This window comes from Martinezella tropici (genome assembly GCF_003287875.1).
Classification (GTDB): domain Bacteria; phylum Pseudomonadota; class Alphaproteobacteria; order Rhizobiales; family Rhizobiaceae; genus Rhizobium; species Rhizobium tropici_C.
Window position 1 is genome coordinate 111,141 of sequence record NZ_QMKK01000048.1, and the last position, 56,518, is coordinate 167,658.

Sequence of the window (56,518 nt, forward strand, 5' to 3'; positions counted from 1 at the left end):
TCGATATCGCCGCCGGTGCCGCAATCTGCATAACCGATGAAGATCTTGTCGAACCCGCGCGAGCGGGCATCGACGATCGCCTGTTCCAGCGCCGGCGCGATCCTCTGCGGATAGGAATGGTAGATTGCGGGAAGACAGTGCAGGTCGATGTGGTCGAGGCTGTTTATTCTGACGATCGCCAGTATTTCGCGCGCGATTGCGCCGCACGCGATCACATGAACTTTTTGAGTTGCGGCGCGTTTATCGCGCGGAGGGTTTTTCTCCGAATCTTGCCGATCAACATCCATTCAAAGGGGCTCCTGATGATGACCGTATCGACAACAAGCAAAATCGCCGCTGCCTTCGCCGTGCTTATGGTGCTTGCTTCGTGCTCCAACACCATTCGTGGCATGGGCAGGGATACGGCAAACGCCGTCAATGCGACGGAAGACGCCGGTCATACCGTCAAGAAGGCTGCTCAGTAACTCATTTGGGATGTCCACGGGCCGGCGACAACCTTTTCGTCGCCGGCTCGGAGAAATAAAGCGATCAGGCGCCGGCAGCCAGGCTGTTGTGCTTGCGCTTCATGAATTCCTTGGCGGTTTCGACCGCCACGGCTGCGTCGCGGCAATAGGCGTCGGCACCGACGGCCTTGCCGAATTCCTCGTTCAGCGGTGCGCCGCCGACCAGCACGACATAGTCGTCGCGCAGGCCCTTTTCCTTCAGCGTATCAATCACGACCTTCATGTAGGGCATGGTGGTCGTCAGCAGCGCCGACATGCCGAGAATGTCAGGCTGTTCGCGTTCGATGGCGTCAAGATAGTTTTCGACCGGGTTGTTGATCCCCAGGTCGATGACGTCGAAACCGGCACCTTCCATCATCATGCCGACGAGGTTCTTGCCGATGTCGTGAATGTCGCCCTTGACGGTGCCGATCACCATCTTGCCGAGCTTGGGGGCGCCGGTCTGTGCCAGCAGCGGCCGCAGGATCGCCATGCCTGCCTTCATCGCATTGGCCGAAAGCAGCACTTCCGGAACGAAGAGAATGCCGTCGCGGAAATCGATGCCGACGATGCGCATGCCCTCGACCAGCGCCTGGGTCAGGACATCGTAAGGAGCCCAGCCGCGTTCGAGGAGGATATTGGTCGCTTCCTCGATTTCTTCCTTCAAACCGTCATACAGATCGTCATGCATCTGCTGCACGAGCTCTTCATCAGAAAGTTCCGAGAGAATGATTTCGTCGTCAGACATGCGCTCCATCCCATTTTCGTGCAGCATCAGAGACTTGTATAAAACACTGCCGCCATTACGGATAGACCGGAAGGCCGCCAAAACTCTTTTTGAATGCGACGTCGCACGGAACAATCGCGACGGACGAAGAACAGTTGATATTGTCAGCCGATGTCTGTCCTATGCTAATTGCTGGCGCATTAAGGAACGTCCGCTTGTCGGAATCAGGTAGCATGGAGCCTGATAGACGCATTCATGCGCAGGAGTGAGGAAACATCATGGACGATATGATTGAGCAACCGGCTGCAGGCAATGACGGCGGCGGACGGCGTTCGCGCAGCGAGGGCAGGGGTGCGGCAGCGCGGCGCGCTTCGCGCAGCGGCGGCGGGCCGGGTCCTTCGCTCCCCTATATCACCCGTAAGATCGGCGTCTATGAAGTGCTTGACGAAGAGGGCCTGCAGCTCATCGAACGCAATGCCGACAGGGTTCTGGAGGAAATCGGCATCGAGTTTCGCGATGATGCGGAAGCTCTGGCGCTCTGGAAGGACGCCGGTGCCGACGTACGCGGGCAGCGCGTGCATTTTCCGAAGGGACTTTGCCGCGAACTTCTGAAGACCGCGCCGAAGGAATTTACCTGGCATGCGCGCAACAGCGCCCGCAACGCTCATGTCGGCGGCAAGGCGACGATCTTCGCGCCCGTCTACGGCCCGCCCTTCGTGCGCGATCTCGAGGGCAACCGCCGCTATGCGACGATCGAAGATTTCCGCAATTTCGTGAAGCTCGCCTATATGGCGCCGTCGATGCATTCGTCCGGCGGCACGGTCTGCGAGCCGGTGGATATCCCGGTCAACAAGCGCCATCTCGATATGGTCTACAGCCATATCAAATATTCCGACAAGCCGTTCATGGGCTCGGTCACGGCACCGGAGCGTGCCGAAGACACCATCGCTATGGCAAAGATCGTGTTCGGCGACGATTTCGTCGAGAATAATTGCGTAACCCTGAACCTCATCAACGCCAATTCGCCGATGGTGTTCGACGAGACCATGCTTGGCGCCTTGAAGGTCTATGCGCGGCACAATCAGGCTTCGGTCGTTTCGCCCTTCATTCTCTCGGGCGCGATGAGCCCGGTGACGGTCGCGGGCACGCTGACGCAGATTCTGGCCGAAGTGCTGGCCGGAGCTTCCTTCACGCAGCTGATCCGCAAGGGCTCGCCGGTTCTGTTCGGCACCTTCGCCGCATCCATCTCGATGCAGTCGGGCGCGCCGACCTTCGGCACGCCGGAGCCGTCGCTTGTTTCTTACGGTGCAGCGCAGCTTGCCCGCCGTCTCGGCCTGCCGTTCCGTACCGGCGGTTCGCTCTGCGCGTCGAAGGTGCCGGATGCACAGGCCGCGCATGAATCCGCCAATACTTTGAACATGACGCTGCTGGCGGGCACGAATTTCGTGCTTCATGCGGCCGGCTGGCTCGAAGGGGGGCTCGTCTCCTCCTATGAGAAGTTCATGATCGACCAGGACCAGCTCGGCATGATGCAGAAGATGGCTGAAGGTATCGATCTCTCCGACAATGGCCAGGCACTGGATGCCATCCGCGAAGTCGGCCCGGGAAGCCATTATCTGGGCTGCGGCCACACGCAGGCGAATTTCCAGTCCGCCTTCTATCGCTCGCCGCTCGCCGACAACAACTCCTTCGAGCAGTGGGAGATTGAAGGCCAGAAGCGCATCGAGCAGCGCGCCAACGCACTTTGCCGCTCCTGGCTCGATCATTACGAAGCGCCGCCGCTCGATCCGGCCATCGACGAGGCTCTTCTGGCCTATATCCAGAAGCGCAAGGATTCCATGCCGGACGCCTTCACCTGAAGAGAGCCCGAGGCCGCCAGGGAGCAAGGCGGTGCCATACGCGTTGCCGACCTGATCCAGAAGGAAGTCTGGCGGCCGCACTATCAATATAAGGGGCCACGGTGAGCCGCGGCCCTGTCATACTCGAACAGCTCCGTGCGGCGCTCGGCGTCCACGGAGTTTTCGTTCGAGGCGTTGTGTCCTTCAATGAAGGCGAAGGACCGTTGCTGACCAATGGCACGCCCGTGCGCAGCGTCGCGCTGCTGGGCAATATCGGCGGCTCGATCTGGCCGGCATTTTCGGCTTGGCGAGATATGCCCGGCAACGGGACACGCATCGATCCTCTCGACGATTGGTCGAAAGAGATCATCCGTCCGGTCGCAAAGACATTGGGGGCCACGGCTTATTTTCCTTCGGATCCCCCGTGGCAGCCGTTCCAGCGCTGGGCGATGCAGGCCGAGGGATTGCAGCCGTCGCCGCTCGGCATATTGATCCATCCGGAATACGGCCTATGGCATGGATATCGTGGTGCCCTGGGATTTGCCGAGGATTTAAAGGCGGCTCGGACGACAGCGTCTTCTCCGCATCCATGCGCGTCATGCGTGGAGAAGCCTTGCCTCACCGCCTGTCCCGTCGAGGCCATTACCACGACCGGTTTCGATGTTCAGGCCTGTCGCTCGCATTTGCGCACGCAGGAGGGGCAGGCCGGCTGCATGGTCGGCGGCTGCCTCGCACGCAACATCTGCCCTGTCGGTGCAACCTATCGATATCCCGCCGAACAGCTTGCATTCCATATGGCGGCACTTCAGCTTTAGCCTCGCGGGTTCCTCGTTTCGCCGCATTGCGGTGCATTCCAGGGCCTGTGCTATTGGTGCGGAGCTATGCGCTTGATTCGTTTGATGCTCATCCTTGCCGTTCTTGCCTTCGCCGCCACCGCCTCGGCTGGCGAAGATTGCCGGAAGGTTGAGCATCTCGGCGACAGCTACACGGTTTGCACCTTCGATCCCGCCCGTTACGACATCCAGATTTTCCAAAATGATCACAACGGCAAGCCTTACGGCTCGTTCCGGGCACTGGAGATAGATCTGCGCCAGGATCGCGTCTATGTGCGCTTTGCCATGAATGGCGGCATGTATCTCGATGATCAATCTCCTGTTGGTCTCTTCATCGAAAACGGGCGCGAGGTAAAGGCGATCAACACCAATAGGGGCTGGGGCAATTTCCATCTCTTGCCGAACGGGGTTTTCTATGTCGATAGAGGCAAGGCCGGGGTCGTGGAAAGCAAGACCTTCGCTGCTTCCGGTACAAAGCCGTTCTATGCGACTCAGTCCGGCCCGATGCTCGTCATCGACGGCAAGCTTCATCCGTCATTTCTGGCCGATAGCACCAGTCTCAAGACGAGAAACGGCGTCGGCGTCACCGCCGATGGGCTCGTCGTGTTTGCGATTTCCGACGGCCCGGTGCGCTTCCACGATTTTGCGACGCTGTTCCGCGATGATCTGCAATGTCCGAATGCGCTGTTTCTCGACGGCAGCATTTCCAGCATCGACATACCGGAATGGCAAAGGCGCGACAGCCTGTTTCCGCTCGGTCCGATCATTGCGGTAACACAAATGCTGCCAGGCTAGGGCAGCTTCCATACACAGGCAAGAATGCCTTCCCGAAGCTCTCCATCGGCTCTCGGCCTCGCAAGGTTTGAGCAAGGCCCATCGCGCAGTTTCCAAGCGAGGGGTTCCAGCGAGTCTTCGAGAAGGATCAACATGTACGCGCAAGCGGAGAAGCAGACTGTCGCATCGCATGGCGCGGAACACGCCCTGCCAGCCTTTCCTTTCGGTTGGGAGCATCACAAGGATCGGCACTGCATTTGGATCGTCAGCCCAGAGGGCTACGTGCACAGCCGCGCTTTCGAGGATGTTGCCCTTGGTCTCCACTACGCCTTTGCCGAACTCGGCGGCAGCGCGCCTCTGGTTACCGATCCGCGAGAGTGGAACGGACGGGTGCCGATCGTTTACGGCGCAAATTTGCTGCCGTCGGTCGCAGCGCAATGGCTGCCGCCCGAGAGCATCATCGTGAATATGGAGCAGGTCTCGGCTGAAAGCAGTTGGATCAATCATCGCTATCTCGGATTGCTCAAGAAATTCGCCGTGCTCGATTACAGCGAGCGCAATCGCCAGGGACTGGCCAGGTTCGGCGTTCCCGCTGAAATTCTCGATGTAGGATACAACAGGCACCTGACGCGTGTGCCGCAAGCGCCGGTGAAGGATATCGACGTTCTCTTTTACGGCTCGATCAACGAACGCCGCAAGAATGTGCTTGTGGCGCTGCAAGCAAGCGGGCTGAACCTCGTTCACCTGTTCGGTGTCTACGGCACCGAGCGCGACGCCTTCATCGGGCGCTCCAAAATCGTCCTCAACGTGCATCATTTCGACGCCGCGATCTTCGAGATTTGCCGCGTTTCCTTCCTGCTTGCCAATGGCGCCTGTGTCGTCAGCGAGGGCAATATCCATGACCCGGAAGTGGCCGCTTTTGCCAAGGGAATGGCGTTTTGCAACTATGATCGGCTTGTCGAAACCTGCATCGAACTCGTTCGCGACGACGAGAGACGGTCGGCAATCGGGGGCCGCGGCTTCGGCCTCATGTGCGAGCGCCAGCAGGCGGCCATCCTTTCCGCTTTGATGACGAGGGGCGGCTAGGTTTTTTTAGAGCATTTTGGCGGCGAACCGGGCGCCTGTGGCGGGTGAATCGGCAAACGACATGTGAAGGCGGACTGCGACTATGACTGGAAATGAAACGATCTACATCCTCTGCCCACCCAATCATATGACGGGCGGCCCGGAAGCCCTTCACCAGCTCTGCGCGAGGCTGACCAAAATCGGGCGCAACGCCAGAATGGTCTATACCAACGGTTCCGATCACTCGCTGATGCCGTCCCCTAAGGGGGAAACAGCGATGGTATTTCGGGAATACGAGAATGCCATCCATCCGCAATATCGGGCCTACGCGACCGAAAGCTCGGACTATATCATCGACAACGAAGACGCGATCGTGGTATTTCCGGAGATATGGCCGCATCTGATTCCGCTCTTCAAGAAGGCGGTTAAGGCCTTTTGGTGGTTGAGTTTCGATTACGGCATGGGACATCTGATGCCGTTGGGCGGCGTGCAGTTCCTTCTGGCGAACGACTGCAAGATGTTGTCGCAATCCGCTTATGCCACGGCACAGCTCAGTGTTTTGGGCTTCAGCGATGTCTTGCGGATCTCGGATTTTACGACACTGGCAAACAACGTGGCGCCACAGCCGCTTCAGCAGCGGCGCGATCTGGTTCTGTTCAACGACAAGGCCGAGGCTTTCGAGCGCCAACTGGCGATCATGTCTCCGCAATATGAATTCAAGATCCTGAGCAACATGTCGCCGACGGAAGTCCACCAAAACATGGCGCAGGCGAAGCTCTATGTCGACTTCGGTCCGCATGCCGGCAAGGATCGCATGCCGCGTGAAGCGGCGCTCCTCGGATGCTGCGTGATCACCGGTCGGAACGGTTCGGCCAACAATTTCGAGGATTTGCCCATTCCGGCCAAATACAAGTTCGGCAACCATCTCCAAAGAATGCACGAGATTTCAAGGGCGATCGGTGACGTGATCCAGAATTTCCCGGAGAGGTTCGAGGATTTCGGCGTCTACCGGCGCTCTATTGCCGTCGAAGAGACAAAGTTCGAACTGGAGGTCTTCAGTGTATTCGGGCAGGTCTGATCGAAAGTTGGCGGCAAGAAGGTTGGTCTTGCGATCATGATCAATTTCGCCGATGTTTGACTTGCTTGTGGTTGGCGCCGGCTTTTATGGCGCGACGATCGCGGAGCGGGTGGCCAACGAGCTTGCAGAAGAACGTGCTTCTGATCGATCGGCGAAGCCATATCGGCGGCAACGCCTATAGCGAGTTCGACAGAGACCGGTATCGAGGTTCACCGCTACGGCACGCATCTCTTTCATAAGCCGAACGAACTGGTCTGGGCCCATCTCAACAGCTTCACTGCATTCACCGGCTACAAGCATCGTGTCTATGATCGCGGTCGAACAGCCGTCAATCGTGCCCAGGACATCATCGATGCGAGGCAGCTTGCTCGACGGTGGGCGGCAGACATCCCGCTGCGCTTAATCTGCGCTTCTGCCAAGAAAATCGATGATGTCTCTTTGCTTTTCGTAAAATACTTCCTTGGGAAGGCGCATATATTCGTTGTCGTCATCGATCTCAGTGGTGATGGCGCCCATCTTTTTGTGAAAGCTGATGACCTTCCTGTTTTCCCGTCTCACGTCAAAATGGCTTTCGTCAAAGCCAAGGTGTTCAAAACCGATGCGGTAGACCAACAGGGCCGATTCAATCGCCGCATAGCGGGATTTATTGTGATCCAAGATCCAGCTTCCCCAACAGAAGGAGGGCCCGCGGAAATCATAGAGGCGCACGGTACCGCATGCGACTTTGTCCAATCGCTCGATAACAAAATAGAACTCCTCGCCTTGCTGCTCGCGTTGGACATATCGCTCGATCCATGCGCGCTGCGCTTCGGCGGAGGCGGGAGGCGGGGAGAGATGGGTATTGTAGAGAGGATCGATGCGCAGCGAATAAATGTAATCCGCATGCTCGCTCCGGGCGGGGACCAGCTGTATGGTCTTCAACTGCAGTTTATCGAACCAGTCAAAATTCGTCATTTGCGGCGCTACTCGGCGTTTGAGGCTTTTGTCGAAAGCAAGCATTCGGGGAATGCTGCCCGGGATCAGAGACCAGCCGGGACCGGTTCGGTCATGTTCAGCAGTTTCTGCCGGAAGACATCGGGCGCATGGAATTGCTGATAGAATTCTCTGTTGGACGCGCCCATGGCCTTGCCCGTCGTCCTGATTTTGTCGACGGCAGCCGGGACGTCGCCGAGGTGCGAGATGATTGCCGCCGAGCCGAGTTCGCCATCAACCCAGCGAAAAAGCGGAAGTTTCTCGGGCGGCTCCGCCCTGAGAATAGGCAGCCCGAGGGCAAGAGCTTCGACTCTTGCTTTTCCGCCGCCGACCGGATGAGATTCCAGATAGAAGTCGGGCGCGATCTCCTTCAGACGCGTGACAAGTGAGGGAACCGGACCCTCGAAGACAATCCTGCCGGGATCTGAGCCATCGATCGCTAGCTGATTGCGGACCTGCTGCTGCAGCACATCCGGGAACGGGCCGATGTGATGCAATCGGTCGACGCCGGCTTTGAGAAGGGCCGAGGCCAATTGCGGATAGCCGAAACCGACTTCGCCATGGAATTTTTGGGCGCTTCCAGAAGTTACGCAGACCAGGGATGTCGCTTCGTCGGTCGGCCCGTCGCAGACCATGCCATGATCGGCGGCGCTCATATGCAGCATTTTCGGACCGAACTTCAGATGTTTGCGACAAGCGCCGTGGCATTCCGGCGTCAGATCAAAATGCTCGTAGTCGGTTCGGGTGGCGCCAAGGCTCGGCTGGTGATCCGCATGATGCAGGAAATGGACTCGGGGTGCGCTGTAACCGCAAACTGCGCCGTAGGCGACGCTATCGAAATGATGGGCGTTCAGGAAAATCGTATGCGGCGCCAGATTGCGAATGAGCGCGACCAGCTCTTTGACCCGGTCGAAGAGCGCTTGGCGATGCAAATAGATGACCGACAGGCCGAGGGTCGCGAAGCGCTCCTGCAGGAGTTTGGAGAGTTGGGGCGGCCGCCCCGCGGCTCCGCCCGTCAAGACGAGGACATGACGCTTGTCGGGCAAATTGGCGACGATGTCTTCCAGCACGCGCGTGTGGCCGCCGGTATCGTATACTTCCGTTGCAACGTGCAGAACGGCGTTCTTGTGGCGCCCTTCCAGATTATAGTCGCAGAGCGATAGCGCCAGTTTTTGCAGATAGCCATCGGAAATCGGCTCGAAAAGGGCCTGGCCCCTGAACCGCGGATCGCTCAACATCTCGAAGAACATCTGCGTCAGCATCGCCAGAAAGCTTTCGATCTCGTTGCTCTCAAACATCGTCTTCAACTCCTGCTCAAGACTATTGATGTTGATGAACATGGCGTTTCCTTTTGTTCGGGAAGCTTTCGCAAGCGGCGGCCGTCAGGAACCATTGAACCCGGTTCCCTTCCGGTCCCTTCGCTGGTTATACGGCGAAGGCGTTGACGGCATTGATGACGCGTTCGACCTGCTCGGCATTCATCGCCGGACTCATGGGCAGGGAGAGAACGTCGCGATGGATGGCCTCCGTCAGCGGCAGGCTGACATCGCTCATCACATGCCGGTAACAGGTCTGCTTATGGATCGGTATCGGGTAATGCACCGCGGTCTGAATGTCCTGCTCGGCAAGGTGAGCGGCCAACGCATCCCTTTGCTTGCAGCGAACCACAAAGAGGTGCCAGACGTGACTTGCCGGATCGCCCGAAACGACGGGCAGCTGCAGATGCTGATTGACGATATCTCTGCAATAGCGCTCGGCGATCTTGCGCCGGCGTGCGTTCTGTTCGTCTAGGTGCGGCAGCTTCGCCCGCAGGAACGCTGCCTGTATCTCGTCGAGGCGGCTGTTCGGGCCTTGATGACTGTTATGGTATTTTCGCTCCGACCCGTAATTGCGTATCGCCTTCAGCAGAGCCGCGAGTTCGTCGTCATCGGTGGTGATCGCACCGCCGTCGCCGAGTGCGCCGAGATTCTTCGTCGGATAAAAGCTGAAGCCCGCGGCATGGCCGAAGGTTCCGACCTTTCGGGCGCCGATCGCCGCGCCATGCGCCTGCGCGCTGTCTTCAATGAGCAGAAGTCCATGCTTCCGGCAAGAGGCCGCGATAGCGGGCATATCGGCGGCTTGACCATAGAGATGGACTGCCATCGCCGCCTTTGCATTTTGCAGTACGCCGGCTTCGATACCTTCTGCAGACAGATTGTAAGTGGCTTCATCGGGTTCGACGAGAACAGGGCGAAGATTGTTCTCCGTGATCGCCAGCACGCTCGCTATGTAGGTGTTGGCCGGTACGATGACGCCATCGCCATCCTTCAATTTCCCTTGTTCCTTCCAGGCACGCAGCGTGAGCGTCAGGGCATCGAGGCCGTTGCCGACGCCGATCGCATGCCTTGTGCCGATATAGGAGGCAAACTCGTTCTCGAAAGCTTCCAGTTCCTTGCCGAGGATGAACCAGCCGCTGGAAACGACGCGCTTGGCAGCATCATCGAGCGCGGTCTGAATGTCCGTCTGTGTCGCGGACAGGTCGAAAAAGGGAACCGTATTCATTATGCGCCCCTAACCACCTGCACGAACTCTTCATAATCGCGATAGTAGTCGGCCTCGTCATAGTGTTCCGAGGCGAGAACGAGGCAGACGGAGCCTGACGAGAAATTATCCAGCTCACGCCATGTCATCACCGGAACATAGAGGCCGTAATAGGAGCGATTGAGCGAGAACCGCTTCTTTTCGAAGCCGTTATCCAGAACGACGTCGAAGCTGCCGGATATGGCAATGATCAGTTGACGGAGCTGTTTATGGGCATGTCCGCCGCGATGGGCGCCGCCCGGAACGTCGTAAAGGTAATAGACACGCTTGATGTCGAACGGCGCGTGGCGATTACCTTCGAGAAAGGTCAAATTCCCACGGCTGTCGGGTATGCGCGGAAAGTTGAGAATCTCCCAGCCACCCGATTGCTCGCGCACATCTGAAAAATTGAGCATGCCTTATCGATCCTCCATGGGATTAGGCCCGATCGCCCGACATCCTTTGCTCGCCGGTGCCGGATCAGAGCCTCCAAAGGCCAATTTGCCACTCCACACTTGTCCGAAACTGTCGTCGATCGGATTGAGGTGACATTACCACTGCACTACCCCGCCAACGGGGCGGAAGACAACGCAGGCCGTCGCATGGGGAACGCTCTAGCTCATCTGCAACAGGACGTCATTCAAGGCTTGCCCCTCGTTTCTGTGATCGTTTGCGGTGTTCGTCGGCAATTGGCGGAGGGCGAATTAACCCGGATCGTAGGATCGCATCGGCATTTCCGATCCGACTTGCTTGCGGCGAAAGCGAAACGCGAACGGCGAGGCTGACTGGATGAGAGATAGCCTATGGGCGGTACCGATGCCCCGAGAGCAGCCGAGCTCGCGCCCGCGACGGGGCGAACAGAGATTCTGCCGTCGGCGGAGGCATGAACGTCAACAGTACTGCGAGCAAGGAAGGTCATGGGAAGCAACCCGCTTTGTGTCACTCCGCACAAGCGGTTTTTCGGCCTTGATCCGTTCGGCCGGTGACACTTACCCGACAGGTTGCTTGCGCCAGGCTTGAAAGCCCAGCGCAACGATGTGCTCTTTAAACGCGCCGGCGGCGTTCGCGAGCCGGGGCCGCGCCGCTTTCGCTGGCGGTCTTGTTGCGCAAGGGGCCGATCTTTTCGATGATCGTTTCCAACGTCGGGCGAGGGCCGGGTACGTAGCTGTCCAGCGCTTGCCGCATGGCGGCGAGATGCCCGCAGGAGGTGCCGCAGCAGCCGCCGATGATCCTGGCGCCGGCATCGCGGGCAAGGCGTGCATAGTCGGCCATCAGCGGCGGCGTGCCGGAATAATGGATCTCGGCGCCGCGATATTCCGGAATACCGCAATTGCCCTTGACGATGACGATCGCGGAGGCATCCGCTTCCGTCATGTCGAGAAGGCTTGACAGGATATCCGAGGCGCCGACGCCGCAATTGGCGCCGACGGCGAGCGGGCCTTCGCCGATGTCGGTGGCGACGGCGTGAATATCCTTCGGATGCAGACCCATCATGGTCTTGCCGGCCGTGTCGAACGAGCCGGTATAGGTATAGGGCAGGCCGACCTTGGCGGCAGCTTCGGCTGCGGCGCGGATCTCTTCCGGCGAGGACATGGTTTCGATCCATGCGACATCGGCGCCTCCGGCTTGGAGGCCTTCGATCTGCTCGACGAAGGCCGCGACGGCGTCTTCATAGGTCAACGCGCCGAGCGGCATCAGCAGCTCTCCTGTCGGTCCCACCGAACCGCCGACGATGACCTTGCGGCCGGCCTTGTCGGCAACCGCACGAGCGATCTCGGCCGCCGTCTTGTTGAGGCTGTGGACGCGATCCTGCGCATGGTGCAGCTTGAGACGATGGCGGGTGCCGCCGAAGGTGTTGGTCAGGATGATGTCGGCGCCCGCATCGACGAAATCCTGATGCAGCTTCGTGATGCGCTCCGGATGCTGTTCGTTCCAGAGTTCGGGGGCTTCGCCGGCCTCGAGGCCCATGGCAAAAAGATTGGTGCCCGTGGCGCCGTCGGCAAGCAGCACGCCCTTTTCAGCAAGAAGATCGGTCAAGGGATTGATGGCGACGGTCATGGTTTGTCCTCGGATGCGTCGAATATCTGGATATCAAATGCAGATATAAACATTTCTTTATGTGAACACAATGACTAGATGGTCCGCTTGTCTCGATGTGCCGACCAGACAAGAAAAAAGCGCCCCATGAAGGGCGCTTTCGTTGCAGCGCTTTGGTTCAGGCCGCCGCCATCTCGGCCGCCTCATGGGTCTTGGGCGTGACCATGGCGGCGATGATGCTTTGCAGATCTATGATGCCGACAGGTTTTCCGCCGGCGTCGGTGACGAGCGCTCCGGTCTGGCCGGCTTCGGTTATCTGTTTGGCGGCGAGTTCCAGGGTCATATCGCCGGGCACGCGTGTGGTGACGGACTCGCCCCCAAGCGGCTTCATGATCGTCTGGGCCTGTATGACGCGACCGCGGTTCACTTCCTTGACGAAGGCGGTAATGTAGTCGTCCGCCGGCTGCAGCACGATTTGCTGACCGGTTCCCTGCTGCACGACCTTGCCGTCGCGCAGGATCGCGATCTTGTCGCCAAGGCGCAGCGCCTCGTCGAGATCATGGGTGATGAAGACGACGGTTTTCTTCAATTCCTTCTGAAGATCGAGCAGAACAGTTTGCATATCCACGCGGATCAACGGATCGAGGGCCGAATAGGCTTCGTCCATCAGCAGGATATCGGCATCGTTCGTCAATGCCCTGGCAAGCCCGACACGCTGCTGCATGCCGCCGGAAAGCTGGTTCGGATAGTGCCTCTCGAAGCCCTTGAGGCCGACGCGCTCGATCCAGTATTGGCCCTTCTTCTCGCTTTCAGAACGCGGCACACCTTGGATATCCAGGCCGTAGATCGTGTTCTCGATCACCGTGCGATGTGGCAGCAGCGCGAATTTCTGGAACACCATCGCCGTCTTGTGGCGGCGGAATTCGCGCAGGTCATTTTCGTTCATCTTGCAGACGTCGACGCCGTCATAGAGCACTTCGCCGACGGTCGGCTCGATCAGCCGGTTGATATGACGGATCAGCGTCGACTTGCCCGAGCCGGAAAGGCCCATGACGACGGTGATGGCACCGGCCGGCATGTCGATGCTGATATCCTGCAGGCCGAGCACATGGCCATGCGTCTCGTTGAGCTCTGCCTTGCCCAAGCCGTTCTTGACCTGGTCGACATAGTCGCGTCCGCGCGGGCCGAAGATCTTGTAGAGGCTTTTTATCTGTATCGCGTGACTAGCCATGAATGACCTCCGAGTGCTTCTGGAGCCGTCTGCCATAGGCCTGGCTCGTGCGGTCGAAAATGATGGCGATGGCAACCAGGGCGAAACCGTTGAGGAACCCGACAGTGAAGAACTGATTGTTGATCGCCTGCAGCGTGTTCTTGCCAAGCCCCCCGACCCCAACCATGGAGGCGACGACGACCATGGCGAGCGACATCATGATGGTCTGGTTGATGCCTGCCATGATGGTTGGCAGCGCCAGTGGGATCTGCACGTTGAACAGTTTCTGGCGATGCGACGACCCGAAGGCGTCGGCGGCTTCCAGAACTTCCTTGTCCACGAGCCGGATGCCGAGATTGGTCAGGCGGATCATCGGCGGGACGGCATAGATGACAACGGCGATAAGACCCGGGACTTTGCCGATGCCGAAGATGACGACGACGGGGATCAGATAAACGAAGCTCGGCATGGTCTGCATCACGTCGAGGGTCGGATTGACGATCGACTGCAGCCGGTCGGAGCGCGCCATCAGAATGCCGATCGGCAGGCCGATGACGATGGCGATGAGCGTACAGACCGTCACCATGGCAAGCGTTACCATCGTGTCGGTCCAAAGGCCGAAGACGCCGATGAGGATCATCGAGATCGCCGTGCCTAAAACGATCTTCAGGTTACGGCTTGCGGCATAGACGACGAGCATCATGACGACGAGCACGATGAACCAGGGCGTATTGGTAAAAGCCCATTCCAGATAATTCAGAAACCACTGCAGAGGCTGCACGACGGCATCGATGATGTTGCCGTAGGCGCGCACGGATGCGCGAAACCCGTCATCGATATTCTTGCGCGCAAGACGTATGAGCGATTCATCTATTGCCGGAAAGTTGCAGAGCACACTCGGCAGGATCGTACACTGGATAGCCATGTATTTCCCCTTCTTGGTCCGGTTCTGTCCTGGTCCGGCGTGTGGCTTTCACGCGCAGATGGCATTGCAGCGCTGCGACCGGTTCTTCAGGCTGCCCTTCAATTCTTACAGTATTTGCCTTCTCTGATCTGCACTCGTTGCGACCTTGCGGCGTGTCATCCCGTCAGCAATGAGAGCCGCCGCTGTCGATTCCGGCGAATACGAAATCGGCGGCAGGCGCTGGCCAGCCGCCGATTCCACGACACGATTAGAGCGAAGCCTTCACCTTGGTGGCGACTTCCGGGGCGACCCACTTGGTCCACATGTCCGGATAGGTCTTGAGGAAGTACTTGGCGCCATCCTCGTTGGTACCCTGATTGTCGGTCATCCAGGCGAGAACCTTGCCGACGGTGCCGTTATCCCACTTGCGGGTCTTCATGTAATCCATGGCGACGCCCGCCTTCTCGGCAAAGGACTTGGTTACGACGGTATAGACGTCCGAAACCGGATAGGAGTTCACCTTCGGGTTGGCGCAATCCTGCTGCGACGTGCAGGCATCCCATTCCTTCTTGTCGTGTGGCACATTGAAGCTCAGGCGAACCATCTCGTACTTGCCGAGGATGGCCGTTGGAGCCCAATAGTAGCCGAGCCAGCCGGTCTTCTTTTCGAAAGCGTTGGCGATCGAACCGTCGAGGCCCGCGGCGGAGCCGGTATCGACCAGCGTGAAGCCGAGCTTTTCGGCACCGAGCGCCTTGTAGAGATTGGCTGTGGAGATCTGGCAGTTCCAGCCCGACGGGCAATTGTAGATCGCAGCCTTGGAAGCATCTTCCGGCGCAGGGAAGAGCTCCGGATGCTTCAGCGCGTCCTGGACGGTCTTGATATCGGGGTGGGCGTCGGCGACGAATTTCGGAATCCACCAGCCTTCGACACCGCCATCGCTCAGGAGCGGTGCTGCTTCGATCAGGCTGCCTTCGGATACGGCCTTGTCGAGTGCAGTGCGCACGGCGTTGACCCAGAGTTCCGGAGCGACGTCCGGCTCACCCTTTTCGTTCATTGAGGTGAATGTCGGCTGCGTATCGCCGGTCACCAGCGTCACGTTGCAGCCGTAGCCGTTTTGCAGAATGATCTTGTCGACCTGGGCTGCGACGCCGGCGGATGCCCAGTTCATTTCGGCGATCGATACATTGCCGCATTCTGCAGCCTGCGCCGAGCCAGCCAAAGCATAGGCGCCGAATGCCAGGATGGCGGAAGCGAGTAGCTTCTTCATTTGGTATTGTCTCCCAATTTTTCGTTGCGTGGCGGAAATCGACCCCAAACGCTTTCGATTTCTGTCGATCCCCTGTCAGCGTGGTCCTACCGCAACCGTTCCTACACCGCTGACGATGCGAGCACGGTCCCCTTGCTGCCGTCGTGCATCTGGTCTTTTTGCGACCGCGGAACTTTGTCGCGGCCGGATGTTTCTTGCATCGACAGAAGGCAGCCTAAGGATTTGAATGAATAAATCAACAGCCTGCCGGCCATTCGGAGTTATCGCGTCTCTTGGAGAAGCTGATATAAGCATCTGAATTAGCCTGTTTTCTGCTATTCATGGCTGCAAAACAGGCAATGTGAGGCTTCGATGAAGCGCTTCCTTGGGTGCGGAGTTAAATGGGGCTCAAATATCGCGTCCCTGAAAGACGTTTTATGTTCAATTTGCGGCCTTTGCGATTTCTCAATGCAAAGAAGAGAATTTTCGAAAAAATTTCAGATTCACTCTAATTTAAGCACTTAATAACCCTACGGTAACGATGTCGGGTTATCAATCGAGACGTGGCGGGGGACACACCGCTGCTTCTTCGGATCAGGTATCGCGTCCCGGAGAAAGCGAACCTTGCGGTGTATGTGCAGGGAAGCCGGCGTTTTTTGGCAAGCCGCGTTGATCTCCGGATCGCGCGGTTTTCGCGTTTCAGCCGTACCGTTTCGGGGCACCTGGCGATGCGATCTCACGTTTCAAGTCAAAATTAAAGCCGCCGATGCGGTCGCATGGCGGCTTGATGTGCGCAGGCCCGTGGCTTGACCGGAGATCAGCCGACGTTATAGGTGCGGATGAAGCCGACGGTCCCGAAGCGGGTGTCGAGCTGCTGCAGGCGGTTCTCCGGGCGGTGGGTTGGAAGCTTGCCATTCCACGCGATCTGGATGGAATTCTGTCTGTTGAAGATGAAGAGCATTGGGGTATCCTCCGAGCCGGGGCGGCCCATTTCGTTGTTTGTTTTCGCGACGGAGATAATCCTCTCCAGCGTAACTCACAACGGATGAAATCGTCATCCAATGTCGCAAACAGAGCATATTTCGAAGTGATGCATTTTTGTATCTGGACTGCTGCTTCCAGCCGTTGAGCATAGTGGCAAAATCAAGGCGAAACTCCGCGTTTCCAGTGGCTGCAGCATATCGAGGTGGTGGGGAATGACAAAGGCGATCATGCTGCAGGGAACCGGCTCCGATGTCGGAAAAACGGTATTGGTCGCGGGGTTGTGCCGGCTGTTCGCCAACAGGGGCGTGAGGGTCCGTCCGTTCAAGCCGCAGAATATGTCCAACAATGCCGCCGTTGCCGAGGATGGCGGCGAGATAGGCCGGGCTCAATGGCTGCAATCGCTGGCGGCGCGCGTGCCGTCATCCGTTCACATGAATCCGGTGCTGTTAAAGCCGCAATCGGAGACGGGCAGCCAGATTATCGTGCAGGGCAAGGTCTGGGGGAATGCCAAGGGGCGGGATTATCAGGCGCTGAAGCCGCAGCTGCTTGGCGCGGTGCTTGAAAGTTTTGCCGCGATGCGTGCCGGAACCGATCTCGTCATCGTCGAGGGGGCCGGTTCTCCCGCCGAGATCAATCTGCGACGGGGCGATATCGCCAATATGGGCTTTGCGACGCGGACAAACGTTCCTGTCGTACTCGTAGGGGACATCGACCGCGGCGGCGTGATCGCATCGCTGGTCGGCACCTACCATATTCTGCCGGAAGAAGATCGCCGGATGATCCGCGGCTACATCATCAATAAGTTTCGCGGCGACGTCTCCCTGTTCGGAGAGGGCATCGAGGCGATCGGCGGCTTCACGGGCTGGCAATGCCATGGCGTCGTGCCATGGCTCAAAGCGGCCGCGCGCCTGCCGGCCGAGGATTCCGTCGTATTGGAGCGGCTGGCGCGCGGCTCCTCCGGCGCGTTGAAGGTCGCCGTGCCCGTGCTGTCGCGCATTGCCAATTTCGACGATCTCGATCCGTTGCGGGCCGAGCCCGATGTCGATCTCGTCTTTGTCCGGGCGGGTGAGCATCTGCCTACCGATGCGGGGCTTGTGGTTCTGCCGGGTTCAAAGTCCACGATCGGTGACTTGCTCGATCTGCGCGAGCAGGGATGGGACCGCGACATTGCCGCACATGTGCGTCGCGGCGGCCGCGTCATCGGCATTTGCGGCGGCTATCAGATGCTCGGCCATACCGTTTACGATCCGCTCGGCATCGAGGGATCGGTTACCGAGACGCCTGGATTGGGCCTGCTGGATATCGAGACGGAAATGGCGCCGGAAAAGACGGTGCGCAACAGCAAGGCCGTCTCCAGGGAATATGACGTGCCGTTGTCGGGCTATGAAATCCATCTCGGGGTAACGCGTGGGGCGGACTGTGAACGACCCTCGACTGTCATTGACGGCCGGCCCGATGGAGCCATATCGCCGGACGGGCGCATCATGGGCACCTATCTACATGGGCTCTTTAGCAGCGATGCCTATCGAGCAAAGCTGCTCGCGAGCTTTGGCCTTGCCGGTGAGCGCACGGATTATCGAGCAAGCGTCGATGCGGCGCTGGACGACGTTGCCGGGGAATTGGAGAGCGTGCTCGACCCTGCCTGGCTCGACAGCCTGGTTCGATAAAACTCAGGTCGGTGATCTGCTTCAGAGTTCGCCCGAGACTTCCCGGCGGCGGCGGTCGAGCTCCTCGCTGTAGCGGCGCAGCGTATAGCTTTCTGTCAGCAGGCCGATTACCTTGCGTTCGATCAGATCGTTGACGACGACGAGCGCTTCACTCTTGGTCTGCTCGAACATGGCGGCCGCTTGCTTGGCGTTCATCTGCGGCTGCAGGAATTCATTGCGCAGCTGGATGAAATCGGAAAGCCCGTGTTCCTCGTCATCCTTTTCGACCGGGCTCGCATAGACGTCGGGCACGAGGACCATTCCTGCATATTTGTCGTTCTTGTCGACCAGGATGACGCGCTGGGCCGAGCCGATCGGGAAATTCTTGCGGAATTCCTCGATGCTCATGTCAATGCTGGCTGTATGCACGTCGGGGCGCATCATGCGGGCAACCGTGAGATTGCGGATCCAGCCGACGTCATGGGCGCTGCGTATGCTTTCGCCGCGCAGATGGAAGCGCCAGGTGGCGAAGGAATAGCCGAAGGTGGTGCGGACCACGAGCGAGGATGTGATGACGGCGGCCAGCACGAGGGCGGTAATCGGGAAGTCGCCGGAAATTTCCAGCGCCAGAAACGTCATCGTCAGCGGCCCGCCGATGATCGCGACGGCCAGCGAACTCATGCCGACCACGGCATAGACGGCTGGCGTCAGCGCATTGTGATCGAAATAGGGGGCGCAATAGGCGAAGATTTTGCCGAGAAGCGCACCCATGAACAGAGATGCGAAGAATAGACCACCTCTGAAGCCTGAGCCGATCGAGACAGCAGAGGCCAGCGATTTGAGGAGGAACAGCCCCACCAGGGCCCCGAACGTCACGTCCGTCGACAGGTTGAGATGCAGGGCGCCGTGTCCCGCTGACAAAACCTGCGGGGAGATCAGCGCCAGGCTCCCGACGACAAGGCCGCCGAGCGCCGGGCGGAAGGGCGGCGCGATCGAACTCTTGCGTGCGAGCTCCTCGGTCCAGGCGACGCCCTGCATGATCAGGACGCCGACGCCGGCGCAGAAGGCGCCGAGCAGAACTGCCGGCAGATAATCGGCGGGGGCGATCGATCCGATATGGCCGATATCGATGGCAAAGTCGTCACCGGCCAGCAGCCTTGCGATCATCGTCGATATCAATGCCGAGACGACGACAGGCGTCAGCGTTAGGATCGAATAGGTGCCGATGATCAGCTCGAAGGCGTAGAAGGCGCCCGTGAGCGGCGCATTGAAGGCGGCGGCAATCGCGCCGGCGGCGCCGCAGCCGACGAGCATGCGCAGGTCCGCGCGGCGCATCTGCATCTTGTAGCCGAATTTCGAGGCGATGCCGGCGGCAAGCTGGGTATAGCCTGCCTCGAGGCCAACGGAGGCACCGAATCCATTCGAGATCAGGTTCTGCACGGCGACGAGGATACTGTCGGTGAGCGACATGCGACCGCCGTGCAGCGCATTGGCTTCGATCGGGTCGACCATCGGCTTCTTGCGTGTGCGCGATAATATATAGAGCAGGATACCGAGGATAATGCCTCCCGCGATCGGCGCGATCAGCAACACCGATTTGTCGGGAATCGCCACCGCCGCCGAACTCAGGCGCTCATAGTCGGTTATGCCGTAGATGAGGCTGTGAAGTTTGCGGGAGATGAAGCTCATCGCCGTTACGGCACAGCCGGAGGCTATTCCCACCAGCGCGCCGGCGAAAACAAGTCCCAGTTCGCCACGGCGCAGCAATGCCCTGAACCGACCGAGATCGAACAGGGCGGAGAAGACGCCGAGGCGGCGCGGTTGGAATTTCTGCAGCATTGGGAACGAACGATATGTTTTTTCGAATGTGAGGGCTTACCCTCTATAGACTTCTAACATCAAAGAAATGCGGCAAAAAAGCCGCTGATTTTGCGGGAATGTCAGGTCAATTTCGCAATCGGGACGTTTGGCATCGCATCCATGCCCTTGATTGACTTGAAGTCGGTGAAAGCCTAATCATTGCCCGTATAACGAATGGTTCCCGGGCGGCGATCTGCCGCATGGGATGAAAAGGGAATGTGAAGGGACGGACCCAACCCGGGCGTTCTCATCACAGCCGACCCCGCGACTGTAGAGCGGTCAGGGTCTTTCGTTCGGTTTGAAGCCGATTCCGTCGATGGTTCGCATGGGGCGAACGGGGCGGGGCAGGCGCAAATCGAAAAAGCCACTAGTGTGGCATCATGATCAACCGGGGCTGGACGCCTCTTATTCTACGAATCGTCCGCCTTTTCATGATGCATTGCCGGGAAGGCGAGAAAGATCCGCTGGCGCACGATCGGGGGCGACCGGCTTCGGTCAGCCCCCGTCGCGGCGCCTCATCCGCGAGCCAGGAGACCTGCCATGCGTGCCGGGCGCAGAGCCTGTTTTGGGACGCGAGTTCCGCTGCCAGCACGGAGGTTGTCATGGCGCAAGACGAGTTTTCGGCGTGTAGACGCCCGTTTCCCGGTTCCAGCGACGTGCTGCCGACCCTCGCTTCCGCACGGGGGTGGGCATAACGCATGTCGGCTTCGATTTCCCAAGCGATCTTCGTCCTCGGTGGTGCGCGTTCCGGCAAATCCAGGTTTGCCGAATCTCTGGTGTCGGATACCGGTCTCGAACGTCACTATGTGGCGACAGGGCAGGCGTGGGACGACGAGATGCGCGAACGCATCGCCAAGCATCGGGCCGACCGCGGCGATCTATGGCAGACGCATGAGGAGCCGATCGATCTCGTCGGGCAGCTCGCGGCTATCGACGCGGAGAGGCGGGCGGTGCTTATCGACTGCCTGACGCTCTGGGTAACCAATCTGATGATGGCCGAGCGTGACATGGCGGCGGAATTTGCCGCTCTCACTGCATTTCTGCCAACTGCGCGATCAAGGCTCGTTCTCGTCTCCAATGAGGTAGGCCTGGGAATCGTGCCGGAAAATCGCATGGCGCGCGAATTTCGCGACCATGCCGGCCGTCTGCACCAGATGGTCGCGGCGGCGAGTGCCGAAGTTTATTTTATCGCAGCGGGCCTGCCGCTGAAAATGAAGGGTTGATCCATATGAATCAGGAAAAGATTCCCGCCACCGTCATCACCGGCTTCCTGGGAGCCGGCAAGACGACGATGATCCGCAACCTCCTGCAGAATGCCGGCGGCAAGAAGATCGCGCTGATCATCAACGAATTCGGCGATCTCGGCGTCGATGGCGACGTTCTGAAGGGGTGCGGCGCGGAGAACTGCACGGAAGACGACATCATCGAGCTCACCAACGGCTGCATCTGCTGCACTGTCGCCGATGATTTCATTCCCACCATGACGAAACTGCTGGAGCGCGATGCGCGCCCGGATCACATCGTCATCGAAACATCGGGCCTCGCGCTGCCGCAGCCGCTGGTCGCCGCCTTCAACTGGCCCGACATTCGCACCCATGTCACGGTCGACGGCGTCATCACTGTCGTTGACAGCGCCGCCGTTGCCGCCGGCCGCTTCGCCGACGATCACGACGCTGTCGAGGCTGCCCGCGTCGAGGACGACTCGCTGGACCACGAAAGCCCGATCGAGGAACTGTTCGAAGATCAGCTGACCTGTGCCGATCTGATCGTGCTCAACAAGACCGATCTGATCGACGTCGACGGACTCGGCCGTGTGCGCGCCGAGGTCGCCTCGCGCACCGCCCGCAAGCCGATAATCATCGAGGCGAAGAATGGTGACGTGCCCGCTGCCGTCCTGCTCGGCCTCGGCATTGGCACGGAAGACGATATCGTCAACCGCAAATCCCATCATGAACTGGAGCATGAGGACGGCACGCCGCATGACCACGACGAATTCGACAGCTTCGTCGTCGAACTCGGCCCGATTGCCGATCCGGCCGCCTTCGTCGATGCGCTGAAGCGCGTGATTGCGGAGCATGATGTGCTGCGCCTCAAGGGCTTCGTCGATGTCCCCGGCAAGCCTATGCGCCTGCAGCTTCAGGCCGTCGGCAGTCGCATCGACACCTATTTCGATCGCGCCTGGACGCCGGGTGAAGCGCGCGCGACCCGGCTCGTGGTGATCGGCCTGCACGAGATGGACGAGACGATCGTTCGCAAAGCGATTGAAGCGCTGGTCTGATCGATGTCCCGATTTTGCTGTGCGATACCCCCCTCTGTCCCTTGCGGGACATCTCCCCCACAAGGGGGGAGATTGGGAACTCACGACTACGTTTTTGCGAAACGGCTGACTACCGAGGTTTTAGTGGCTTCGAATGGTCGATGGGGTGAGGCATGGCACCAAACAATTTCCCCCTTTGTGGGGGAGATGTCCCGGAGGGACAGGGGGGGGTATGCCGCCGCATACTCTAAGATCTAATGCATCTCCTCCTGGCACAGAAGGGAACGATCAGCGACGGTGAGGAGGCGATCGATCTCGGGCAGTCGCCCGGCGATATCCTTTTTCTGTCGGCTGCCGATACCGAGCTTGCGGCGATTGCCGCAGCGCATGGCGAGGGCGACCGTTCCCTTCGGCTTGCGAGCCTGATGAGCCTCAAGCATCCGATGTCCGTCGATACCTATATCGACAGGACAGCGCGGCACGCGAAGCTCATCATCGTGCGGGCGCTGGGAGGGGCGAGCTACTTCCATTATGCTCTGGAAGCGCTGCATGCCTGCGCGGCGCGCCAGGGCGCCTTGATTGCGGTGCTGCCGGGGGATTCGAAGCCGGATCCGGGACTGACGCCATTTTCCAACGTCGCGCTCGATGATCTCAACGCGCTCTGGTCCTATCTGATCGAGGGCGGGGAGACGAATTCGCGGGCGTTTCTTGGCTATGCCGAAGCTATGCTCTCGGGTGCCGAGAAGCCGATCCCTGCCGTACCGTTGATGAAGGGCGGCATATGGTGGCCGGGCCGGGGCGTGATCGGCGTGGAGGAGTGGCGGAGGGTTTTCAATTTGGGGGTGGTCGTCCCGGAGGGACTCGAACCTCCGACCGTCGCTATTTCTTTCTACCGCGCCCTCGTCCAGAGCGGTGAAACCAAGCCCGTCGAGGCCATGATAGAGGCGCTCATTGCCGAGGGCATGCGGCCGTTGCCGGTCTTTGCCTATAGCCTGAAGGACGCCGTGTCCGTCGGCATTCTCGAAAGTGTCTTTACCGAGCTGAAGCCGGCAGTGGTCATCAACGCGACAGGCTTTGCCGTTTCGGCGCCGGGTGCGGATCGTCAGGCGACGGTGCTGGAAACCAACGACGCTGTCGTTCTGCAGGCTATCTTCTCGGCTTCATCGAAGGAGGCGTGGGAGGCATCTTCGCAGGGGCTTTCGGCCCGCGATCTCGGCATGAACGTGGCTTTGCCCGAGGTCGATGGCCGTGTTCTTGCGCGCGCTGTGTCCTTCAAGGCTGCGGCTCATTACGACGAGCGGGTCGAAGCCAATATCGTCGCCAGCGAGCCGCTTGCGGATCGCATGCGCTACACGGCGCGGCTCGCGGCCAATTGGGCGCGGCTGCGCAATACGCTGCCTAAAGATCGCCGCGTCGCGCTTATTATGGCGAACTATCCCAATCGCGATGGGCGCTTGGGTAATGGCGTCGGGCTCGATACTCCGGCCGGTACGATCGAGGTGCTGAAGGCGATGCAGGCGGCAGGCTACGGCGTTGCCGATCTGCCTGCCGACGGCGATGCACTGATGCGGCATCTGGCGGAAGGTCCGACGAATTCGGGGCATGATGGGCGCGTCGTTCGCGAGAGGCTTTCCTTTAGCGACTACAAGGATTTCTTCTCGTCGCTTCCCAAACAGATTCAGGATGAAATCACGGCGCGCTGGGGCGATCCGGCGGTGGATCCTTACGCGTTCGATGGCGGCTTTGCGCTACCGTTCGCCCGCTTCGGGGACGTGCTTGTCGGCATTCAGCCGGCGCGCGGCTACAACATCGATCCCAAGGAGAGTTACCACTCTCCCGATCTCGTGCCGCCGCACGGCTATCTCGCCTTCTATGCCTTCCTTCGCCGTTCCTTCGATGCGCATGCGGTCATCCACATGGGCAAGCACGGCAATCTCGAATGGCTGCCGGGCAAGGCGCTGGCGCTGTCGGAAAGCTGCTACCCGGAAGCGATCCTCGGGCCGCTGCCGAACCTTTATCCCTTCATCGTCAACGATCCCGGCGAGGGTACGCAGGCCAAGCGCCGCACGAGCGCCGTCATCATCGATCATCTGACGCCGCCGCTGACGCGCGCCGAAAGCTATGGCCCGCTGAAGGACCTTGAGGCGCTCGTCGACGAATATTACGAGGCTTCGGGCGGCGATCCCCGCCGCATCCGTCTGCTCCGCAAGCAGATCCTCGATCTCGTCGCCGATATCGGGCTGGATCAGGATGCGGGTATTGCCAAGGGCGAGGGCGAAGACGAGGCCTTGCGCAAGCTTGACGCCTATCTCTGCGACCTCAAGGAAATGCAGATCCGCGACGGCCTGCACATCTTCGGCGTTTCGCCGTCCGGACGGCTGCTGACGGATTTGACGGTGGCGCTGGCAAGGGTGCCGCGCGGAGTGGGCGAGGGTGGCGATCAGAGTTTGCAGCGGGCGATTGCGTGGGATGCTTTTGAGGGTGTGGAGCGTGCGATACCCCCCTCTGTCAGCTTTGCTGACATCTCCCCCACAAGGGGAGAGATTGGAGGGAGTATGCCGCTTGGTTCCTTTGCCTCTCCATCAACAGTATCAGCGGCTTCGATCTCGCTTCGGACGGAGGAGGTGCCGCGAGCGAACAATCTCCCCCCTTGTGGGGGAGATGTCCCGAAAGGGACAGAGGGGGGTATCTCTCCACATAAGCCATTTGATCCGCTTGACTGCGACATGGCCGCCGAATGGACCGGCCCGCGCCCCTTCATCCTGCAGGATGCTTCCGATACCCCCTGGCGCACTCAGGGCGACACTGTCGAGCGCATCGAACTCCTGGCCGCGAAGCTCGTGGATGGCGAAACAGCCTGCCCTGAAAGTTGGCCAAACACCCGCATGGTTCTCGGCGAGATTGCCTCAAAACTCCAGCCCTCCATCCTCGCTTGCGGCGATGCCGAAATTTCGGCCCTGCTCAAGGGGCTCGATGGCCGTTTCGTACCTCCCGGCCCATCCGGTGCGCCGACACGCGGGCGGCCGGATGTTCTGCCGACAGGGCGGAATTTCTATTCGGTCGATAGTCGTGCGGTTCCGACGCCGGCCGCCTATGAGCTTGGCAGGAAATCGGCTGAATTGCTGATCCGCCGTTACGTTCAGGACCATGGCGAATGGCCCGTTTCCTTCGGCCTGACGGCATGGGGCACATCGAACATGCGCACGGGTGGCGACGATATCGCGCAGGCGCTGGCGCTGATCGGCGTCAAGCCCGTCTGGGACATGACCTCGCGGCGCGTCACCGGCTATGAGATCATTCCGCCGGCCATGCTCCGGCGGCCGCGTGTCGATGTCACGCTGCGCATCTCCGGCTTCTTCCGTGATGCCTTTCCCGAACAGATCGCCTTGTTCGACAAGGCCATCCGCGCGGTCGGCATGCTCGATGAAGATGCGGCGGACAATCCGATTGCGGCGCGTATGCGCGGCGAGATCGCGCGGCTCGAAGCTGCCGGCCTCGACGCTGCCTCTGCCAGCCGCAGGGCTGGTTATCGCGTCTTCGGTTCCAAGCCTGGGGCTTATGGCGCCGGTCTGCAGGCGCTTATCGACGAGAAGGGATGGGAGCGGCGTGCGGATTTGGCCGAAGCTTATCTCGTATGGGGAAGCTATGCCTATGGCGCCGGCGAGGAAGGAAGGGCCGAGCGTGGCGTCTTCGAAGAGCGGTTGCGTTCGATCCAGGCGGTCGTGCAGAACCAGGACAATCGCGAACACGATCTGCTCGACAGCGACGATTATTATCAGTTCGAGGGCGGCATGGCGGCGGCGGCCGAGCAGCTTGGCGGCGCGCGTCCTTCGATCTATCACAACGACCATTCGAGGCCGGAAAAGCCGGTGATCCGCTCGCTTGAAGAGGAGATTGGCCGGGTCGTGCGCGGGCGGGTCGTCAATCCCAAGTGGATCGAGGGCATCATGCGTCACGGCTACAAGGGCGCCTTCGAGATCGCTGCAACGGTGGACTATCTTTTTGCCTTTGCCGCGACGACGGGCGTTGTCGGCAATCATCACTTCGAGGCCGTCTACCAGGCTTTTGTCGTCGATCAGCATGTGCGCGATTTCATGGCGGAGAAGAACCCGGCGGCGCTGAGGGAGATGCGGGAACGTCTGCTGGAGGCAATCGATCGCAAGCTCTGGACGCCGAGAAGCAATTCGGCGCGGTTCGATCTCGAAAGCCTGGATAAGGGCAATGAGGCGGCGGAATGAGTCCGGTCGCCGAGCTTCTGGTTGCTTTTCGAGATTACCTGCTGTCGCGTAGCGACCTGATGCTTCAGCATTTTATCCAAGGTTTTGACTGGCCGGCTGAAGAGCGGGTGCTAGCACCGCGCGATCTGCCGGTCGTTACCTATCTCCGCGAGTTAGAGCGACCGGTCGATGGGGCGGAAGGCGCTCTTTTCGAGAAGCTTTCGAATGCGGCGGCTATGCTGCATTGGGCCCAGACCTACAGCATCACAGATTTCGGTGCGGATTTCCTGCAGAGATATGGCTGGGTCGAGTTGTTCGGCACGCGCGGACATTTCGCAAGCGAAGAGATGGCCGGCGGTTTCCTGCTGCTCGGTCCCGGTGTGCATTACCCGGATCATCATCACGAAGCGGAAGAGATCTATATTCCGCTGACAGACGGTTCGCTCTGGAGCAAGGACGCGCAGCCATTCCTGCCGCGCTGGTCGGGCGAGATCATCCATCATCCCTCCAACATCCGCCACGCCATGCGCACGGAAGACCAGCCGCTTGTCGCGCTCTACCTTTGGCGCGGCGGGCCGCTGGCACAGAAAACGATCATATCAGGGAGAATGCAATGAGCGACGAATTGGCCGAAACCGGTGCGGGCGCGCCGAAGAACGACGATGCCCGTCACGCCGACAAGATGGCCAAGAAGAAGGCCGCGCGCGACAAGATTATGGCGACCAAGACCGACGAGAAGGGACTGATCATCGTCCATACAGGCAAGGGCAAGGGAAAATCCTCCTCCGCTTTCGGGATGATCTTCCGCCACATCGCTCATGGAAAGCCGAGTGCGGTGGTGCAGTTCATCAAGGGTGCCATGTGGACCGGCGAGCGCGACCTCATCGAGAAGCATTTTTCCGATCTTTGCCAGTTCCATACGATGGGTGAGGGCTTCACCTGGGAAACACAGGACCGCGCCCGCGACGTGGCCGCGGCCTCTGCCGCCTGGGAAAAGGCCAAGGAGCTGATCCGGGACGAGCGCAACTCCATGGTGCTGCTGGACGAGATCAATATCGCGCTACGCTACGACTACCTCGATATCAACGAAGTGCTTGAGTTCCTCAAGAATGAGAAGCCCTACATGACCCATGTGGTTCTGACCGGGCGCAACGCCAAGGAAGAATTGATCGAGATCGCCGATCTCGTCACCGAGATGGAATTGATCAAGCATCCCTTCCGCTCGGGTATCAAGGGGCAGCCTGGCGTCGAGTTCTGATCGTTTCCCAGGCGTTCAATCGCCCAGCAGCATCGCCTTCAGAGCTTCTGCCGTCTGCGAGTTCGCGGGAAAGAACGATTCGATTGCGAGTTCCGAAAGCGTGACGTCGACGGGCGTTCCGAAGACGGTCGTGGTCGAGATGAAGGAGAGCTGGCCTGCCTCGGTGACAAGTTCGAGGGGCACGGCGATGCCGGCAAAATCCCGTTCCGGAGCCACCGATTTCGGTGCCGCAGGTGCGGGGTAGGCCAACAATTCCTCAAGCAGTTTTGTCAGAACGGGATCGCCGGTTGCCGATATCTGCTGGCGAAGGCGTTCCAATAGATGCGCACGCCATTCGGAGAGGTTGGCGATCCGAGGCGCCAGGCCATGCGGATGCAGGCTTAGACGCAGGACATTGATCGGTCCTTCGGTCAGCGAGGTATCGGTCACGCTGGCAAGCAGCGGTGCGACGGCGGCATTGGCAGCGATCAGCGTCCAATGCCGGTCGACGGCCAGAGCCGGGAAGGGTTCGTGCCCCTTCAGGAGCATGTCGATGGCGCGGCGTGCCGGAGCAAGCGCCGGATCATTCAGTTTGCGCTCCGGAAAGACCGGGGCAAATCCGGCAGCGAGGAGCATCGGATTGCGTTCGCGCAATGGTACGCCGAGCCGTTCGGCGAGATGCATCAGCATCTCGCGGCTTGGAAGCGCCCGCCCGCTCTCGATGAAGCTCAGATGTCGCTGCGATATATCAGCTTCAAGGGCGAATTCGAGCTGGCTCAGGCGGCGGCGCTGCCGCCATTCGCGCAGATGGTCGCCGAGAGAGCGGGCCGGGTTCATCATGCGGCAACCGGCAGCTGGTCGATAAAGCCGTGAACGGATTTCAGTCGCTCGCCTTCGAGGATGGCGAAATCCGTGCCCTTGATCAGCGGTTCGGCATCGGCCGGACCGAAGCCCCAGGAGAAGCGAAGATTGTCGCCGTGGCGATCGCCGTTCGTGATGAGTGTGAAGCGGAAGCCGGGGAAGCGCTCGTGCGCCGCCGTGACCAGCGCGTGGATTTCTTCACGATTGTCCGCGTGCATCATCGGGTCGACATAGCTGCAGTCTTCCGTCCATGCCTCGGCAATGAGCGCGCGGCGACGTTCGGCGTCGGCCTCGTTCCAGATGGCGATATAGCGGTCTGCAATGGTGTTCGCGTCAGTCATCGGTCAACTCCTTTGGATCGCCTGAACCGTTCAGGCAGGGCGATCATCGGCGCGTACCGAAGCACTATCAATTACGTCGGAGGTAATCAAAGGCGCGTTTCTTACAGCCCAAGCCAGATCCTGACGGGATGGGTGGGATCCGCCAGCAGCTTGATCGCAAAGGCTATGCAGACGATGACGAGCAGCGGCTTGATCAGTTTCGCACCGATGCGCATGGCAAGCCGCGAGCCGAGCTGCGCGCCGAGGAATTGGCCGAGCCCCATCGTCAGACCGACCTTCCAAAGGATGGCGCCGGAGGAGATGAAGACGATCAGGCCACCAAGATTCGAGCCGAAATTGAGCAGCTTCGTATGCGCCGTCGCCTTCAGCAGGCCGAAGCCGGCGAGTGTGACGAAGGCGAGCATCAGGAACGAACCGGTTCCGGGGCCGAAGGCGCCGTCATAAAAGCCGATCAGCGGCACGAACGTTACGCCGAAGAGTCTGGCGCTCATGCGCCGATGCTTTTCGACATCGCCGAGGTTGGGTTTCAGGGCGAAATAGAGCGCAATTGCGATCAGCAGGAAGGGCAGGATGATGCGCAGAACCTGGCTCGGCATGATGGTCGCCAGCAATGCACCGAGCATGCCTCCGATCACAGCCATCGCCGCCATCGGAAGCTGCTCGCGAAGCTCGACATGTCCTTGCCGGGCATAGGCGATCGTTGCCGAAGCCGCGCCGCAGATCGACTGCACCTTGTTCGTGCCAAGGGTCTGCAGCGGCGGAATGCCGGCCAGCAGCATGGCAGGCACGGTAATCAGCCCACCGCCGCCGGCGATCGAATCGACGAAACCGGCGAAGAACGCGGCGGCAAAAAGCAAAAGCAGGAGTTGAACTGTAATGTCTGGCAAGGCGGGGAACTCGGAGGCGGGAAATCAGCGGCCTTCTGGCACTTCGCTTGTCGCAAGGCAATTGCTATCGAGACACACCAGGCGAAATTGACGCGTCGAAAGGCGCTCGTTACAGCTGTGATATCGGTTGATGCTGTTGGGAGTGAACATGACGACCTATGCCAATTCCACCCGCCGCTATCTTCTGGGTCTTGGCTGCGAGCGCGGCACCGACTGGAACGACGTGCGGATGCTTGCGGAAAGAGCTTTTCAGGAGGTTGGGATCGGGAGCCAGCAGGTTCTGGCCGTCGTGTCGATCGATACGCGCATGAATGAGCAGGCGATCCTCGAGACCGCCACGCATTTCCGTCTGCCAGTCCGCTTCTTCAAGGCGGCCGCATTGGAGCGGGAGACACCCAGGCTGAAGAACCCGTCCGAACTCGTTTTCGCCCATACCGGTTGTCATGGCGTCGCGGAAGCTGCGGCGCTTGCGGCGGCCGGGCCGGATTCGGAGCTTGTGCTCCCGAAGATCAAATCCAGTTTTGCGACGGCGGCGATCGCTAGAATTGCCTGAGGGCTAACGCTGTCAGACTTAAATGGTCCGTGCGATATCGGTGGGGCATTTCGCCGTCTGCGGTTCTCGTGTATGCCGGTAGTTCAAGCGCGATCCGCGATGACGAAAATTCCGAAAGATCAAGCTTATTCAGCATGTTGGTAAGGAAAAATCATGCATAAGGTCATTTATGATACCGATCCGGGCGTTGACGACGCCATGGCGCTTCTCTTCCTGCATCGTCACCCGGATATCGACCTTCTTGGCGTGACGACGGTGTTCGGCAACGCCTCAGTGGATACGACGACCCGCAATGCGCTGTTCCTGAAGCGCGAGTGGAATATTGCGTGTCCGGTTGCGCGCGGCGCCAGCGTCACTTTCGATCCTTCGCGGCACGAGCGGCCGTGGCCGATAATGGTTCACGGCCATAACGGCCTCGGCGACATCGATGTGCCCGATACGATCGACCTGCCGGCCGATCCGCGGCCGGCTTACCAGTTCATCATCGACACCGTTCGCGCCAATCCGGGCGAGGTGACCCTGGTCGCCGTCGGCCGCATGACCAATTTGGCTCTGGCGCTGAAGCACGATCCGGATATCGCCAAGCTCGTGAAGGGTGTGGTCATCATGGGCGGCAATTTCTATGTGCCGGGCAATGTCTCTCCGGTTGCGGAAGCCAATATTCACGGTGATCCGGAAGCCGCCGATTTCGTCATGACGGCGGCCTGGAAAGTGGTCGTGGTGGGCCTCGACGTGACGGCGGTGACGACCATGAGCCGCGGCTATCTGGCCGATATGGCGAGGGACGGCGGACCTTCGGTGCAGCTGCTGTCGGATCTATCGCAATCCTATATCGATTTCTACAAGCACGCCGTCGAAGACGGCATGATGGTGCACGACAGCTGCGCCTGCGTCTATGTCGTCGCGCCGGAGCTGTTCGACACGATCGAAGGTTCGGTCCGCGTCGTCTGCGGCGGCATTGCCGATGGTCAGACGATCGTCAAGCCGAACGGCCGTCATTTCCCGCCGGGCGATTGGGACAATCTGCCGAGCCAGATCGTCTGCACCGGCATTCGCTCACAGCAGGTCGTCGATCTGATCCGCGACGTGATCCTGGGCAAGATCAGACATTAAATTCTCTCTGAAGGGGGCGCGTGCCCCCTTCACATCTCGCTGAAGAGCCATTTCCTCAGCTTATTGTGGGCCTATTTAAGTTTCCGGACATACCAAGTCCGGAATGTCATACGATCAATCAATAGGTTTTTCATTTCCTGTCGCCGTTGGAAAAGCTCATAGCGTGCTATCGCTCACGCTGGGCAGTCCTATGGCGTAATGTCGGCAATGGGAACGATGTCGAACCGAGGCTGTCTTATCCCGTTCTCAACATTGCAATTTCGCCCATCCGGGCATAGGACACATGGGATGAACGATACCGCTTTTTCCACTCTGCCGGCCTTGGAGCCGGGCTCCGTCTGGCTCGTCGGCGCCGGGCCGGGCGATCCGGGGCTCCTGACCCTGCTGGCGGCCAAAGGGCTGGCTGAGGCGGATATCATCGTGCATGACGCCCTGGTGAACGAGGATTGCCTCAAGCTCGCCCGATCGGGTGTGGTGCTGGAATATGCCGGCAAGCGCGGCGGCAAGCCTTCTGCCAAGCAGCGGGATATTTCTCTGCGGCTGGTGGAGCTAGCGCGGGCAGGCAAGCGCGTGCTGCGCCTGAAGGGCGGCGATCCTTTCGTTTTCGGGCGCGGCGGTGAGGAGGCGTTGACACTCGTCGAGCACGGAATTCCCTTCCGCATCGTGCCCGGCATTACGGCTGGGATCGGCGGTTTGGCCTATGCCGGCATTCCCGTCACCCATCGCGACGTCAATCACGCCGTCACCTTCCTCACCGGCCATGATTCGTCCGGTGTTGTGCCAGACGCCATCAATTGGGAGGCCATCGGCAGGGGATCGCCCGTCATCGTCATGTATATGGCGATGAAGCACATCGCCCAGATCAGCGCCAATCTCATTGCCGCCGGCCGTTCGGCGGACGAACCCGTTGCCTTCGTCTGCAATGCGGCGACATCCTCTCAACAAGTCCTGGAGACGACGCTCGGGCGAGCGCCTGTTGATGTCGAAGCTTCCGGTCTCGAGCCGCCGGCTATCGTCGTCGTCGGCGAGGTGGTGAAATTGCGGTCATCGCTCGATTGGCTTGGCGCCCTATCCGGCCGCACGCTGGTGCCGGCCGCTGAAAGGCCCGGCGAAAGCGGACGCAAGGTGTCGGCATGAGCGGGCTTCTGATCGCGGCACCTTCATCAGGCTCCGGTAAGACCACATTTACACTCGGTCTGCTGAGAGCACTGCGAAACAGGGGTGTCGCGGTCGCATCCGGCAAAGCCGGACCGGATTACATCGACCCCGCCTTTCATGCGGCAGCGGTCGGATCGGCCTGCCTCAATTTCGATCCCTGGGCCATGCGCGCCGAACTCATTTCCGCTAACGCGGCACTTCATCGCGCCGGCGGAAGGATGCTCGTCACCGAGGGGATGATGGGCCTGTTCGACGGTGCTGCTGACGGTACGGGCACGCCGGCGGATCTTGCCGCCTTGCTTGGCTTGTCCGTCGTGCTCGTCGTCGACTGCTCGCGCATGTCGCAATCGGTTGCCGCCATCGTTACCGGTTTTGCCAATTTCCGTGCCGATATCCGCATTGCCGGTGTCGTGCTCAATCGCGTCGCCAGCGACAGGCATGAGAGAATGCTGCGCCAGGCGTTGAATGCGGTGCATATGCCTGTTGTCGCGGTTATCCGCAGTGATGCCGTCCTGGCATTGCCGGAGAGGCATCTCGGTCTTGTGCAGGCGGGAGAGCACGGTGCACTGGAGCAGTTTATCGAGGCGGCTGCCGAGGTCGTCTCGAAAGCCTGCGATTTCGATCTGCTGTTGAGGGCGGCGCACCAGCATCTCGTTCGCACCTCAGCGGCCAATATTGCGCGGCTTATGCCGTTCGGCCAGCGCATTGCGGTCGCGCGGGATATCGCTTTCGCCTTCTGCTATGAGCATATGCTGCTCGGTTGGAAGCGGCGTGGCGCGGAAATATCCTTCTTTTCTCCGCTCGCGGACGAAGCCCCCTCGGCCGATGCCGATGCCATCTATCTGCCGGGCGGCTATCCGGAATTGCACGCCCCTAAGCTTGCTGCCGCTCAGCATTTCCGGGATGGCGTGAAGACGGCGGCTTCCCGCGGGGTGCGCATCTATGGCGAGTGCGGCGGCTATATGGTGCTCGGCGAGGGGCTTGTAGATGCGGCAGGTGCGCGCCACGAAATGCTGAGCCTCTTGCCCGTGGTCACCAGTTATGAGAAGCGGCAGCGTCATTTAGGCTATCGGCGCGTGGTGCCGCTTGCCGGCTCTTTTTTCGACAAGCCGATGACGGCCCATGAGTTTCATTATTCGACCATCGTCTCGGAAGGTGAGGCGGACCGTCTGTTTGCAGTGAGGGATGCGCTCAATAACGATCTCGGTGCCGCCGGCTTACAGCGTGGCAACGTTGCCGGCTCCTACATGCATTTGATCGATCTCGCCGGTGACGCCGTATGACCAACAGGATCGTCCATGGAGGCGGCATCACGGCTGCGGCACGCCAATATGGCGGTCGTCCGGAGGAATGGCTGGATCTCTCCACCGGCATCAATCCCAATCCGGTGACGCTGCCGGAAATCCCTGTCGCGGCATGGCACAGGTTGCCTGACCAGCATTTGCACGAGCGGGCGCGGGAAGCGGCGAGGAACTATTACCGCAGCGGCGATATTCTGCCCTTGCCGGTTCCCGGCACGCAGTCCGTCATTCAATTGCTTCCGAGGCTGGTTCCCGGTGGCAGCGTCGCGATCCTCTCGCCGACCTATGGCGAATATGCGAGAGCCTTTACGCTGGCGGGGCTGCGGGTCCGCCAGGTTTCGACGATTGCCGAACTCACCGCCGACGACAGGCTGGTCGTTGCCGTCAATCCCAACAATCCCGATGGGCGGAGACTGCCCATCGAGCAGTTGCGGGATTTGCACGACAGGCTACGGAGCCAAGGGGGGAGCCTTCTTGTCGATGAGGCCTTCGGCGATATGGAGCCGGCAGCGAGCGTGGCGCCTTTTGCCGCCTCGATGCCGAATCTCATCATCTTCCGTTCGTTCGGAAAGTTTTTCGGCCTGGCCGGCCTTCGTCTCGGGTTCGTGATTGCCGAGGCCGCGATCCTAACCCGTTTCGAGGATTGGCTCGGTCCCTGGGCGGTTTCCGGGCCGGCTCTTTCGATCGCCGCGTCGCTCGTGGAAGGCGATACAGGCGCCATCCGAAACCGCATTCTTCAACGGTATTCGGCGCTGGAAGGAGTTCTTCGTCGATCGACGCTTGAGATCGCCGGCGGCACCCCCCTGTTTGCACTGGTTGCAGACGACCGCGCCGAGGGCCTATATACGCATCTTTGCCGCCATCGTATCCTGGTCCGCAAGTTCGATTACGCCCGCAATTGGCTGCGCTTCGGACTGACCCCGGACGAGGAGGCTGATCAAAGACTCGCCGGGGTGCTAGAGTCGGATGATTTTAGGTCTGTTCGACCTAAAATCTGAATCCGCTCTAGAAACAAAGAAGTAGAGCATGATGGTGTCCGAAAACCGCTCAAATACTTTTCGGCATCATGCTCTAAAGGATTATTCGCAATGACCGCCGACGAACATTTACTCATTCTGGTCCTTGCCTTGCTGCTCGACCGTATCGTCGGCGATCCCCACTGGTTGTGGAAGCGCTTTCCGCACCCGGTCGTGCTGTTCGGCAAGGCGATTTCATATTTCGACGGCCGGTTCAATGCAAAGCATCTGCCCGGAGTGCTCCGCCGCCGCAACGGGATCATGTCCATCGTCGCGCTGCTCATGGGAGCTGCCATCGCCGGCTGGGCCATTCATGGATTTCTCGCCTTCTTCGGCTGGCTTGGCATATTGGCAGAAGCGATACTCGCGGCGGTTTTCCTGGCGCAGAAAAGCCTTGCCGATCATGTCGGCGAGGTATCGCGTGCGCTGCGTGCGGACGGTCTGGAAGGCGGTCGGTTGGCCGTATCGCGCATCGTCGGCCGCGACCCCGAGACGCTGGATGAACCCGGGATTTGCCGCGCGGCCATCGAAAGCCTCGCCGAGAATTTTTCCGACGGCGTCGTTGCCCCCGCCCTTTGGTACGGTTTTTTCGGCCTTCCGGGCCTGTTCTTCTACAAGATGCTCAATACCGCCGATTCGATGATCGGCCACAAGTCCGAGACCTATATAGATTTCGGCCGCGCCGCCGCGCGCCTGGATGATATTGCCAACTGGCCGGCTGCACGGCTCTCCATTCTGCTGATTGCTGCCGGAGCCTTGGCCAAGCGGGGGATTTCCGCGCTTGGAAATGCGATCCGCATCGGGGTCCGGGACGGCGGACTGCACCGTTCGCCCAATTCCGGCAGGCCGGAGGCCGCCATGGCAGGCGCGCTTGATATCCAGCTCGCCGGTCCGAGAATCTATGGCGGGGAACTCGTGCGTGAACCGATGATCAACGGTTCCGGCCGCGATACCGCTACCGTCAGCGATATCGAAGCCGGTATTTCCATCTTCTATTCCGCATGCTCGATGCTGACATTTCTCGCCTTTTTGGGATTTCTGCTGCTGCTGTGAGCGCCCCTAAATTAAGCAATCGCTCACTATATGTATTAATTTGGTATAATTAGCATAGCGATAGAATTCCCCATCGTCTGAATTGCTCTGGAAGGAAGCAAACAGTCGGAGGGGGCAAGATGAAGCGTGTCGCATTCGTAGCAACGGCATGTCTGTTCATGCAGTTTCATGCCATTTCGGCTCATGCCGGAACTGTTCTTGCAGTGGTCGATCTTCGATCGCAAACAATGACCGTTTCCGAGGACGGGGCTTTTAAATATCGCTGGCGCGTATCGACGGCTCGCACGGGTTATGTGACGCCTGTCGGCTCCTATACCGCCAAATGGTTGTCCAGGGATCACCGCTCGAAGAAATATGACGATGCGCCGATGCCCTATGCCGTGTTCTTCAACGGCGGCTATGCCATTCACGGCACTTACGAGGTGAGGCGACTTGGCCGGCCGGCATCGCATGGCTGCGTGCGGCTCGACACACGCAACGCCGCCACTTTCTTTGCGATGACGTCGGATGCGGGGCTTCACAATACCCGCATCGTGATCAGCGATTAGCGCCGCAACGCGGCAAGCCTTTCGCTTCGCTGTAGCCGCAATACTGCCGCATCTTGCGCGCATGTCGCCCTTGATTCCGCAATTGTGACGCGATCGTCACTTTGCTGTTTGCGCAACAGTGCTTCGCCAAATTGCCGGAGTTTCTGGTGGAAACCATTGGCTTTTGATATGGATTTCCCTATGAGGGGGTGAATTATTATTTCAAGAGGTATGGGCAGTGACTGCTACATTTGACAAAGTTGCCGACATCATCGCTGAAACCAGCGAAATCGATCGTGACACGATCACCCCGGATAGCCACACGATCGACGACCTCGGTATCGACAGCCTGGACTTCCTGGATATCGTCTTTGCTATCGACAAGGAGTTCGGCATCAAGATCCCGCTCGAGAAGTGGACGCAGGAAGTCAACGAAGGCAAGGTCTCGACCGAAGAGTACTTCGTCCTGAAGAATCTCTGCGCCAAGATCGATGAATTGCGCGCCGCCAAGGGCTGAGCAACATCCTTGCATTTTTTGACGCCCAGCCGCCCCTGAACATGGCGGCCGGGCGGTTTCATTCTTAAATAGCGTATCCCGCCCGACGCATGCTGCGTTATCGGGTTGGAGCGGAGGCGTTAATGCTGCTGGAATATTTCCAGATGATCGACAGGGTCGAATCGGTCGATCTGTCCAAGGGCCTGTTGAAGGCGCATTCCGTCGTTCCGGCGAAAAGCCCGGTTTTCGAAGGCCATTTCCCCGGCATGCCGCTTGTCCCGGGTGTTCTGCTGATCGAAACAATGGCGCAGGCCTCGGGCATGCTCGTGCTTGCCGCGACGAAATTCGCCTATATGCCATTCCTGATGTCGGTGGACGGTGCCAAGATGCGGACGTTCGTCGAGCCGGAAGCCAAACTTGATATCGAGGCCGAACTCGAGCATGACGGTTCGGGCTTCGCCGTCACCAAGGCGCGCATCACCATCGCCGGAAAGAAGGTCTGCGATGCGCAGTTGAAGCTGCGGACCATGCCGTTTAATGAGTTGCCGCTTGGCGATATCGTGCGCAAGCGGGCAGGCGAAGTCGGGCTTCTCGACGCCATCGCCGCCAACGGTTGATGCTGCCGGCTTGTTCGGCGCCGCCGCATTCGAAGAGGATTGATGAATGAGCAAGGCTCAGAATGATGTGGTGATCACGGGTATCGGCATCGTTACCTGTCAGGGCGTTGGCAAGGACGCGCATGTCGCCCTTTTGAAGGCGGACAAGGCGCCGGCGACCATCGTCGAAACCGAGAAATTCAAGCCCTATCCCGTGCATCCGCTGCCTGAGATCGATTGGTCGCAACAGATTCCAAAGCGGGGCGATCAGCGCCAGATGGAAAATTGGCAGCGCATTGGCGTCTTCACCGCCGGCCTTGCTCTTGACGACGCCGGCTTCAAGGACGATCTGGAAGCCTGCGGCACCATGGACATGATCGTTGCAGCCGGCGGCGGCGAGCGCGACATCAATGTCGATACGCTGATCGTCAACGAAGGCCTGCAGCGCAATGATCGCGAATTGCTTCTGAACGAGAAGCTGACCACCGAACTGCGGCCGACTTTGTTCCTGGCGCAGCTTTCCAACCTGCTTGCCGGCAATATTTCGATCGTCCACAAGGTCACGGGCTCGTCGCGCACCTTCATGGGTGAGGAAGCCGCTGGTATTTCCGCCGTCGAGACCGCTTTTCATCGCATCAAGTCGGGCGAATCGAGCCATGCCCTGGTGGGGGGCGCCTTTTCCGCTGAAAGACTGGACATGATCCTGCTGATCGAGGCGATCAATGCCCACGCTCAGGGTGACTGGCATCCCGTCTGGTCGCGCAAGCCGGAAGACGGCGGCATGATCATGGGATCGCTGAGCGCCTTCCTCGTTCTTGAATCGCGTGCCCATGCCGAAGGCCGCGGCGCGCATATCTATGCAACCATCGATGCCGTCGAGGGCGATCGCGGCCGGCGCGACGAGGGCAAGTTCGAAGCGCGGTTGGAGCGCCTGCTCGCACCGGCAGCCAAGCAGGCGTCGGGCGACGCGACAGTCGTTTTTTCCGGCACGACGGCCATCCCCGGCTTGGCCCAGCGCGAAAAGACGGTGCTCGAGGCGCAGCTTCCGGGCTCGGCCATCCGCGCCTATTCCGGTATTTCCGGACACGGGCTGGAAAGCCAGTTCCCGCTCGGGCTCGCCTTTGCGGCGCTCGCCGTCGCCAGCCAGGCCAAGGTGCCGCCCTTCGATGCCGCGCATGAAAAGCCGATGGCGACGGGTGCTCGCAAGGCTGTGGTGACGACCGTCGGGCATTCGCGCGGTGAAGGCATCGCCGTAATTTCCGCTGAAGCGTGAGGAGCAGGATATGACCGCTTACAAGGATCATCTTGGACGTCCGATCGTCGCCGTCACCGGCATGGGGATCATCACGTCGCTGGGGCAGGGCCTGCAGGATAACTGGAACGCGCTTTCCTCCGGCACGTCAGGCATTCACGGTATCACGCGCTTCCCGACGGACGGCCTTTCGACGCGTATCGCCGGCACGGTGGATTTCATCGATATTCCCGTCCCGAACGCTGTCGAGCGCTCCTACGCCTTCGCCCGCGAAACAACCATCGAAGCGCTGGCCCAGGCCGGGATTTCTGGCGATTTCGACGCGCCGCTGTTCCTGGCTGCACCGCCGATCGAGCCGGAATGGAGCGCGCGTTTCGAGCTCGCCGACCGCTCGCCGCCGGCCGATCATCAGGGCGACGCCTATGAGCGTTTCCTTGCGGCCATGCGCCAGCGTCCGGATCCGGCCTTCCATGAAGCGGCACTTTTCGGCGCCATTTCCGAACGCCTTGCCGATCGCTTTGGCACGCGCGGCCTGCCGGTGACGCTGTCGACAGCCTGTGCATCGGGTGTGACCGCCATTCAGCTCGGTATCGAGGCGATCCGGCAGGGCCGCACGACGCGGGCGCTGACGGTTGCGACCGATGGTTCGTTGAGTGCCGAAGCACTGATCCGCTTCTCGCTGCTGTCGGCGCTGTCGACGCAGAACGATCCGCCGACCAAGGCCTCCAAGCCGTTCAGCAAGGATCGTGACGGCTTTGTCATCGCCGAAGGGGCGGCGACGCTGGTGCTGGAATCGCTCGAAGCGGCAGTCGCGCGCGGTGCGAAGATCCTGGGCATCATGAAGGGTGCGGGCGACAAGGCCGACTCCTTCCATCGCACGCGCTCTTCGCCCGATGGCGGCCCGGCGATTGCGACGATCCGGGCGGCACTTGCCGATGCCGGCATGGCAGAGGCCGATATCGGCTACATCAACGCTCACGGCACTTCGACGCCGGAGAACGACAAGATGGAATATGGTGCGATGTCCGCGGTCTTCGGCGAGCGGCTTCCGAACATCCCCGTCTCATCGAACAAGTCGATGATCGGGCATACGCTGACGGCGGCCGGCGCAGTCGAAGCGGTGTTCTCGCTGCAGACCATGCTGACCGGCACTCTGCCGCCGACCATCAACTACAACAATCCGGATCCGTCGATCATCCTCGACGTGGTGCCGAACAAGAAGCGTGAAAAGCAGGTGAATGCCGTTCTTTCGAATTCTTTCGGGTTCGGCGGCCAGAATGCCAGCCTTGTCATGGCGCTTGAACCGGCTTAATCGGACGTCTGAAAAACAGAATACAACTGCGCCCGAGGGGCGAGGGACTTTGCCATGCGTGCTTTGCAACTGATCGACGACCGCAAACTTGAGATCACCGATCTGCCGGAGCCGGATGCGCCGGGCGCAGGTGAGGTGACCCTGCGCGTCAAGGCCGTCGCGCTCAACCATATCGATGTCTGGGGATGGCGCGGCATGGCGTTCGCCAAGCGCAAGATGCCGCTGGTCATCGGCGCCGAGGCTGCTGGCGTCGTCGAAGCGATCGGCCCGGGCGTTGCCAACGTCCTGCCTGGGCAGCTCGTATCGATCTACGGTGCGCAGACCTGCGGGCTTTGCCGCCATTGCCGAGAAGGCCGCGACAATCTCTGCGAACATGTCAGCGGTGTGCACGGCTTCCATCTCGATGGTTTCGCGCAGGAGAAGGTCAATCTCCCGGCTCGCCTGCTTGTCCCGGCGCCTCCCGGCGTCGACGCGATCGGCGCGGCCCTTGCTCCCGTCACCTTCGGCACCGTCGAGCATATGCTCTTCGACAATGCCAAGCTCGAACCGGGCGAGACGATCCTCGTTCACGCGGGCGGCTCGGGTATCGGTACCGCCGCAATCCAGCTTGCCAAGAAGATCGGCTGCACCGTGATCACCACCGTCGGTTCCGATGACAAGATCGAAAAGGCGAAGGCACTCGGCGCCGATCACGTCATCAATTACCGCACCGACCGCTTCGAGGGCGTCGTGCGCAAGCTGACGAAGAAGAAGGGGGTCGACGTGGTCTTCGAACATGTCGGCAAGGATACGTGGGCAGGCTCCATGCTCTGCATGAAGCGTGGCGGACGTCTCGTCACCTGCGGCTCGACCTCGGGCGTTTCGACCGATATCAATCTGATGATGCTGTTCCAGCAGCAATTGAAGCTGCTCGGCTCCTTCGGTTGCCGCATGGAGAACATGGCCAATGCCATGCAGAAGATGGCGCGCGGCCTCGTTCACCCTGTGATCGATACCGAAGTCGGCTTCAATGATATCGATCGAGCGCTGGAGCGGATGGAATCGCGCCAGATCTTCGGCAAGATCATCCTGAAGATGGACTGAGCCGCGTGAAGCTTTTCATCACCCGGATCGTCCTTGCGCTCAGAAATTTCCGGCAGTGGCTGGTGGCGCAGGTCATTTTCGGATTTCTCAATTTCCTGAAGCTGTTTCCGGCAGATGCGGGCATCAATTTTGCCGATCGGCTGACCCGCAGGATTGGCCCGCGCATGCGCCGGCATCAGCTGATGCTGACCAATCTGCGCAATGCCTTTCCGGAAAAGAGCGAGAGCGAAATCGAGGAGATCGCACGCGCAAGCTGGGGGAATATGGGCCGGCTCGCGGCCGAATATGTCTTTCTCGACCGGCTTTTCGACTTCGATCCCCATAGCGACAAGCCCGGGCGAATCGAAGTTTCAGGCATTCCGATCTTCCTCGATCTCAGGGACAATCCTCGGCCGTTCATCGTCTTTACCGGACATACCGGCAATTTCGAGCTGCTGCCTGTCGCGGGCGCCGCTTTCGGCCTGACGGTGACCGTATTGTTCCGTCCGCCGAACAACCCCTATGTCGCGAAGAAGGTCTTTGACTTTCGCGCCAAGCGCATGGGCAATCTTGTACCGTCCCACGCCGGATCATCCTTCAGCCTTGCGAGAGAATTGGAGGCGGGTCGCGGTGTCGGCGTGCTGGTCGATCAGAAATTTCGCAAGGGCCTGAAAACCCGATTCTTTGGCCGGGATGTGAAGACGAATCCGCTTTTGCCGAAACTTGTGCGCCAGTTCAATTGCGAGGTCTACCCGGCCCGCTGCATCCGGCTGCCCGGCAATCGCTACCGGCTGGAAATCGAGCCGAAGCTAGAGATGCCGCGCAACGAGGCCGGCGGTCTCGATCTGACGGCAACGGCGCAGATGCTGAACGACAAGGTGGAGAGCTGGGTGAGGGAAAATCCCGAGCAGTGGCTCTGGTATCACGATCGCTGGAATATCAAGAAAACCGTTTTCTAGGCCCGAATTCCGGCGCGTGCGCGACGAATCTGTGCGCGGATTTGCATCCTGTCTTTCATGCAGTCGTTGCTGTCGGTAAGCCTTGCTTTCCAGAAAATTCTCCTTTCCCGAGAACTTCCGTTCATCCGGATTGAAAGTGGAGGTAAGTCATGTTAATTCACAATGTAGAAAGTTTGGTGAGAATGCGGACACCAAACTGAATATCCTTGGGCATGGCAACGCCGGGAAACGAGGCCCCTGCGTCCTGTTGTGTTCAGGGACAGGAGGGCAATTTTGCTGGCACTCTTTCATGCCTTCTCCACGAAATGTAATCAGATTCAGCGTGCGATAAAACTTGGCGACGATGAGCTTGTAGCGTCGCTTGATAGCGAATTAGAGCCACTTATCGCGGCGATCCTGGCCTATAAGGCCACGAGTCTGCTCGAAATCTACATGCAGCTCCAGTTCATGAACAATCTCATCCGGGAAGAAGCGGATGATCGGTCGCGAGTGATGCATAATTCCGCTTCGCTTTCGGTGCTGATCGACCGTTATTTCGGTGGCGCAAACCAAGCGGCCAGCGAAGTCCTACGGGCATTTTCGAGTGAGAAAACCAGTCTCGACAATGAGTTGGGATTCGGGGAAGGCAGCGTTTTGAACGATGTCATTCTGGATAGCTTGCCGGATCGCGTTGCGGTCGTCACGCAGGACTATCGCTATCTCTACAGCAACGCGGCCAATTCGGAATTTCTGAAATCGAAACCGATGGAGCTCGTCGGGCGTCATATCTCCGAATTCATCGGTTCCGACTATTTCGAAAGCAGTGTGAAGGCGAAGCTCGATGCCTGCTTTGCCGGCGAGAAGGTGGAGTGTCTCTATCCATCCTTTCGTCAGGTGGAGTCCGGCAAGGTGCTTCACTGCACGATGACGCCGCTGCGTGCCAAGACAGAGGTGATCGGCGCGCTACTCGTCATGCATGAGATCATCGCCGTTCCCACCGGCATGCTGGTGGCCTGAACGCACGTTCAGGCCCCAAACAGCAATTTTCCGACCACATCCGTCATCAGGCGAGGATTCGTTTCGCCTGATTTTCTGTCTGTCTGGTCCGGCTCGGCCGCAGCGGATCGCAATCCGTCGTCCTCGGGAGTGTCATCGCTCCCGCACTCGAAGCATTGGCAGCGAAACCTGATCACTTTCGGCTTTTTCATGCCGTCGGCCCGTTCCAGCTTGCAAAGGAATCGGGCAGGTCCCGCCAACGTTCCGGCGTGAAACGATCCGCCTCGACAAGACAAGCGTCCAGCTCGGTCGTGATCTGCTTCTCATTCATCGGGTCGGCGCCGATGAATACCAATTCCTGGCGGCGATCGCCCCAAATCGGATCGAGATAGGGCGCGAGGGCGCGTTTGAAGGAGGGATCGCGCGGCCATTGATCCTCAGGCACGGCAGCCCACCAGAGACCCATCTTGCTCGTGCGGACAAGCGCGCCGGCCTGGCTCATCTCGCCGACATAAAAGGGCCGGGTTGCAAGCCAGAAGAAGCCCTTGGCGCGGACGACGCCCGGCCAGGAGCGATTGAGAAAGGCTTGAAATTTCGTGGGATCGAACGGTTTTTTCGCGCGGTAGACGAAGGAGCGAATGCCGTATTCTTCCGTTTCGGGAACGTGATCCTTGAAGCCGTGCAGTTCCTTGTACCAGAGCGGATGGGTCTCGGCTCGATCGATGTCGAAGCGGCCGGTGCCGAGAACCTCCGTCGGTTCGATCGCGCCGAAATCCGCCTCGATGAGACGAGCATCGGGGTTGAGGCCGACGATGATCTTGCGGGCGGCGTCGCGTTGTCCAGCCGTTGCCGAACCGACCTTGTTCAGGATCACGACATCGGCAAATTCTATCTGCTCGACCAGGAGATCGACGATGGTCCGGTTGTCGCCGTCGCCGGCGGTTTCACCTCGGTCGGCCAGGAAATCCGTCGAACCATAGTCGGCAAGAAGATTGGCCGCATCGACGACGGTCACCATCGTATCAAGCCTGGCAACGTCGGAGAGGCTGCTGCCATCCTCGTCGCGGAACTCGAAGGTGGTGGCAACGGGCAGGGGCTCGGCAATGCCTGTGGATTCGATCAGCAGATAGTCGAAGCGATCCTGCTCCGCGAGCTGGCGGACTTCCTTCAGCAGGTCGTCGCGCAATGTGCAACAGATGCAGCCATTGGTCATCTCGACGAGCTGTTCCTCCGTGCGCGAGAGATTGGCGCCGCCATCGCGCACCAGCGCCGCATCGATATTTACTTCGCTCATGTCGTTGACGATGACGGCGACACGCAAGCCTTCACGATTGTTGAGGATATGGTTGAGCAGCGTCGTCTTGCCGGCGCCAAGGAAACCGGAGAGGACGGTGACCGGAAGCTTCTTGTTCATGATAACCTCGCTCGTAATGTAATATCATTACATCTGGTAAGATAAAAAAAGCGAGCATAGGGCTCGCTTCCTTCGGCGCTACATAGCCTTATTCAGGAGAGGCACTCTTTCAGAGAACTTGCGATACCGCGCATCAGGTCGAAATAGAGATCCGGCCCTTGCGGCAGCGTTGCGGCTTCAGGATCGAGGACACCAGATTTTGCGGGCGTACCTTCCAGCACCACATTGACCAGCTTCGGTTCGAATTGCGGTTCCGCGAAAACGCAGGTCGCGCCGAGATCGGCGACCTTGCTGTGGATCTCGGCGACGCGCTGTGCGCCCGGAATGGTTTCCGGCCTAACCGTAATCGAGCCGGAAACGCGCACGCCATAGCGATGCTCGAAATACTGATAGGCGTCGTGGAAGACGATGAAAGGTTTGTCCTTCACCGGCGCGACGGCAGCGGCGATTTCGCTATCCAGAGCATCGAGCTTATCGTTCAGAGCCTTCTGGTTTGCTTCATAGGTCAGTGCATTGGCAGGGTCGGCTGCGACCAGCGACGTGGTGATCTCGGCGACCATCGCTTTGGCGTTGTGTGGATCGAGCCAGAGATGGGTGTCGAACTCGCCGTGATCATGATCGTGGTCACCATGATCATGTGCATGGTTTTCCCCGGTCGCCGCTTCATCGCCGTCGTCATGCGGCTCGAAGGCGCCGCCTTCGCGGAATTTGAGCTTGGTGATGCCGGGCGCATCGTCGAGTTCGACGACGGTGGCGTTGGCGCCGAGGGATGCGAGCGGTTTCTCCAGGAAGGCTTCCATGCCTGGTCCGACCCAGAAAACCACCTGCGCCTGCTGGAGACTGCGGGCATTCGACGGCTTGAGCGCATAGGTATGTGGCGAGGTGGCGCCGTCAACGATCAGATCAGGTGTTCCGACCCCTTGCATGATCGCGGCGACAAGCGAATGGATCGGCTTTATGGAGACGACGACCTTTGGTGCGTCGGCTGCCGTCGCAGTGGTACCGGCAAGCAGGCCGGAAAGCAGGAGGGTGGCGGCGAGGGGAATAAAAGCTTTTGCTGCGTTCATGCTAGAAATGCCCTTGAATGGGTCTGTTATGTTATTACATCAATTGCGTTATGCTATAACGTGTGCGATAGCATGGCGCAATAGTGCAATTGGAAATTTCATGCTTTCTTCCCTCGACAGCAAGAACCGGCCGCTGGTGTCGCTCCATAATGTCGGCGTCCGACGCGGCGGCCGCTGGCTGGTGCGCGGCGTCGATTTTTCCGTGAGCCGCGGCGAGATCGTCACCCTGATCGGCCCGAACGGCTCCGGCAAATCCACGAGCGCCAAAACGGCAATCGGCGTGCTGAAGCCGGACGAAGGGCGCGTCGACCGTATTGCCAATCTGAAGGTCGGCTACGTGCCGCAGAAGCTCGCCATCGATTGGACCTTGCCCCTCAGCGTGCAGCGATTGATGACGCTGACCGGGCCTTTGCCTGAGCGCGAGCTGATCGCTGCTCTTGAAGCAGTCGGCATCGCGCATCTCGCCAAAGCCGAGGTGCAGCATCTTTCCGGCGGCGAATTCCAGCGGGCGCTGCTGGCGCGTGCCATCGCCCGCAAGCCCGATCTGCTTGTGCTGGACGAGCCGGTGCAGGGGGTCGATTTCAACGGTGAGATCGCGCTTTACGATCTCATCAAGTCGATCCGCAATTCGCAGGGCTGTGGCATCCTGCTGATCTCGCATGATCTGCATGTCGTGATGGCGGCGACGGATACGGTGGTCTGCCTGAACGGCCATGTCTGCTGCCGCGGCACGCCGCAGACCGTTAGCCAGAGTCCCGAATATGTCAGGCTCTTCGGAACGCGGGCGGCGCAGTCGCTGGCGATCTACAGCCATCATCACGACCATACGCATCTGCCGGATGGCCGCGTGCAGCATGCGGACGGTTCGATTACGGACCATTGCCATGCTGACGATGGCCATCACCATCATGAGCACGATCACGATGATCATCATCACGGCCATGACCATGCCGAGGGAGAGCGCCATGTTTGACGATTTCTTCCTGCGCGCCGTCGTCGCCGGCGTTGGGCTGGCGCTGACGACTGGGCCACTCGGCTGCTTCATCATCTGGCGACGTATGGCTTATTTCGGCGATACGATCTCGCATTCGGCACTGCTCGGCGTGGCGCTCTCGCTGCTTTTCCAGCTGAATTTGACTCTCTCCGTCTTTGCGGTTGCCGCGCTCGTCTCGATCCTGCTCTTGCTGCTGCAGAGGCGGCAGGCGCTGTCGGCGGATGCGCTGCTCGGCATTCTCTCGCATGCAACGCTGGCGATCGGCCTTGTCATTGTCGCCTTCATGAGCTGGGTGCGGATCGACCTCATCGCCTTCCTCTTCGGCGACATACTGGCCGTCAGCCAGTCGGACATTGCGGTGATCTGGGGCGGCGGCATTTTCGTGCTGGCGGCAATCGCCTGGCTTTGGCGGCCGCTTTTGGCTTCGACGGTCAATCCCGAACTCGCGGAAGCCGAAGGGTTGCGGCCGGAGCGCGCGCGGCTTCTCTTCATGCTGCTGATGGCCGTGGTGATCGCGATCGCCATGAAAATCGTCGGTATCCTGCTTATCACCGCGCTTCTGATCATCCCCGCGGCCACCGCACGCCGCTTTGCCGCCACGCCGGAAACGATGGCGATCTTGGCTTCGCTGCTCGGCGCTATCGCCGTTGTCGGCGGGCTATTCGGATCGCTGCGCTACGACACGCCATCCGGGCCTTCCATCGTCGTCGCGGCGCTCGTCTTGTTTATCTTCAGTCTGCTGCCCCTCGTTCGCAGGGGCGGCACGCCAGCGGCGCAACCGAGAGGACAGTCGTCATGACCACTCCGATGCTCACCAAGAACCAGTCCCTCGTTTTCGATATTCTGACCAAGGCGGAAGCGCCGCTCAGCGCCTATACTATTCTCGACAAATTGCGCGATCAGGGTTTCCGCGCGCCGCTTCAGGTCTATCGCGCGCTGGATAAGCTGCTCGAATATGGCGTGGTACACCGACTCGAGAGCATCAATTCCTTCGTTGCCTGCGCCCATCCGCATGAGGATTGCCACAGCCACGGCCTTGTCGCCTTCGCCATCTGCGAGAGCTGCGGTCAAGTGATCGAGTTCCACGACGACGAAGTGGATCATCGGCTGATGGACTGGCTGAAATCGCAGAAGTTCAAGGCGGAAAAGTCGACCATCGAAATTCGCGGTCATTGCGCAAATTGCGCTGCTTGAATTGCAAACCGCGGTTTATTCCAACTTGCCAAGAATTTATAAGAAATTCCTAATCTAATCTTTTAAGATCGCGGGCGAAGCGCTGCCAGTTGGCGACATAGTTGCGCGCGGAGCGGCGCAGGCCTTCGATCGCGGCTTCGTCCAGCGTGCGGATCGCTCTTGCCGGTGCGCCGACGATGAGCGAGCCATCCGGGAACTCCTTGCCTTCCGTGACGAGTGCATTGGCACCGACGAGGCAATTATTGCCGATCTTCGCGCCATTCAGGATCGTGGCTCCCATGCCGATCAGTGAATTGTTGCCGATAGAGCAGCCATGGATGATGGCATGATGGCCGATCGTGCAGCCTTCGCCGATGATGGTCGGGTAGGCCGGATCGGTATGAACCATTGTACCTTCCTGGATGTTCGTGTTCTTGCCAACGACGATCGGTTCGTTATCGCCGCGCAGCACCGCGCCGAACCATATGCCGACATCTTCACCGATCTCGACCTTGCCGATGACGCTGGCATCCGGCGCGATCCAGTAACGGCCCGGCTCGGGTGTTTTCGGCGTCGAGCCGGCAAGGGCGTAGATGGGCATGGTCGATCCTCCTCGATCAGACGACGTTCAGCACAAGATTGGCGACGCCATCGACGGCGCAGCTGATCCGGTCGCCGCGCGCAACGGGGCCGACGCCGGCGGGCGTGCCGGTCATGATGATATCGCCCGGTGCGAGCGTGAAGAGCTTGGAGAGCTCGGCGATGATCTCCGGCACTTTCCAGATCATCTGAGAGAGATCGCCTCTCTGGGCAGCCTCGCCATTGCGCATCAGCCAGATGCCGCCCTTGTCGGGATGGCCGACATGAGTGGCGGGTACGAGCGCGGAGATGGGGGCCGAATGATCGAAGGCCTTGCCGATTTCCCAGGGGCGACCGAGCTTCTTGGCTTCACCCTGGAGGTCGCGGCGGGTGAAATCAATGCCGACGCCATAGCCGTAGACGCAATTCAGGGCCTGTTCGACCGGGATGTTCGCGCCGCCGCTGCGCAGCGCCACGACAAGCTCCACTTCGTGATGCACGTCGGACGATAGCGAAGGGTAGGGAAAATCGCGGGAGACCAGCAGGTTGTCCGGGTTCTTCTGGAAGAAGAAGGGCGGTTCGCGGGTAGGGTCATGACCCATCTCGATGGCATGGTCGGCATAGTTGCGGCCGACGCAATAGACACGACGTACAGGGAAAAACTCGGTCTCACCCTCGATCGGTAGAAGGACAGGGGCGGGCGGCGGAATGACTGTCGTCAATGGGGCGTTCATATCGGCTTTCGAAACTCTTGCTCTTTCTTGGGAAGGCCTGTTGCCCTCCGACTCCGTCCGGACAAACTAGCATCATTGTGACTGCCACGAAAACTGGCCTTTTTGAGGGATTTGGTGTAGAGCGCGGATCAGAAAGGTTTCCCATGTATAGCGACGCGCTGAAAACCGGCCGCAAGATCTTCGCGGTAGCCCCTATGATCGACTGGACGGATCGCCATTGCAGGTACCTGCATCGGCAGATCAGCCGGCATGCGCTGCTCTATACCGAGATGGTGGTGGCCGACGCGATCATCCATGGGCCGCGCGACCGGCTTCTGGGGCATGATGTCAGCGAGCATCCCGTTGCACTGCAACTCGGTGGCTCCGACCCGGCCAAGCTTGTCGAGGCGCTGCGGATCGCGGAAGCCTATAACTATGACGAGATCAACCTGAATGTCGGCTGTCCCTCGGATCGGGTACAGTCAGGCACCTTCGGCGCTTGCCTGATGCTGACGCCGGAGACGGTGGCATCTTGTATCGCAGCGATGAAGGCGGTTTCGAAGGCGCCCGTCACAGTGAAATGCCGGATCGGCGTCGATGAGCAGGAGCCGGAAGAGGCCTTGCCGGAGCTGATGACGCGCGTGCTCGATGCCGGCGCCGATGCGATCTGGATCCATGCTCGCAAGGCCTGGCTGAAGGGCCTGTCACCGAAAGAGAACCGCGAAATACCGCCGCTGGATTACGACATCGTCTATCGCATGAAGCAGCGTTGGCCGGAGGTCTTCATCGGCATCAATGGCGGCATCCAGACGCTGGATCAGGCGGAAGAGCATTTCGCCCATGTCGATGGTGTCATGCTTGGCCGCGCCGCCTATCAGAATGCCGCGATCCTTGCCGATGTCGACCATCGCTTTTATGGCGAACCGGCCACCGAGGCCGATTGGAACGCGCTGCGCGACCGGATGATGGATTATGTGGAGCGCCATATCGCCAACGGCGGCCGTCTGCAGCATGTCGCGCGTCACATGGTCGGTCTCTTCACCGGCCTGCCCGGCTCGCGCCGCTATCGCCAGATCCTCTCCACCGACGCCAACAAGCCGGGGGCGGGGCCGGAGGTGATTGCGGTGGCCTTCGCAGCAGTGGATTTCAGCGCGCATTCCGAGCGGGTCAGCGCTTGAGGTGACGATGATTCCAACTGCCTTCGTCCTTCGAGGGCAGCTGTCGGCCCCACCTAAGCGGGTGATCGGCTGAGAGTTGAGGAAGTAGTTTAGTGTTAAAAAGATCACCACTCACCCGTCATCCTCGGGCTTGGCCCGAGGATCCACGCCCAGGCACGTTGGCGCGTCTAAATCGACGAGAGTGCTGGTTTCGCTTTGCGAGTGTATCCCTTTTCGCAGAGGAGACGGTGAGGCTTGTGCCTGGATCCTCGGGTCAAGCCGAGGATGACGGAATGTTGGGATGGTCCAGGGCAGACAACGGGCTTGCGGTAAAGGGCATAGCCAGGCTTGCTTCAGGGCGAGGGTGCTATCTTCACAAACGAAAAACGGCGCGGTTTGCACCGCGCCGTCCGAAACTTCATTCAGGCAGTCACCCAGGGCTTAGTTAGCCTGGATGTTGACAGCCTTCGGGCCCTTGCCCATGCGATCCGGCTCGGTGTCGAACGTGACCTGCTGGCCTTCGCGCAGCGACTGGATGCCGGAAGCCTGAAGAGCGGAGATGTGGACGAAAACGTCCTTTGCGCCGCCGTCAGGAGTGATGAAACCAAAACCCTTGTCCTGGTTGAAGAATTTTACGGTGCCCTTGGTGGCCATGGGGGATAGTCCTTTACCCATCAGTCTTAGTTTATCCGGATAAACCCGGACGGCTTTGCTTCCGCGACATGCGAAAGCCAGTCGAGAAGTCACGTACGGGGAAAGAACGTCTGCGCGGGTCAGAAGACCCAACCGCTGCCTGTCGCAAGCGGATCACCAAATCAGTCCAGTCACCGGCATGCAAATGCCCGAGCATGCATATGGGTGACAGGGTTTGTGGAAAAAGGCAAGGGGCAATATTAGGGCCGGGTGGGGAACGGGTAGGATAGGGTGGGAATTTCAAGGGGTTGACGAGAGGCTGGTGCCTCAGGCGCCGGCGAAGTTACATGATAAATGTATTCGTTGCCTGACGAGAAGGCGCCGGCGATGATCGAAGAAGCGATAAATCGTCACGCGGCTGTAACGAAGGCCATTATCTTAGGCACAAACTTTAATGCGGGATTTGAGGGAATTACATGGCTCAATCGAGTGACGAATACATGATGGGTCTCGCACTTGATGAAGCCCGGATCGCGCTGAATGAAGGCGTGTTTCCCGTAGGCGCAGTTCTATGCATGGAAAACAAGGTTTTGGGACGCTCTCATAAAACCATGGTTTCGAATCATTTGAATCATGCGGAAATGAATTTGTTTCATCAGGTATTCAAGGGAAACTATAGTTTTTCGCGAAACGATGGCCTGACGCTGTATACGACACTCGAGTCTTGCATCATGTGTTTCGGTACGATGATGCACTTGCCGATAACGCGGCTTGTTTTCGCTATGCCCGATGCGTATGGCGGATGCGCTCACGTTAGGCTGGTAAATTCGCCTCCAAGACACCTCTCGAGAACGGTGGAGATCGTTGGAGGCGTGCGTCGTCAGGAGGCTTCCAAGCTTTTTGCGGAGTTTCTTGCGACGACGACGGAAAACTTCTGGATTACAGGCGGAGCTTCGCATTTTCAGGCCGCCGTGAGAGCCGAGCTTGACGACGATGTATTGCAGCGCAGGTGGTGCGGACCTAGCTCTCAGCCAACGTAAACACCGAACAAGGCTCGGCAATCCCCCGTAGCTCATAATCCCCTAAAGGCACCAGCGGCGTCGTCGTCTCCGCCGCAAGCGCACCGGAGATCAGCACGGTGCGGCCGAGCGGCCTGCACAGCCCCTCCAGCCGGCTGACGAGGTTGACGGCGGGGCCGATGGCGGTGAAGTCCAGGCGGTCGGCGGCGCCGATATTGCCCCAGAGCATGTCGCCGAAATGCAGCGCGGCGCCGAAGGGGAGCGGCGGCAGGCCTTGGTTTGCCCGGGTCGCGTCGAGATGCACCATGCCGGCGCGGATGGCGGTGACGGCGCGCAGTGCCGCTTCGCAGGCTTCCGCCGGCCTTTCATTGACAGGGAAGATTGCCAACACCCCATCGCCGATGAACTTCAGCACCTCGCCGCCGAAGGCATGCACGGCGCCGGCGACGCGATCGAACCAGGCGTCGAGGGCCGAGATGACGACGGTCGGCTCCGTCGCTTCGGAGAGAGCCGTGAAATCCCGAAGGTCGGCGCAAAGCAGCGCTGCGCGAATGGTCTCGCCGCTATTGCGGCTGAGCGCGCCTGCTTGCACGCGCGCCGCACTTCTGCGGCCGAGATAAGCTTCGAGTAGGGTCGATAGAGTGGCCCGCGCGGCAAGGCCGGCCAGGGGGGCGGCGGCAAAGCGCGCGACCTGACGCAGCCTGTCCGTTTCGGGGGAGGTGAAGGGCCGGGTTCCGGCCCAGGCGAGCACGGAATTGCCGGGCGCGGTGCCGATCGTTTCCTCGCATGTCGGACCGAGTTCGCCGAGCCAGTCGCGGCCGGCCTGTCCGAGCGATGTGCCGGCGAAGCCGAGGGCTTCGATCACCGTGCCCGTCTCCGCTCGCCAAAGCCAGGAACGCTGGGTGATGATAGGATGCGGCGCCGCAAGCGTCAGGGCGCCGCCAGTCAGCGGCAATCCGACGGCCAGCAGACGACCGCCGAGATCGGCCAGGAAGCGTTCGGGGCTGAGCGCGGTACCGGCTTCGTCGACCAGCCAGGCAAGGGGGGCGGGTAAATCCATGCAGCGATCATGCCACGCCGCTCGCGAGCTGTCATCCTTGCCGGCGCAACCTTCCCGACAGCGCTGAGATCATCAAGTTCCAGCGCGCGAAATTATTGTCCCTGGGCGGTGACTTCCTTGTTCCTCAAGCCATCGAGCCGGATGGAGCAGCCCTAAGGCATTATTGTTTCTGGCCGTCGTGACCGCGCATCACATCCGGACCCGGATCCCGTCCGGCTGCCACTTCCGCCATTCGGTCGAGATAATGCGCCCAGCCCTTTGCGTGGGCTTCGCATTGCTCCGGCGTCGGCAGGCCCGAATGGGTGAGGCGCACCAGCGTCCCGTCGGGCTGCTCGATCAGATCGATCTCCACCAGGCTCGACTCCGGCGGCACTTCTTCGCTGCCTTCCCAGCCGAAGCTGTAGGCGAGGCGATGCACCGGCACGACTTCGCGGAAGGAGCCGCGCGCGACGCGGGCGCCGGTGACATTGACGAGATAGATGCCGCCCGGCTGCGGCTCCGTCCTGGCTTCCGTGCCCATCCAGCGCAGGATCTTTTCGGGATCGGTCAGCAGCGCGAAGACGGCCGCAGGCGGCGCGGAGACATGGGTCTCGCGACGAACGATTAAAGCTTCTGGCATCGGTCTCTCTCCCGTGGTTGCTGTCGCTTCCCACCGTGACGAATACCTTCGTCCCGCCGTGGGCCTCCTATGTGCCGGCATGTAGGAGCCATTGCCCCGGCAGCAAGGCGTCATTCTATACTTGCCGGGCGTCACTCCTCATAAGCCGGCAGCTGCGGTTAGCAGACTTTGGCGGCTGTCGCCTTATCGCCCAGGCCGGCCCGTCTTGCCTTTCGTCCGTCCCTTGCGCTGTTTTTCGTCCACCGCATCCTCATAGGAGCCGACACCCGGCTTCGCCCGGATGATCGGCTTGTCCGGCACCTTACCTGTGACAGGCTTTTCGGTGCGGCCGACGGTCATCTCGTCCAATGTGTTCTTGCGGAAAAGCGGCGTGCCGGCATCGCCGCCCGGACCCATTTCGTCAAGGCTCGGCTTGGCGAAATAGGAGCGGGAATCCGGCGCTGGCGGTGCACGCTTGCCCGGTGCAGAACCGCGGCTTTCGAGGCTCTTCGCCTCCTCGCGGGCGAGCGGGTCGTCCATGGCGGCGAGTTCGACGGCCTTGAGGCGCTTGATCTCGTCGCGCAGCCGTGCCGCCTTTTCGAAATCCAGGTCGGCGGCGGCATCGCGCATGGATTTTTCCAGCGCGTTGAGATGGGCCTGCAGATTGTTACCGACGAGATGGCCACCATCGGCAAAGCCCTTGCCCGAGGCGCCGCCGATATCGGCGCGGACATGGTCCTTCTCATAGACGCTGTCGAGAATGTCGGAAATCTTCGCCTTGACCGATTCCGGCGTGATGCCGTGTTCCTTGTTGTAGGCCATCTGCTTTTCGCGGCGGCGATTGGTCTCGTCCATCGCCCGCCGCATCGAGCCGGTGATATTATCGGCGTAAAGGATGACCTTGCCGTCGACGTTACGGGCGGCGCGGCCGATGGTCTGGATCAGCGACGTCTCAGAACGCAGGAAGCCTTCCTTGTCGGCATCGAGAATGGCGACGAAGCCGCATTCGGGAATGTCGAGGCCCTCGCGCAGCAGGTTGATGCCGACGAGCACGTCGAAAGCGCCGAGGCGAAGATCGCGGATGATCTCGATGCGCTCCAGCGTGTCGATGTCGGAGTGCATGTAGCGCACGCGCACGCCCTGTTCATGCAGATATTCCGTCAGGTCCTCGGCCATGCGCTTGGTGAGCACCGTGCAGAGCGTGCGATAACCCTTGGCGGCGGTCTCGCGGATTTCGCCAAGGACGTCATCGACCTGGGTGCGGGCCGAACGGACCTCGACCGGCGGATCGATGAGGCCGGTCGGGCGGATGACCTGTTCCGCGAAGACGCCGCCGGATTGCTCCATTTCCCAGCCGCCGGGCGTTGCCGATACCGCGATCGTGTCCGGGCGCATGGCGTCCCATTCCTCGAAGCGCAGGGGACGGTTGTCCATGCAGGACGGCAGGCGGAAGCCGTATTCGGCCAGCGTCGCCTTGCGGCGGAAGTCGCCGCGATACATGCCGCCGATCTGAGGCACGGTGACGTGGCTCTCGTCGATGAAGATGATGGCGTTATCGGGAATATATTCGAATAGCGTCGGCGGGGGCTCGCCGGGATTGCGGCCGGTCAGATAGCGTGAATAGTTTTCGATGCCCTGGCAGGAGCCGGTGGCCTCGAGCATCTCGATGTCATAGCGGGTGCGCTGTTCCAGGCGCTGAGCCTCCAGCAGGCGGCCGGCCTTTTCCAGCTCGGCAAGGCGGAGTTTCAGCTCTTCCTTGATCGCCTTGATGGCGCCGTTCAGCGTCGGGCGCGGCGTGACATAGTGCGAATTGGCGTAGATCTTCACCGATTTCAGGTCGCCGGTCTTCTGGCCGGTGAGGGGATCGAATTCGGTGATGGCGTCTATTTCGTCGCCGAACATGGAGATGCGCCAGGCGGCATCCTCCAAGTGGGCCGGGAAGATTTCGATCGTGTCGCCGCGAACCCTGAAGGAGCCGCGCGTGAAATCTATATCGCGGCGCTTGTATTGCTGCGCCACGAGGTCGGCCAGCAACTGCCGCTGATCGAGCCGGTCGCCGACATTCATCTGGAAGGTCATGGCGGTGTAGGTCTCGACCGAGCCGATACCGTAGATGCACGAGACCGAGGCGACGATGATACAATCATCGCGTTCCAGCAGCGAACGCGTCGCCGAGTGGCGCATGCGATCGATCTGCTCGTTGATCGAGCTCTCCTTCTCGATATAGGTGTCCGAGCGCGGCACATAGGCTTCCGGCTGGTAGTAGTCGTAGTAGGAGACGAAATACTCGACCGCGTTATCCGGGAAGAAATTCTTGAATTCGGAGTAAAGCTGTGCCGCCAGTGTCTTGTTCGGCGCGAGGATGACGGCCGGGCGCTGCGTCGCCTCGATCACCTTGGCCATGGTGAAGGTCTTGCCGGAGCCGGTGACGCCGAGCAGCACCTGGTTACGGTCGCCGTTTTGCAGCCCTTCGACGAGGTCGCGGATTGCCGTCGGCTGGTCGCCGGCCGGCTTGTATTCCGAGGCCATGCGGATCTCGATGCCGCCTTCGGACTTTTCCGGCCGGGCAGGGCGGTGCGGCGTCCAGATCTTGCCGTTCTTATGCAGCGGGTTGCCGCTCTCGATCAGCTTCGACAGGGCTTCTACCGTTGCCGTTACGCCGCCGGTCGAAATCTTGTCGGCATCCTCAAGAGCGATATCGAGGCCGGAGACTGGATTGAGAC

54 protein-coding genes and 1 riboswitch (2 of these 55 only partly in view) are annotated in these 56,518 nt (G+C 60.1%); of the genes, 31 read left to right on the top strand and 23 right to left on the bottom strand.

Annotation, left to right across the window (positions count from 1 at the left end; genetic code table 11):
* On the bottom strand, positions 1-287 hold the 5' end (the start) of the coding sequence (locus tag DQ393_RS22640; RefSeq protein WP_112343959.1) for a DUF1638 domain-containing protein. The gene continues 352 nt to the left of window position 1, outside the view; 287 of the gene's 639 nt are visible here — the first part of the coding sequence; the start codon lies at positions 285-287; its stop codon lies beyond the left edge, outside the window.
* 15 nt (positions 288-302) lie between these two features.
* Here DQ393_RS22640 and DQ393_RS22645 point away from each other — a divergent pair, with 15 nt between their 5' ends.
* Entirely contained in the window at positions 303-464 is a 162-nt protein-coding gene (locus DQ393_RS22645; RefSeq protein ID WP_015340221.1) for an entericidin A/B family lipoprotein, read from the top strand.
* Between the two features lie 64 nt (positions 465-528).
* Here DQ393_RS22645 and DQ393_RS22650 read toward each other — a convergent pair whose 3' ends face one another.
* Positions 529-1,230 carry a corrinoid protein gene (locus DQ393_RS22650; RefSeq protein ID WP_069613213.1) on the bottom strand — a complete coding sequence of 234 codons (702 nt, stop codon included), beginning with the start codon at positions 1,228-1,230 and terminating at the stop codon, positions 529-531.
* 257 nt (positions 1,231-1,487) lie between these two features.
* Here DQ393_RS22650 and DQ393_RS22655 point away from each other — a divergent pair, with 257 nt between their 5' ends.
* The 5 genes from DQ393_RS22655 to DQ393_RS22675 all read left to right on the top strand — a co-directional run bounded on the left by DQ393_RS22655 (position 1,488) and on the right by DQ393_RS22675 (position 6,797).
* Positions 1,488-3,068: a trimethylamine methyltransferase family protein gene (locus tag DQ393_RS22655; RefSeq protein ID WP_112343960.1), complete on the top strand. Its 1,581-nt coding sequence runs from the start codon at positions 1,488-1,490 to the stop codon at positions 3,066-3,068.
* Between the two features lie 101 nt (positions 3,069-3,169).
* Positions 3,170-3,862 (top strand): 4Fe-4S dicluster domain-containing protein, encoded by a 693-nt coding sequence (locus DQ393_RS22660; RefSeq protein WP_112343961.1) that lies wholly within the window; start codon positions 3,170-3,172, stop codon positions 3,860-3,862.
* Positions 3,863-3,928: 66 nt separating this feature from the next.
* The gene (locus DQ393_RS22665) at positions 3,929-4,675 is read left to right on the top strand and encodes a phosphodiester glycosidase family protein (RefSeq protein WP_432422020.1); all 747 of its coding nucleotides are present in this window, start codon (positions 3,929-3,931) and stop codon (positions 4,673-4,675) included.
* Between the two features lie 132 nt (positions 4,676-4,807).
* Positions 4,808-5,740 (top strand): hypothetical protein, encoded by a 933-nt coding sequence (locus tag DQ393_RS22670; protein WP_112343962.1) that lies wholly within the window; start codon positions 4,808-4,810, stop codon positions 5,738-5,740.
* 82 nt (positions 5,741-5,822) lie between these two features.
* Entirely contained in the window at positions 5,823-6,797 is a 975-nt protein-coding gene (locus DQ393_RS22675) for a hypothetical protein (protein WP_145644372.1), read from the top strand.
* Positions 6,798-7,196: 399 nt separating this feature from the next.
* On the opposite strand, the gene DQ393_RS22685 is transcribed toward DQ393_RS22675, so the two are convergent.
* From DQ393_RS22685 to DQ393_RS33520, 9 genes are all read right to left on the bottom strand, one after another.
* A complete protein-coding gene (locus DQ393_RS22685) occupies positions 7,197-7,796 on the bottom strand; it encodes a GNAT family N-acetyltransferase (RefSeq protein ID WP_210209435.1) in 600 nt (199 codons plus the stop codon).
* Between the two features lie 20 nt (positions 7,797-7,816).
* On the bottom strand, positions 7,817-9,109 hold the full coding sequence (locus DQ393_RS22690) for a hypothetical protein (protein WP_112343964.1): 1,293 nt from the start codon (positions 9,107-9,109) through the stop codon (positions 7,817-7,819).
* Between the two features lie 85 nt (positions 9,110-9,194).
* Positions 9,195-10,310, bottom strand: a complete 1,116-nt coding sequence (locus DQ393_RS22695) for a DegT/DnrJ/EryC1/StrS family aminotransferase (protein WP_112343965.1) — start codon at positions 10,308-10,310, stop codon at positions 9,195-9,197.
* Positions 10,310-10,744, bottom strand: coding sequence for a sugar 3,4-ketoisomerase (locus tag DQ393_RS22700; protein WP_112343966.1), 435 nt, complete (start codon positions 10,742-10,744; stop codon positions 10,310-10,312). The genes DQ393_RS22695 and DQ393_RS22700 overlap by 1 nt, the downstream gene beginning before the upstream one ends.
* A 628-nt stretch (positions 10,745-11,372) precedes the next feature.
* Complete coding sequence (gene bmt, locus DQ393_RS22705; RefSeq protein WP_112343967.1) at positions 11,373-12,386, bottom strand: betaine--homocysteine S-methyltransferase; 1,014 nt, start codon at positions 12,384-12,386, stop codon at positions 11,373-11,375.
* Between the two features lie 157 nt (positions 12,387-12,543).
* The gene (locus DQ393_RS22710; RefSeq protein WP_112343968.1) at positions 12,544-13,596 is read right to left on the bottom strand and encodes a quaternary amine ABC transporter ATP-binding protein; all 1,053 of its coding nucleotides are present in this window, start codon (positions 13,594-13,596) and stop codon (positions 12,544-12,546) included.
* Positions 13,589-14,500: an ABC transporter permease gene (locus tag DQ393_RS22715; protein ID WP_112343969.1), complete on the bottom strand. Its 912-nt coding sequence runs from the start codon at positions 14,498-14,500 to the stop codon at positions 13,589-13,591. The genes DQ393_RS22710 and DQ393_RS22715 overlap by 8 nt, the downstream gene beginning before the upstream one ends.
* 247 nt (positions 14,501-14,747) lie before the next feature.
* A complete protein-coding gene (locus DQ393_RS22720) occupies positions 14,748-15,746 on the bottom strand; it encodes an ABC transporter substrate-binding protein (RefSeq protein WP_112343970.1) in 999 nt (332 codons plus the stop codon).
* A 796-nt stretch (positions 15,747-16,542) separates the two neighbouring features.
* Complete coding sequence (locus DQ393_RS33520; protein WP_169645061.1) at positions 16,543-16,686, bottom strand: hypothetical protein; 144 nt, start codon at positions 16,684-16,686, stop codon at positions 16,543-16,545.
* Positions 16,687-16,921: 235 nt separating this feature from the next.
* Here DQ393_RS33520 and DQ393_RS22725 point away from each other — a divergent pair, with 235 nt between their 5' ends.
* A complete protein-coding gene (locus DQ393_RS22725; protein ID WP_112343971.1) occupies positions 16,922-18,376 on the top strand; it encodes a cobyric acid synthase in 1,455 nt (484 codons plus the stop codon).
* 21 nt (positions 18,377-18,397) lie between these two features.
* Here the strand turns inward: DQ393_RS22725 and DQ393_RS22730 are convergent, their stop codons facing one another.
* Positions 18,398-20,194, bottom strand: coding sequence for a chloride channel protein (locus DQ393_RS22730; RefSeq protein WP_112343972.1), 1,797 nt, complete (start codon positions 20,192-20,194; stop codon positions 18,398-18,400).
* Positions 20,195-20,373: 179 nt separating this feature from the next.
* A riboswitch (cobalamin riboswitch) is annotated at positions 20,374-20,772 on the top strand.
* A 141-nt stretch (positions 20,773-20,913) separates the two neighbouring features.
* Here DQ393_RS22730 and cobU point away from each other — a divergent pair.
* The 5 genes from cobU to cobO all read left to right on the top strand — a co-directional run bounded on the left by cobU (position 20,914) and on the right by cobO (position 27,947).
* A complete protein-coding gene (cobU, locus tag DQ393_RS22735; protein ID WP_112343973.1) occupies positions 20,914-21,438 on the top strand; it encodes a bifunctional adenosylcobinamide kinase/adenosylcobinamide-phosphate guanylyltransferase in 525 nt (174 codons plus the stop codon).
* Between the two features lie 5 nt (positions 21,439-21,443).
* On the top strand, positions 21,444-22,493 hold the full coding sequence (gene cobW, locus DQ393_RS22740) for a cobalamin biosynthesis protein CobW (protein ID WP_112344066.1): 1,050 nt from the start codon (positions 21,444-21,446) through the stop codon (positions 22,491-22,493).
* A gap of 236 nt (positions 22,494-22,729) precedes the next feature.
* Positions 22,730-26,710 (top strand): cobaltochelatase subunit CobN, encoded by a 3,981-nt coding sequence (cobN, locus tag DQ393_RS22745; protein WP_112343974.1) that lies wholly within the window; start codon positions 22,730-22,732, stop codon positions 26,708-26,710.
* Positions 26,707-27,306, top strand: coding sequence for a dimethylsulfonioproprionate lyase family protein (locus DQ393_RS22750; protein WP_112343975.1), 600 nt, complete (start codon positions 26,707-26,709; stop codon positions 27,304-27,306). The genes cobN and DQ393_RS22750 overlap by 4 nt, the downstream gene beginning before the upstream one ends.
* Positions 27,303-27,947 (top strand): cob(I)yrinic acid a,c-diamide adenosyltransferase, encoded by a 645-nt coding sequence (gene cobO / locus DQ393_RS22755; protein ID WP_112343976.1) that lies wholly within the window; start codon positions 27,303-27,305, stop codon positions 27,945-27,947. The genes DQ393_RS22750 and cobO overlap by 4 nt, the downstream gene beginning before the upstream one ends.
* A 15-nt stretch (positions 27,948-27,962) precedes the next feature.
* Here the strand turns inward: cobO and DQ393_RS22760 are convergent, their stop codons facing one another.
* The 3 genes from DQ393_RS22760 to DQ393_RS22770 all read right to left on the bottom strand — a co-directional run bounded on the left by DQ393_RS22760 (position 27,963) and on the right by DQ393_RS22770 (position 30,015).
* On the bottom strand, positions 27,963-28,766 hold the full coding sequence (locus tag DQ393_RS22760) for a helix-turn-helix domain-containing protein (RefSeq protein ID WP_112343977.1): 804 nt from the start codon (positions 28,764-28,766) through the stop codon (positions 27,963-27,965).
* Positions 28,763-29,128, bottom strand: a complete 366-nt coding sequence (locus DQ393_RS22765) for a nuclear transport factor 2 family protein (protein ID WP_112343978.1) — start codon at positions 29,126-29,128, stop codon at positions 28,763-28,765. Before DQ393_RS22765 ends, DQ393_RS22760 begins: the two co-directional genes overlap by 4 nt.
* A 101-nt stretch (positions 29,129-29,229) precedes the next feature.
* Positions 29,230-30,015, bottom strand: coding sequence for a TSUP family transporter (locus DQ393_RS22770; RefSeq protein ID WP_112343979.1), 786 nt, complete (start codon positions 30,013-30,015; stop codon positions 29,230-29,232).
* 148 nt (positions 30,016-30,163) lie between these two features.
* Between DQ393_RS22770 and DQ393_RS22775 the strand changes: the two genes are divergently transcribed.
* From DQ393_RS22775 to DQ393_RS22840, 14 genes are all read left to right on the top strand, one after another.
* Positions 30,164-30,568 carry a cobalamin biosynthesis protein gene (locus tag DQ393_RS22775; RefSeq protein ID WP_112343980.1) on the top strand — a complete coding sequence of 135 codons (405 nt, stop codon included), beginning with the start codon at positions 30,164-30,166 and terminating at the stop codon, positions 30,566-30,568.
* Between the two features lie 153 nt (positions 30,569-30,721).
* Entirely contained in the window at positions 30,722-31,681 is a 960-nt protein-coding gene (locus DQ393_RS22780; protein ID WP_112343981.1) for a nucleoside hydrolase, read from the top strand.
* Positions 31,682-31,969: 288 nt separating this feature from the next.
* Positions 31,970-32,818, top strand: coding sequence for a uroporphyrinogen-III C-methyltransferase (cobA, locus tag DQ393_RS22785; RefSeq protein WP_112343982.1), 849 nt, complete (start codon positions 31,970-31,972; stop codon positions 32,816-32,818).
* A complete protein-coding gene (locus DQ393_RS22790) occupies positions 32,815-34,122 on the top strand; it encodes a cobyrinate a,c-diamide synthase (protein WP_112343983.1) in 1,308 nt (435 codons plus the stop codon). The genes cobA and DQ393_RS22790 overlap by 4 nt, the downstream gene beginning before the upstream one ends.
* Entirely contained in the window at positions 34,119-35,138 is a 1,020-nt protein-coding gene (cobD, locus tag DQ393_RS22795) for a threonine-phosphate decarboxylase CobD (RefSeq protein ID WP_112343984.1), read from the top strand. Before DQ393_RS22790 ends, cobD begins: the two co-directional genes overlap by 4 nt.
* A 90-nt stretch (positions 35,139-35,228) precedes the next feature.
* Positions 35,229-36,209, top strand: a complete 981-nt coding sequence (cbiB, locus tag DQ393_RS22800) for an adenosylcobinamide-phosphate synthase CbiB (protein WP_112343985.1) — start codon at positions 35,229-35,231, stop codon at positions 36,207-36,209.
* Positions 36,210-36,328: 119 nt separating this feature from the next.
* Positions 36,329-36,757, top strand: a complete 429-nt coding sequence (locus tag DQ393_RS22805; RefSeq protein WP_112343986.1) for a L,D-transpeptidase — start codon at positions 36,329-36,331, stop codon at positions 36,755-36,757.
* 217 nt (positions 36,758-36,974) lie between these two features.
* Positions 36,975-37,253: an acyl carrier protein gene (locus DQ393_RS22810; RefSeq protein ID WP_041677496.1), complete on the top strand. Its 279-nt coding sequence runs from the start codon at positions 36,975-36,977 to the stop codon at positions 37,251-37,253.
* 122 nt (positions 37,254-37,375) lie between these two features.
* The gene (locus DQ393_RS22815) at positions 37,376-37,849 is read left to right on the top strand and encodes a 3-hydroxyacyl-ACP dehydratase FabZ family protein (protein ID WP_112343987.1); all 474 of its coding nucleotides are present in this window, start codon (positions 37,376-37,378) and stop codon (positions 37,847-37,849) included.
* A 46-nt stretch (positions 37,850-37,895) separates the two neighbouring features.
* Positions 37,896-39,101: a beta-ketoacyl-ACP synthase gene (locus DQ393_RS22820; RefSeq protein WP_112343988.1), complete on the top strand. Its 1,206-nt coding sequence runs from the start codon at positions 37,896-37,898 to the stop codon at positions 39,099-39,101.
* A gap of 10 nt (positions 39,102-39,111) precedes the next feature.
* A complete protein-coding gene (locus DQ393_RS22825) occupies positions 39,112-40,392 on the top strand; it encodes a beta-ketoacyl-ACP synthase (protein ID WP_112343989.1) in 1,281 nt (426 codons plus the stop codon).
* 54 nt (positions 40,393-40,446) lie between these two features.
* On the top strand, positions 40,447-41,475 hold the full coding sequence (locus DQ393_RS22830) for a zinc-binding dehydrogenase (RefSeq protein ID WP_112343990.1): 1,029 nt from the start codon (positions 40,447-40,449) through the stop codon (positions 41,473-41,475).
* A 5-nt stretch (positions 41,476-41,480) separates the two neighbouring features.
* Positions 41,481-42,413 carry a lipid A biosynthesis lauroyl acyltransferase gene (locus DQ393_RS22835; RefSeq protein WP_112343991.1) on the top strand — a complete coding sequence of 311 codons (933 nt, stop codon included), beginning with the start codon at positions 41,481-41,483 and terminating at the stop codon, positions 42,411-42,413.
* 273 nt (positions 42,414-42,686) lie between these two features.
* Entirely contained in the window at positions 42,687-43,409 is a 723-nt protein-coding gene (locus DQ393_RS22840; protein WP_112343992.1) for a PAS domain-containing protein, read from the top strand.
* A 187-nt stretch (positions 43,410-43,596) separates the two neighbouring features.
* On the opposite strand, the gene DQ393_RS22850 is transcribed toward DQ393_RS22840, so the two are convergent.
* Positions 43,597-44,802: a GTP-binding protein gene (locus DQ393_RS22850; protein WP_112343994.1), complete on the bottom strand. Its 1,206-nt coding sequence runs from the start codon at positions 44,800-44,802 to the stop codon at positions 43,597-43,599.
* Positions 44,803-44,894: 92 nt separating this feature from the next.
* Positions 44,895-45,869 carry a zinc ABC transporter substrate-binding protein ZnuA gene (znuA, locus tag DQ393_RS22855; RefSeq protein ID WP_112343995.1) on the bottom strand — a complete coding sequence of 325 codons (975 nt, stop codon included), beginning with the start codon at positions 45,867-45,869 and terminating at the stop codon, positions 44,895-44,897.
* Between the two features lie 100 nt (positions 45,870-45,969).
* Here znuA and DQ393_RS22860 point away from each other — a divergent pair, with 100 nt between their 5' ends.
* The 3 genes from DQ393_RS22860 to DQ393_RS22870 are packed head-to-tail and all read left to right on the top strand — an operon-like array spanning position 45,970 to position 48,057.
* A complete protein-coding gene (locus tag DQ393_RS22860; RefSeq protein ID WP_181592407.1) occupies positions 45,970-46,842 on the top strand; it encodes an ATP-binding cassette domain-containing protein in 873 nt (290 codons plus the stop codon).
* Complete coding sequence (gene znuB / locus DQ393_RS22865; protein WP_112343997.1) at positions 46,835-47,662, top strand: zinc ABC transporter permease subunit ZnuB; 828 nt, start codon at positions 46,835-46,837, stop codon at positions 47,660-47,662. Before DQ393_RS22860 ends, znuB begins: the two co-directional genes overlap by 8 nt.
* Positions 47,659-48,057, top strand: coding sequence for a Fur family transcriptional regulator (locus DQ393_RS22870; protein WP_112343998.1), 399 nt, complete (start codon positions 47,659-47,661; stop codon positions 48,055-48,057). The genes znuB and DQ393_RS22870 overlap by 4 nt, the downstream gene beginning before the upstream one ends.
* A gap of 49 nt (positions 48,058-48,106) precedes the next feature.
* Here DQ393_RS22870 and DQ393_RS22875 read toward each other — a convergent pair whose 3' ends face one another.
* Entirely contained in the window at positions 48,107-48,637 is a 531-nt protein-coding gene (locus DQ393_RS22875; protein WP_112343999.1) for a gamma carbonic anhydrase family protein, read from the bottom strand.
* A 16-nt stretch (positions 48,638-48,653) separates the two neighbouring features.
* The gene (locus DQ393_RS22880) at positions 48,654-49,349 is read right to left on the bottom strand and encodes a fumarylacetoacetate hydrolase family protein (RefSeq protein ID WP_112344000.1); all 696 of its coding nucleotides are present in this window, start codon (positions 49,347-49,349) and stop codon (positions 48,654-48,656) included.
* A 158-nt stretch (positions 49,350-49,507) separates the two neighbouring features.
* On the opposite strand from DQ393_RS22880, the gene dusA reads away from it, so the two are divergent.
* Positions 49,508-50,506, top strand: coding sequence for a tRNA dihydrouridine(20/20a) synthase DusA (gene dusA, locus DQ393_RS22885; protein ID WP_432422022.1), 999 nt, complete (start codon positions 49,508-49,510; stop codon positions 50,504-50,506).
* Between the two features lie 420 nt (positions 50,507-50,926).
* On the opposite strand, the gene DQ393_RS22890 is transcribed toward dusA, so the two are convergent.
* On the bottom strand, positions 50,927-51,139 hold the full coding sequence (locus tag DQ393_RS22890; RefSeq protein ID WP_004109325.1) for a cold-shock protein: 213 nt from the start codon (positions 51,137-51,139) through the stop codon (positions 50,927-50,929).
* A gap of 455 nt (positions 51,140-51,594) precedes the next feature.
* Here DQ393_RS22890 and DQ393_RS22895 point away from each other — a divergent pair, with 455 nt between their 5' ends.
* Entirely contained in the window at positions 51,595-52,158 is a 564-nt protein-coding gene (locus tag DQ393_RS22895) for a nucleoside deaminase (RefSeq protein ID WP_112344002.1), read from the top strand.
* Here the strand turns inward: DQ393_RS22895 and DQ393_RS22900 are convergent.
* From DQ393_RS22900 to uvrB, 3 genes are all read right to left on the bottom strand, one after another.
* On the bottom strand, positions 52,139-53,197 hold the full coding sequence (locus DQ393_RS22900) for an adenylate/guanylate cyclase domain-containing protein (protein WP_112344003.1): 1,059 nt from the start codon (positions 53,195-53,197) through the stop codon (positions 52,139-52,141). The genes DQ393_RS22895 and DQ393_RS22900 overlap by 20 nt on opposite strands.
* Positions 53,198-53,357: 160 nt before the next feature.
* Entirely contained in the window at positions 53,358-53,816 is a 459-nt protein-coding gene (locus DQ393_RS22905) for an SRPBCC family protein (RefSeq protein WP_112344004.1), read from the bottom strand.
* Between the two features lie 183 nt (positions 53,817-53,999).
* A protein-coding gene (gene uvrB / locus DQ393_RS22910; RefSeq protein ID WP_112344005.1) for an excinuclease ABC subunit UvrB crosses the window boundary here: on the bottom strand, positions 54,000-56,518 show its 3' portion. Its footprint extends 268 nt past the window's final position; 2,519 of the gene's 2,787 nt are visible here — the last part of the coding sequence; the start codon falls outside the window, past its right edge — the gene reads right to left on this strand; the stop codon is at positions 54,000-54,002.

Bases quoted from the DNA above. Each gene is read 5' to 3' on its own strand.
- DQ393_RS22905 (WP_112344004.1), bottom strand. From the start codon at position 53,816: ATGCCAGAAGCTTTAATCGTTCGTCGCGAGACCCATGTCTCCGCGCCG.
- DQ393_RS22655 (WP_112343960.1), top strand. From the start codon at position 1,488: ATGGACGATATGATTGAGCAACCGGCTGCAGGCAATGACGGCGGCGGA.
- DQ393_RS22690 (WP_112343964.1), bottom strand. From the start codon at position 9,109: ATGTTCATCAACATCAATAGTCTTGAGCAGGAGTTGAAGACGATGTTT.
- DQ393_RS22825 (WP_112343989.1), top strand. From the start codon at position 39,112: ATGACCGCTTACAAGGATCATCTTGGACGTCCGATCGTCGCCGTCACC.
- DQ393_RS22880 (WP_112344000.1), bottom strand. From the start codon at position 49,349: ATGAACGCCCCATTGACGACAGTCATTCCGCCGCCCGCCCCTGTCCTT.
- cobN (WP_112343974.1), top strand. From the start codon at position 22,730: ATGCATCTCCTCCTGGCACAGAAGGGAACGATCAGCGACGGTGAGGAG.
- DQ393_RS22820 (WP_112343988.1), top strand. From the start codon at position 37,896: ATGAGCAAGGCTCAGAATGATGTGGTGATCACGGGTATCGGCATCGTT.
- DQ393_RS22730 (WP_112343972.1), bottom strand. From the start codon at position 20,194: ATGCTGCAGAAATTCCAACCGCGCCGCCTCGGCGTCTTCTCCGCCCTG.
- DQ393_RS33520 (WP_169645061.1), bottom strand. From the start codon at position 16,686: ATGCTCTTCATCTTCAACAGACAGAATTCCATCCAGATCGCGTGGAAT.
- DQ393_RS22700 (WP_112343966.1), bottom strand. From the start codon at position 10,744: ATGCTCAATTTTTCAGATGTGCGCGAGCAATCGGGTGGCTGGGAGATT.
- DQ393_RS22860 (WP_181592407.1), top strand. From the start codon at position 45,970: ATGCTTTCTTCCCTCGACAGCAAGAACCGGCCGCTGGTGTCGCTCCAT.
- DQ393_RS22720 (WP_112343970.1), bottom strand. From the start codon at position 15,746: ATGAAGAAGCTACTCGCTTCCGCCATCCTGGCATTCGGCGCCTATGCT.
- DQ393_RS22685 (WP_210209435.1), bottom strand. From the start codon at position 7,796: ATGCTTGCTTTCGACAAAAGCCTCAAACGCCGAGTAGCGCCGCAAATG.
- DQ393_RS22815 (WP_112343987.1), top strand. From the start codon at position 37,376: ATGCTGCTGGAATATTTCCAGATGATCGACAGGGTCGAATCGGTCGAT.
- DQ393_RS22830 (WP_112343990.1), top strand. From the start codon at position 40,447: ATGCGTGCTTTGCAACTGATCGACGACCGCAAACTTGAGATCACCGAT.
- DQ393_RS22715 (WP_112343969.1), bottom strand. From the start codon at position 14,500: ATGGCTATCCAGTGTACGATCCTGCCGAGTGTGCTCTGCAACTTTCCG.
- DQ393_RS22805 (WP_112343986.1), top strand. From the start codon at position 36,329: ATGAAGCGTGTCGCATTCGTAGCAACGGCATGTCTGTTCATGCAGTTT.
- DQ393_RS22710 (WP_112343968.1), bottom strand. From the start codon at position 13,596: ATGGCTAGTCACGCGATACAGATAAAAAGCCTCTACAAGATCTTCGGC.
- DQ393_RS22775 (WP_112343980.1), top strand. From the start codon at position 30,164: ATGACGACCTATGCCAATTCCACCCGCCGCTATCTTCTGGGTCTTGGC.
- DQ393_RS22790 (WP_112343983.1), top strand. From the start codon at position 32,815: ATGAGCGGGCTTCTGATCGCGGCACCTTCATCAGGCTCCGGTAAGACC.
- DQ393_RS22900 (WP_112344003.1), bottom strand. From the start codon at position 53,197: ATGGATTTACCCGCCCCCCTTGCCTGGCTGGTCGACGAAGCCGGTACC.
- DQ393_RS22725 (WP_112343971.1), top strand. From the start codon at position 16,922: ATGACAAAGGCGATCATGCTGCAGGGAACCGGCTCCGATGTCGGAAAA.
- bmt (WP_112343967.1), bottom strand. From the start codon at position 12,386: ATGACCGTCGCCATCAATCCCTTGACCGATCTTCTTGCTGAAAAGGGC.
- cbiB (WP_112343985.1), top strand. From the start codon at position 35,229: ATGACCGCCGACGAACATTTACTCATTCTGGTCCTTGCCTTGCTGCTC.
- DQ393_RS22675 (WP_145644372.1), top strand. From the start codon at position 5,823: ATGACTGGAAATGAAACGATCTACATCCTCTGCCCACCCAATCATATG.
- DQ393_RS22870 (WP_112343998.1), top strand. From the start codon at position 47,659: ATGACCACTCCGATGCTCACCAAGAACCAGTCCCTCGTTTTCGATATT.
- cobD (WP_112343984.1), top strand. From the start codon at position 34,119: ATGACCAACAGGATCGTCCATGGAGGCGGCATCACGGCTGCGGCACGC.
- DQ393_RS22850 (WP_112343994.1), bottom strand. From the start codon at position 44,802: ATGAACAAGAAGCTTCCGGTCACCGTCCTCTCCGGTTTCCTTGGCGCC.
- DQ393_RS22665 (WP_432422020.1), top strand. From the start codon at position 3,929: ATGCGCTTGATTCGTTTGATGCTCATCCTTGCCGTTCTTGCCTTCGCC.
- DQ393_RS22695 (WP_112343965.1), bottom strand. From the start codon at position 10,310: ATGAATACGGTTCCCTTTTTCGACCTGTCCGCGACACAGACGGACATT.
- DQ393_RS22645 (WP_015340221.1), top strand. From the start codon at position 303: ATGATGACCGTATCGACAACAAGCAAAATCGCCGCTGCCTTCGCCGTG.
- DQ393_RS22890 (WP_004109325.1), bottom strand. From the start codon at position 51,139: ATGGCCACCAAGGGCACCGTAAAATTCTTCAACCAGGACAAGGGTTTT.
- DQ393_RS22650 (WP_069613213.1), bottom strand. From the start codon at position 1,230: ATGTCTGACGACGAAATCATTCTCTCGGAACTTTCTGATGAAGAGCTC.
- DQ393_RS22760 (WP_112343977.1), bottom strand. From the start codon at position 28,766: ATGATGAACCCGGCCCGCTCTCTCGGCGACCATCTGCGCGAATGGCGG.
- DQ393_RS22895 (WP_112344002.1), top strand. From the start codon at position 51,595: ATGGCTCAATCGAGTGACGAATACATGATGGGTCTCGCACTTGATGAA.
- znuA (WP_112343995.1), bottom strand. From the start codon at position 45,869: ATGAACGCAGCAAAAGCTTTTATTCCCCTCGCCGCCACCCTCCTGCTT.
- DQ393_RS22670 (WP_112343962.1), top strand. From the start codon at position 4,808: ATGTACGCGCAAGCGGAGAAGCAGACTGTCGCATCGCATGGCGCGGAA.
- cobW (WP_112344066.1), top strand. From the start codon at position 21,444: ATGAATCAGGAAAAGATTCCCGCCACCGTCATCACCGGCTTCCTGGGA.
- DQ393_RS22765 (WP_112343978.1), bottom strand. From the start codon at position 29,128: ATGACTGACGCGAACACCATTGCAGACCGCTATATCGCCATCTGGAAC.
- cobU (WP_112343973.1), top strand. From the start codon at position 20,914: ATGTCGGCTTCGATTTCCCAAGCGATCTTCGTCCTCGGTGGTGCGCGT.
- cobA (WP_112343982.1), top strand. From the start codon at position 31,970: ATGAACGATACCGCTTTTTCCACTCTGCCGGCCTTGGAGCCGGGCTCC.
- DQ393_RS22780 (WP_112343981.1), top strand. From the start codon at position 30,722: ATGCATAAGGTCATTTATGATACCGATCCGGGCGTTGACGACGCCATG.
- DQ393_RS22750 (WP_112343975.1), top strand. From the start codon at position 26,707: ATGAGTCCGGTCGCCGAGCTTCTGGTTGCTTTTCGAGATTACCTGCTG.
- DQ393_RS22875 (WP_112343999.1), bottom strand. From the start codon at position 48,637: ATGCCCATCTACGCCCTTGCCGGCTCGACGCCGAAAACACCCGAGCCG.
- znuB (WP_112343997.1), top strand. From the start codon at position 46,835: ATGTTTGACGATTTCTTCCTGCGCGCCGTCGTCGCCGGCGTTGGGCTG.
- cobO (WP_112343976.1), top strand. From the start codon at position 27,303: ATGAGCGACGAATTGGCCGAAACCGGTGCGGGCGCGCCGAAGAACGAC.